Below are 57,671 nucleotides of genomic sequence, written 5' to 3'. Positions count from 1 at the left end.
GAAATGATAAATTATGATTGATTAGTTCAACGAGATATAAGTCTGATGTCTCACATCTTCTCTCCTGCACTCCATAAGTTTCATGAGAAAGCAGGATAAAATACCCTTTTCACAAGGAAGAGAAGAAAGAGATCGGTCATTTTTCGAGAGACTTTTCTGAAACTTTTAAATTTTATAGGGGGTTATGTTTTGAAGAAGCGCAAAATTGGACTAGCATTGTCCTTAGTCGTAGCAGCAGGAACCATCCTTGGAGCATGCGGCAACTCTGGCTCAAACAGCGGTGAAAACAAAAAAGAGAAAGATCAATTCACTGTTGCAATGGTAACTGACGTCGGTGGTGTCGATGACAAATCGTTTAACCAATCAGCTTGGGAAGGTCTACAAGCATTTGGGAAAGACAACAATTTAACAAAAGGTAAAAATGGCTTTGATTACTTACAATCTAAATCAGACGCTGACTATACAACAAACTTAAACACACTTGCTCGTGAGAAATTCGACCTGATTTATGGAATTGGTTTCTTAATGCAAGATTCTATTAGTGAAATCGCAGATCAACGCAAAAAAAATCACTTTGGTATCGTTGATGCAGTAGTGAAAAAAGACAACGTAGCAAGCATTATGTTTAACGAAAACGAAGGATCATTCCTTGTTGGTGTTGCAGCTGCTCTTTCTACAAAGTCGAACAAAATCGGTTTTGTTGGCGGCGTTGACTCTGAATTAATCAGAAAATTCGAAGTTGGATTCCGAGCAGGCGTTGAAGCAGCTAACCCGAAAGCAAAAGTTGAAGTGAAATATGCTGGTGCATTTGATAAAGCAGACATCGGTAAAGCAACAGCTGAAAGCATGTACAAATCTGGCGTCGACATCATTTATCATGCAGCTGGCGGCACTGGAACTGGTGTCTTCACAGAAGCGAAAAACCTGAAAAAAGCTGATCCTAACCGTAAAGTTTGGGTCATCGGTGTAGATAAAGACCAGTATGACGAAGGAAAAGTACCTGGAACAAAGCAAAGTGTCACCCTTACTTCTATGATTAAGAAAGTAGACACAGCGGTACAAGACTTAACGACGAAAGCAAAAGAAGGTAAATTCCCTGGCGGCGAAGTGATCACATACGGTCTGAAAGAAGGCGGCGTTGACATCTCTCCATCTCAGGACAACCTTGACAAAGATGTATTGAAGAAAGTAGAAGAATGGAAACAAAAGATCATCAAGGGAGAAGTCAAAATCCCTGCAACACGTGATGAACTAAAAGATTTTAAAGCTTAATTTGAGCATCGGGATAAGCACGCCTTATCCCCTTGCCTCTCCTTTACCTCCTCTTTATTCGTAAAAGGTGGTAAAAGAAAAGCTGCAGCCTTGTTTTGCAGCTTTTCTTTTGCTAGTTTTTATCTTCATCAGCACCCTAAAAAAGGAGCGGTTAAACCTGTGGATTATGTCATTGAAATGTTGAATATACGCAAAGAATTCCCTGGCATTGTAGCAAACGACAACATTACGCTACAGCTAAAAAAGGGCGAAATTCATGCGCTGCTTGGTGAAAACGGCGCTGGAAAATCAACGCTCATGAACGTACTTTTCGGACTATATCAGCCTGAAAAAGGTGAAATCAAGGTACACGGAAAACCTGTTACCATCTCTAGTCCAAATGATGCTAGTGATTTAGGCATCGGAATGGTGCATCAGCACTTTATGCTTGTCGATACATTCACTGTTGCTGAAAACATCATTTTAGGGAAAGAACCAAAGAAGTTTGGAAAGATTGATAAAGAACAAGCCATACAGCAAGTGCAAGAGCTTTCTGACCGCTATGGTTTGAAAATAGATCCTGCCGCAAAAGTATCTGACATCTCTGTTGGCATGCAGCAGCGTGCAGAAATCTTAAAGACACTTTACCGCGGCGCTGACATTTTGATTTTCGACGAACCAACAGCCGTCTTAACACCTCAAGAAATAAAAGAACTCATACAAATTATGAAAAACTTAATCAATGAAGGCAAATCCATTATTTTAATTACCCATAAGCTAAAAGAAATTATGGATGCCTGTCATCGTGTGACCATTATTCGAAAAGGCCAAGGCATTTGTACACTTGATGTGGAAAGCACCAATAAAGACGAGCTTGCAAGCTTAATGGTCGGCCGGGAGGTTTCTTTTAAAACAGACAAAAAAGCAGCCTCTCCTGCTGAAGAGGTCCTGCAAATTCAAGATCTCACTGTCAAAGATGCGCGAGGAATTGAAGCCGTGAAACAACTCAATTTATCAGTGAAGGCTGGCGAAATTGTCGGAATTGCTGGGGTAGATGGCAATGGTCAATCTGAATTAATTGAAGCCATTACAGGTCTGAAAAAATCAGAATCCGGCACGATCATGCTAAACGGGAAAGCCATTCATAATCTTCCGCCTCGTAAGGTCACCGAATCTGGTATTGGACATATTCCTCAAGACCGTCATAAGCACGGACTTGTGCTCGATTTTTCAATTGGAGAAAATATTTCCTTACAAACGTATTATCAGCGCCCTTATTCAAAGTTTGGTTTGATGAATATGAAAAACATTTATCAAAAAGCAAAACAAATCATTGCTGAATACGACGTACGGACCCCTAGTGAATATACAGAAGCACGCGCCCTGTCAGGCGGTAACCAGCAAAAAGCCATTATCGGCCGTGAAGTTGACCGAAATCCTGATTTATTAATTGCCGCTCAGCCGACAAGAGGACTTGATGTTGGTGCGATTGAATTTGTTCATAAACGTCTCATTGAACAAAGAGACACAGGCAAAGCCGTTTTGCTCATCTCCTTTGAGCTTGATGAAATTATCAATGTTAGTGATAAGATTGCTGTGATTTTCGAAGGCAGCATTATTGCCATTGTTGATCCAAAAGAAACAACAGAGCAAGAGCTTGGTCTATTAATGGCTGGAAGTACGCAACAGGAAGTGGGGAAAGAAGCAAATGTCTAATCGCTTAACAAATCTGCTGATTCCGCTTATAGCCATTGTACTTGGTCTTTTCGTTGGGGCCATTATTATGCTTGCAAGCGGCTATAGTGTCATCGAAGGCTATGGCGCCCTATGGAATGGCGTCTTCGGTGAAACCTATTATATGGGAGAAACCATCAGACAAGTCACGCCTTATATTTTATCAGGACTTGCTGTTGCCTTTGCATTTCGGACAGGCCTCTTTAATATCGGGGTAGAAGGTCAAATGCTCATTGGCTGGGTAGCTGCTGTATGGATCGGAACAACCGTCCATGCACCTATGTATATCCATCTGCCGCTTGCACTCATCACCGCAGCAGCTGCTGGTGCATTATGGGGCTTTATTCCTGGATTTTTAAAAGCACGTTTTTATGTGCATGAAGTCATTGTCACCATCATGATGAACTACATTGCCCTTCATGTCACAAACTATTTGATCTCAAATGTCTTAACAAATAATAAAGATAAAACAGAAAAAATTGATGCCACTGCATCACTTCGCTCTGGATTTTTTGAGCAAATAACCGATTTCTCACGTATGCATAACGGGATTTTTGTTGCCATTATTGCGGCAGTTGTGATGTGGGTCATTATCCAAAAAACCTCTAAAGGATTTGAATTGCGAGCTGTTGGGATGAACCAACAGGCATCGCATTATGCCGGCATGAACGTTCGCCGCAATATCATTTATGCAATGCTCATTTCAGGTGCCTTTGCAGGACTTGCAGGCGCTATGGAAGGGCTTGGCACGTTTGAATATGCCTCCATTAAAGGCTCGTTTACTGGCGTAGGTTTTGATGGAATCGCCGTCGCTTTATTAGGCGGAAATACAGCCGTTGGTGTCGTACTTGCTGCACTATTACTTGGTGGTTTGAAGGTCGGTGCTTTAAACATGCCGCTTGAATCTGGCGTTCCGACTGAGGTCGTTGATATTGTCATTGCGATCATTATTCTTTTCGTCGCCTCAAGCTATATTATCCGTCTTGTCATTCAACAAATGAAGAAAAAGGGGGGAAAATAAGTGGGATTTCTGCAAATTCTTGAAATCATCGTCCCAGCTACACTTGTTTATGCTGCACCACTTATTTTAACCGCTCTTGGAGGCGTCTTTTCAGAAAGATCAGGTGTTGTCAATATCGGTCTTGAAGGTTTGATGGTCGTCGGAGCATTTTCAAGTATTATCTTTAACTTATTTTTTGCTGATACGTTTGGGGCCTTGACCCCGTGGCTTGGGCTTCTCGTCGGAATGGCCATTGGCGGAGTGTTCTCACTTATTCACGCTGTAGCGACCATTACATTTCGAGCAGATCAAACGGTTAGTGGTGTTGCCATTAACATGCTTGCGCTTGGCGCTACACTGTTTGTCGTGAAACTCATTTACGGGAAAGCACAAACTGATAAAATTACAGAGCCTTTCTATAAAGGAGATATTCCCCTTTTAAGTGATATTCCAATCATTGGTGATATTTTCTTTAAAGATGTCTATTATACATCCATACTCGCATTAGTTCTTGCGGTTGTTGCTTGGTTCGTTTTATTTAAAATGCCGTTTGGTCTTCGTCTCCGTGCAGTTGGAGAGCATCCAATGGCTGCTGATACAATGGGGATTAAAGTGTACAGGATGCGCTATATTGGCGTCTTCATTAGTGGACTGTTTGGCGGTCTTGGCGGAGCGGTTTATGCTTCGACCATCGCACTTGATTTCTCACATGCAACCATTACAGGTCAAGGCTTCATCGCTTTAGCTGCGCTTGTATTCGGTAAATGGCATCCATTTGGCGCAATGGGCGCTGCTTTATTCTTTGGATTTGCACAAAGTTTAAGCATCATTGGCTCTCTCTTACCACTGTTTCAAGATATACCGAACGTGTACATGCTCATTGCCCCATATGTGCTTACGATCCTAGCACTTACTGGCTTCATCGGACGTGCAGATGCACCGAAAGCACTTGGCACACCCTATTTAAAAGGAAAACGATAAATACGATGTATGATCACTCCCCTGAAGGACAAGCTATCTTCAGGGGATTTTTGTATGATAAAAACGATAAAACCCCCTGTTTATTTTACTTTTATTACACTTAATTTAGTTTAATAAATAGAAGAGTGTCATTGAATCTTCTACAATTGAGACAAATAGCATTTGGGGGTGTTTACGTGGCTAATGCACAACAATTGAAATCGATTACAAATGATTCTGACAATAATAAAAGCGTTTTCCGAAAGATCATGTCTTGGAAAATTGGTGTTATTGATCTTCCTGTGTATTTAGTACTTGCAGCGATTATTTTAACTGCCGCTTATTTTAATAAAATTCCAGCAAATATGCTTGGTGGTTTCGCTGTTATTATGATTTTGGGGATTTTCCTTGGAGATGTAGGACAACGTATTCCAATCTTAAAAGATATTGGTGGACCGGCGATTCTTTCTTTATTCGTACCATCGTTCCTGGTCTTTTTTAATGTTCTGAATCCGAACTCATTGGAAGCGGTTACGTCTCTTATGAAAACGTCTAACTTCCTTTACTTCTATATTTCTGCTCTTGTAGTAGGTAGTATTCTCGGGATGCAGCGAACGGTTTTAGTACAAGGCCTTATTCGTATGTTTGTTCCTCTTGTTGCAGGTACAATCGCAGCTGTGAGTGCCGGAATTCTTGTTGGTCTTTTAGTTGGTTACACACCGCATCATTCGTTCTTCTTTATCATTGTACCGATTATTGCCGGTGGTGTTGGAGAAGGAATTCTGCCATTATCTATTGCTTATTCACAAATTCTTGGTGTATCAGCAGAGTCATTAATTTCTCAATTAATTCCTGCTGCTGTTATTGGGAACGTCATTGCCATTATCTGTGCTGGCGCAATGAAGAAGCTTGGTGAAAAACGTCCTGAATTGAACGGGAATGGCCGTCTTGTGAAATCGAAAGAAGCAAACGAAATTTTCGAGCAGCCAGATATGGATGCAAAAGTTGATTTCGGTTTAATGGGTGCAGGTGTACTCGTTGCTTGTACAACCTTCATCTTTGGTGGTTTGTTAGAAAGCTTTGTTCATATTCCAGGTCCAATCTTAATGATTGTTCTTGCCGCTTTAATCAAATACTTAAACGTGATGCCTCAGCATCTGCAAAATGGCTCACAGCAGTTCTACAAGTTTGTTTCAAGAAGCTTCACATGGCCTCTTATGGTTGGTCTTGGCATTCTGTACATTCCGCTTGATGATGTAGCAACTGTGATCTCTATTCCATTTGTATGCGTATGTATTTCTGTTGTACTAGCAATGGTTGGTTCTGGTTACTTCGTTGGGAAATTAATGAACATGTATCCAGTTGAATCTGCGATTGTGACTGGCTGCCACAGCGGACTAGGCGGTACTGGTGACGTTGCGATCCTTTCAGCTTCTGGAAGAATGGGTCTCATGCCTTTCGCACAAGTATCTACACGTCTTGGCGGGGCAGCAACTGTTATTTGCGCAACAATCTTACTTAGAATGTTTACTTAAAAAATACAACTTAAAAAGCATGGGCTCTCAAAGAGCACATGCTTTTTTTATATTTCTTTTCTCCTATATGATCTCAGTCATCAGCTAATACAATTCGTACATATTCTCGAGGCTGAAAAGGATACTGTTTGGCTTCTTGATAGGTCATGTGGAGAAGATGTTCTGTAAATAATGGCCATTCACTCCCTGCTTGCCACCTTTTTTGATCATTTCGGTCAATCAAGAATGCTCCTCCTAAAATCGTGCAGAATATGCTTAAGCTGATGGCGATCTTTCGTTTCATTTGATCAGCTCCTTTAAGAAAAGCATGTACGAAATACAAAACAATATACAACGAGTTTCATTTTTGATAAAATATTTTTTGTGGTCAAAAGAACTCAAAATAAATGCAGTTTGCAGTAAATCAGTTCAAACCAATGCACTATGGCTGTATTTACGCTATAATTTTAATTACCAGTTCTTTAGAACGTGAATTTATATTGATCAAAGGAGGTTCATTTTCTTGCAGCTTATTCACTTCGCCATCCTATCACCTTTTTTACTTGCCTTTGTTGTACCTTTCCTTTTTAAATATGTAAGGCGTATACATACGGGATGGTTTGTTCTCATCTTGCCCATTCTATTATTTACCTATTTCATCCAAATGCTCCATATCACCTCGAATGGACGAACGCTTTTCTCACAAGCTGAATGGATTCCTTCTCTAGGGATGAATTTCACTGTGTATGTAGATGGCCTTAGCCTGTTATTTGCTTTATTAATTACAGGTATTGGCGTACTCGTGGTGTTGTACAGTATTTTCTACTTATCAAAGGAAAAGGAACAGCTTGGCTCTTTCTATACGTATTTGTTAATGTTTATGACCGCAATGCTAGGTGTCGTTCTCTCTGACAACATGGTGGTTCTTTACTTGTTTTGGGAGCTAACGAGTATCTCTTCCTTCCTCTTAATTGGGTATTGGTATAAGCGTGAACGCTCTCGTTACGGAGCAACCAAGTCACTGCTTATTACTGTTTTTGGCGGATTAGCTATGCTTGGCGGCTTTATCCTCATCTACCTGATCACTGATTCATTCAGTATTCGTGAAGCAGTCAATCAGCTTCAGCTCATTATGGCATCACCTTACTTTATTCCTGCCATGATCCTGATCTTACTAGGTGCCTTTACGAAATCAGCGCAGTTCCCATTCTATATCTGGCTGCCTGATGCAATGGAAGCACCAACCCCTGTGAGCAGTTATCTGCACTCTGCTACTATGGTGAAAGCCGGAATTTATCTTGTTGCCCGCTTCAGTCCAATCTTTGCTATATCAGAAGTATGGTTCTGGACCATTTCTATCGTCGGACTTATCACATTATTCTGGGGATCATTCCACGCCGTCCGGCAAAACGATTTGAAAGCCATTCTGGCCTATTCGACGGTTAGTCAGCTCGGCATGATTATGCTCATGCTTGGAGTAGGCGCAGCTGCGATTCATGAAAACAATCCTGCCTTTTTTGGCGCAGCCGTTCTTGCTGCTATTTTTCATCTCATTAACCATGCTACCTTTAAGGGCAGTCTCTTTATGGCAGCTGGTATTATCGATCACGAAACGGGTACTCGTGACATTCGGAAGTTAGGCGGATTAATGACCATCATGCCTATTACCTTTACGATTACGTTAATCGGTACATTCTCAATGGCCGGACTTCCGCCATTTAATGGCTTCTTAACTAAAGAGCTATTTTTCACAAGTATGATACGGATCTCTGACATCAGCTTTACTGACGTTTCAACATGGGGTGCTATTTTCCCAGCAGTCGCTTGGCTCGCTAGTGTGTTTACGTTCATATATAGTATGATGCTCGTCTTTAAAACATTTAGAGGTCGTCTGAATGTAGATCAATTGGAGAAAAAACCGCATGAAGCACCGATTGGCATGCTCATTCCGCCAATAATTCTAGCTGCACTTGTGGTCACTTTCTTCTTTTTCCCTAATATTCTTGCCTATTCTGTCATCGAACCTGCGATTGCGGCGATTATTCCTGAAGCCATTGAAACAGGAAGTCGTTTTGCTGTGAAAATTGAAGCGTGGCATGGCTTCCAGCCAGAGCTTTATATGACAATAGGTGTTGTTGCGCTCGGCACGATCGGCTATTTGACGCTATCAAAATGGCGTCCAATGTACAACATATTTAAAGAAAAATGGTCATTTAACGCTTTATATGATCGTTCGCTGACAGGCTTAGAAAAAGGCTCATATCGTCTGACAAACAGTTATATGACTGGTTTTCTGCGTGACTATCTTGTCTATGTGTTTGGGTTCATGATTATCGTCATTGGCGGCTTGATGTTTTATCAGCAAGCCTTCTCATTCAAAACGGAGCAGGCTGCACCAATCGGCACGTATGAAGCCATCCTTTCACTTGTGATGGTGGCGGCAACTGTCACCACAGTATTCGCTCGTTCACGCTTAACAGCCATTATTGCTTTAGGTGTCATGGGATACACGCTGTCATTATTCTTCGTGATTTTCAGAGCACCTGACCTTGCGCTGACGCAGTTGATTATTGAGACGATTTCTGTTGCGCTGTTTCTACTTTGCTTCTATCATTTGCCAAAGTTGAGCTTGAAGCAAAAAACGAGAAGGTTCAAATTGACCAATTTGATCATTTCAATAGGCGTTGGAGTTGTTGTCACCTGTCTAGCTTTCGCTTCCACAAGCCAGCAGTCACTTGACACAATCTCAACTTACTTTATTGAAAACAGCTACAAGCTTGCAGGCGGTGACAACATTGTCAATGTCATTCTTGTAGATTTCAGGGGTTTTGATACACTCTTTGAAATTACCGTGCTCGCCATTGCGGCTCTCGGTATTTATGGGTTATTAAAAGCTCAAGGAAAACGAAAGAGAGGAGTGCGTCGATGAGAAAGATTGATACGAATGATATGCTCTTACAAGTCACAACAAAAATCACAGCATTCATCATCTTGCTTTTCTCACTTCACCTATTTCTTGCGGGACACAACAATCCTGGCGGGGGGTTCATTGGCGGCTTGATGAGTGCTGGGGCTGTCGTCCTTCTGCTCTTAGCCTACGACCTGAAAACAGTGAGACGCATTCTCCCGTTTAATTTTATTTATGTTGCAGCGACTGGGCTGCTCGTTGCGATCCTGACAGGAATGGGATCATTTCTATTCGGTGCACCTTTTCTATCCCATGCCTTTGATTATTTCCAACTACCGTTTCTAGGGAAAACAGAGCTGGCGACTGCCGTACTGTTTGATATCGGTGTGTATTTAGTTGTTGTTGGTGTCACCATGACCATTATTCAAACGATTGGAGAGAAGGAATAATGGAATTTCTAATGTCTATTATCGTCGGAATTATTTTTATGGCGGCGACCTATTTAATGCTTTCAAAAAGCCTTCTAAGGGTCATCGTCGGTACTGCCGTTTTGAGTCACGGCGTCCATTTGCTTCTATTAACAATGGGCGGCTTGAAAAAAGGAGCACCTCCTATTTTAAAAGAGGGGCTCACATCCTATGTAGATCCATTGCCACAAGCATTAATTTTAACAGCCATTGTCATTGCTTTTGGTGTGACATCCTTTTTGCTCGTCATGGCCTTCCGTGCCTTCCAAGAGCTGCGAACAGATGACATGGATCAAATGAGAGGAAATGATCAGCATGAATAATTTTGTGATCCTGCCTATTTTGATTCCATTACTATCCGCGACACTATTGATTTTTATGAATAAGAACATCCTGCTGTCGAGAGGCTTTAGTGTCTTTGCGTCTCTTTCAGCCATTATATGTAATTTATATTTGGTCCAAACGATTTTCACAGGTGGTATACAAACACTTTATTTGGGCGGCTGGAAAGCACCATTTGGGATTGCGCTTGTGGCCGATCAGTTCGCGGCACTACTCGTGCTAACCGCTTCAATTGTTGGACTTGTCACAATTCTCTTCTCCTTTCAAACGATTGGAAAAGAAAGAGAGCGACTGTTCTATTATTCCGGCGTACAGTTCTTGTTAGCTGGCGTCAGCGGTGCCTTTTTAACGGGAGATATTTTCAACCTGTTTGTATTCTTTGAATTGCTGCTGATGGCGTCTTACATGCTCATTGTGCTAGGCGGATCAAAGCCTCAGCTTCGTGAATCATTGAAATATATAGTGTTTAATATCATCTCATCGGCATTATTTATTGTCGGTGTGGCTTGTTTATATGCAGTCACCGGCACACTGAATATGGCTGATTTAAGTGTGAAAATAGCTGAATCCGGGCAAACAGGGTTGATCACAGTCATTTCGATCCTATTCCTCATTGTATTCGGCTTAAAAGCTGGGGTCTTCCCGCTTTATTTCTGGCTGCCAGGATCGTATCATGCACCGCCCTCAGCGATTTCGGCTCTATTTGGCGCACTGCTGACAAAGGTAGGCTTATATGCGATTGCCAGAGTCTTTACGTTAATTTTTATACATGATACAGGATTCACACACACGCTCATGGCTTGGCTTGCCGCACTAACGGTGATATTCGGTGTGATTGGGTCTATCGCCTATTCTGATGTGCAAAAAATCGTGATTTATAACATTGTCACAGCTGTTGGGGTCATTTTGTTTGGAATTGCAGCCAATACACCTGCATCGCTCCAAGGCGCCATTTATTATCTCATTCACGATATGGTGATCAAAGGCGCATTATTTATGCTGGCAGGTGCACTGTTTGTGTACGCTGGCACAAACAATCTTAAAAAAATGGGCGGGCTGATTCAATCCCAGCCTCTGCTCGGCTGGATGTTCTTCATATCAGCTTTATCTCTTGCAGGAATTCCTCCGCTGAGTGGGTTCGTTGGAAAGCTAAAAATTGTTGAAGGTGGATTCTCTGCTGGACACATGACGTTTTCTATCCTTGTTTTAATGTCCAGTCTTCTTGTCCTCTATTCTGTTATGAGGATATTCATGCTCGCATTTTGGGGCGAGGAACAGGATATGCGTAGAAGAAAGCCATCAATTAGAGGCATGGTGTACCCTGGCGTACTGCTTGTTGTCTTATCGCTTGCGATTGGATTAGGGACAGAGTTCATTGCCCCTTATATCAATCAAGCTGCGGAAATGCTTTCAACACCAGAAAAATATATTCAAGCTGTGCTGAAGGAGTAGATAAACATGGCCTTTCAAATATTATTAAATGCTCTCCTCGCCTTTACATGGATGTTTATGAATGATACATACAGAGCCGCGGACTTTGTATCAGGCTTTGTACTAGGAATGGTTGCCATTTTTATGCTGCGGCGATTCTTCCCGCAGCGTTTTTACGGCTATGCCCTTTACGCTATTTTCAAGCTCGTGTTGATTTTTATTCGAGAGCTGCTTCTTGCCAATTTGAGTGTATTAAAGACGGTATTATCTCCAAAGCTTAAGATCAAGCCTGGTATTTTCGCCTTTCGTACGGACTTAAAAACGGATTGGGAAATCACCATACTAGCTAATATGATTACATTGACACCAGGTACACTGGTCATTGATATTTCGGACGATCGCTCGATTTTATACATTCATGCCATGGATATTGAAGATGCTGAAAAAGCGATTCACGATATTCGGGTTTCATTTGAAAAAGCGATTCAGGAGGTGAGCGGTAAGTAATGGAACTCATTTTGCAAATTGCACTTGGTATTCTCGCACTATCTACCCTGCTTTTTGTCATACGGGTCATTAAAGGGCCCTCTATTCCTGATCGCGTGAGTGCGCTTGATGCGATAGGAATCAATTTAATTGGGATGACAGCCATCGTTTCAATTTTACTGAAAACCACAACATTCTTTGAAATTATTTTACTGCTCGGCATCCTTGCGTTTATCGGTACTGTCGCTTTTTCCAAATTCCTTGAGAAAGGGGAAGTGATTGAAAATGATCGTCATCGCTAAAGCTATTGTCATTTTCTTTATCATGCTGGGCGCCATCCTTTGTCTGATTTCGGCCATTGGCGTACTCCGTCTGCCGGATGTTTACACACGTATGCATGCTGCATCAAAAGCATCGACACTTGGCGTTGTCCTTATTTTAGTAGGTGTATTCTTTCATGAATGGTTTCTTGCAGGCATCATCTCTGCGAAAATCCTACTTGGGATCGTTTTTATCTTCCTGACAGCTCCAGTCGGCGCTCATTTGATCGGAAGAGCCGCCTACAATACTGGAGTCAAGATGGACAAACGCAGTGTTCAAGATGATTATGGCGGTTTTCGTAACTTTGTGATTAAGCGGAAAGAAGATTCTTATTTATAAAAGCCGCTGTACTTCCTTTTATGGATAAACGAATAAATGAAGGACCTAACATGTCAGGTCCTTCATTTATTTCTACCGAAGAAAAGATTCAAATATCAATTTTATCGCTCAACAAACCCTAAAAAAAAGCTTCCGCTGCACCGGGAGCTTTTTTTATATGCGATCAATGACAGCAAGTGTGCATCTTGAGGTACAGATGTGCCGGTCTCGATCATCTTTTATATCGATTTGAAATACCATTGTACGACGCCCTACATGTACAGGAACAGCTGTCGCTGTCACCACTCCATCACGTACAGATTTTAAATGATTGGCATTGATTTCAATACCTGAGCAAACCTGCTGAGTTAAGTCTAAATGAGCGGCAGCCCCCAAGCTCGCCACCGTTTCTGCTAGAGCAGCAGATGCTCCTCCGTGCAGTAAGCCAAATGGCTGTTTCGTTCGGTGATCAACCGGCATTGTCGCAATGCATCGTGACTCATTGCACTCTACAATCTCAATACCCAGTGCCTCAAGCAGTGTATTTGATCCACTCACATCCATCAAGGCCCTCTCCCTTCACTCGTTTACAGCACACTTTCAGATTTTGCAATTAACACCGCTTCTGTTCGAGATCCGACATTCAGCTTATTAAAGATGGAGGTCAAGCTGTATTCAATCGAGCGTTTGCTCAAATGAAGCACATCGGCAATCTCTTGGTTCGTGTAGCCTTTTTCCACTTCTCTGAGGATTAGACACTCTCGCTCTGTTAACAGCTCGTGATCGGTCTGCTGCACCTGTTCTGGCTTTTCTTGCTGCTGTGAAATTAATTTCTTTAAATAGGATAGCTGAATGACAACTTCTCCTTGCAATGTACGGTGTATGTATTCAATAATTTTGTCTTTTGTCTCTGTTTTACTAATTGCACCATGCAATCCAGCCCGAATGGCCTCTTCAAAATAATCATCCACTTCATACCCGGTATAAATGATAATTTTCACTTGTTGGTTTGTTTCTAGAATTTGTTTCGCAATGTCCATTCCATTGATATCCCCGAGATTTAAGTCCATCAAAATCACATCATAGATGGAAAAGTCATGCGTCTTTAAAAAGGCGGCTTCTGCATCAGGACTTAAACAATCAACTGATAACTGCTGATCTGATTCTAATATGCTTTTTGTCCCTTCCATGACAGCCGGATGATCATCAATGACCAATATCTTCTTCATGTCTTCCTCCCTTTAAATCACTCACTTCCATTTTATATAAAAGACTTGGCAGATGCCAAGTCTTAATCCTTAATAAATCGTTACAATTCCATTTCAATTTTCACCTTGAGCCCTTTTTCGGGGGCTGTGTGAATTTGAAGCTTACCATTTAACGCCTTGACTCTTTCCCTTATGCCTGAAAGGCCCATGCTTCTCGTATGCTGATCAAGCTGGCTTACATCGAAACCTACTCCGTCGTCCTCGTAATGCAGGACAACCTGATCTTTTATACATATGAGCATGACTAAGACTTGGTTGGCTTGAGAGTGTTTCAAGGCATTGGATAACAACTCCTGAACAATCCGGTAAATATTGAGCTGGGAGTCAATATCAATGTCCAACTCTTTATCAAAGCGTGTCGTATTCAGTCTAATATGAAACGGTGCTTCCTCTTGAATTTGAGAAATCAGCTTCGATATCGCCTTCACTAAACCTAAATCATAAAGCAACTGCGGCCGAAGTTCATGACATGTTTCTCTCGTGGTTTGAATCACTTTAGACATTTGCTCATTCCATGAGATAAGCGATTGTTCAATAGAAGTCGGGCATTGGTCATTTTGGAAATTCGTTAAAAACATCTCTGACTGCCTTTTCAGTGATATCAAATCTTGCAGCACAGAATCATGAAGATCTCTTGCTAAATCTGATCGCTGCTTTTCTTCCATCGCAAACATGACTTTTTTCAGCCAAGCAGGGTTCGCTTCACGCTGCTTCAAATCTTCAAGATGCTCCATCAATTCTTCAATCTTGACGACATTTTCTAAACTGACACTTGTATAAAATGCCAATGTTTTCAGCCATGAAATTTCATCGCGGGTCAGCTTAGGTGTCCGTAAATTAGATAAACAGCAAATCACAAACGAGTGACCGCCCCGCTCACCAATTTTCATCATGAATCCTTTATCCAACCCGATGATTTTACCAACTTCACCCAAAATATCTTGAAATTGATCCACATAATCTTTCCATAACTGGCTTTCTTCTATTGATTCATCAATTTCAACAATTTGTCCATCTGCCTTCACTTCAAGCACAAAGGCTTTGTTCACAACAAGTACTTCTAAGATGGTGTATTTTAAATGATACAATACTTGATGAAGTGATGACGCCTCACGAATAAGCTGTGTAAATTTAAATACACTATCCTGATAATTATGCTTCTCTGAAAAACGCTTCAATCGAAAACGGAAATCGATAATTTCCTTAAAGTAGAAGACGGTGAGCATAAGAATGTACGTGATAATCGTAAATTTCACTGTATAGAAATTTGCATTTGGCTTTTGAATAAAATCAAAAATAACAACCACTAGTATTGTTGGTGTAATCGCTAAAAAACCGTAGTATTTAATCCTCCCCATAAAGAAATCAACATTATACAGCTTATTTGACATAAATTGATAGACTAAGAAAAAAGGAATTAAAAGAACAAACGATGCAACAACATAAGGTGAAATAAAATATATACCAAAAAAATAAGGAATGATAAAAAATAGCATGAATGGACTGAATGCTGAGATTAAAATGAGTGCAAATGCTCGAAGTACATTGCTGACTTCATTGTCTTTCAATTTTTTAGCAGCCCTTATAGTGATAATAATCGAAAGGAAAGCCAGAACAAAAAATGAAAGTAAATTGACATATGCTAATAGATCTACTGGTCCTGCTTTATTTTTATAGAATAAAACTAATAAAACGTTAGTAACTGGAACTAGATACAAATAAAAAAGAACTCGACGACGAATAATTTCTGTTCCTAATTCTTTTAAATATTGATACATAAAGTGCATATATAGTGGAGGTACACTATTCATTGTAACGATTACAAGAATACGACTGATAGCCTCTCCTTTTCCAGAACCACCAGAACTTACATAACCTATAGACACCGCCAAAAGAAATAAAGCTAAAATATAAGCTGACTCTTTTTGGTTTGCTTTATTCATTTTTAAAATCATAAATGTACAAAATAGACAGATGGAATAAAGAATGACTGGTATTAGATAAACAAACAGATTCGCTTGACTCAATAACCTTACATTCTCTAAATCAATTTTATCACCATGTCTATCAACGACTAAACTTTTAACATTAGCTAAAAAACCTCTTTTAACTTCTTCAACTGGTTTTTTATTCCCATTCACTTCAAGTATGATATCGCCTTTCCTAACTCCAGCTAGATAGCTATCTGTAAAATTATCGACATCCACTACCTCAAGTTGACCGTGACTATTTTCCTTAACAGCTGCTCCAACAAAAATATTAAATACGTTGATATAAGAGATGTAAATCACATAGATGAAGCTAAGGATAACTAATATAACTGTTAACTTAGAGTAAAACTTTCTCATAATATTTATCTACTCAAGCAGTTGCCCATATGATTGCTTTAATAACGTCTTCTTTCTGGAATCCGTCAACAATAATACTTGCAGTTTCTTGATCAACGTGAAGCAATGATGCGTTCCCATTAACGATTTGATTTAATGTTGAAGGATTCTCCACTAAATAACTAACCAATTCCTGAATTTTCATCTTCTCCATCTCCAATTAAAAAAAGTATCAGTTTTTTCTTTTTTGAAGCCTCTAAATGTAGTTTCTTGAATGCTTCTTTAAACTTATTTCTGAGAAGGTTTCTCATAATAAATACATATTGTTGAGCACCAGATTTTTTTAATTTATCCTTTAATTCTTCAGAACCGAAGCTTTTATCCATTGATTGAAAATAACTGAGCAAGTCTGAACTGGATGGATTAAATTCATTTTTTAAATATACTAGCGGTAATGTTTGCATTCTTTTAAAATCAGTATTATCTTTATTAAAAAGACCTAAATAGTCATTTTCAAGCTGTTCTGCCATTCCTAGATAATAAGCATACTCTTCTACTTTCTTCTCAAAAGAACCTGTCGCCAAAATAACCCCCAGTACACAGGGTAATACAAACAGTGATCCTGCCTTTAACTTCATGATATTTAAACAATCCTGCTCATTCTCCGGCTCCAGTGTCATATCCATATGCTGCCCTTGCATTGACTGAATGGAATAGGAATATACACTGTTTAACAGCTCTGTTGCATGGTCAAGCTTTGAAAAGGCCTCAAAACTCAATGTAAAAAGAACATTCGCCGCATTAATCGCAATTCCGCTCTTACGCTTCATCCAAGGATATGAATCATTGTCCTGATCTTCAATATCATCTAATATATCGGCTGATAATATGAGAAGTTCAATCCCTGCTGCCAATTGTATAATCGCCTGCTTGTTTTGTCCGCCAAATGCCTCATAATGCTGATAAGCCAATTGCCCAAAAGGAAATTCATTCTTTATATCTGTAAATTCGAGAAGCAGCTTTTGTAAATCATTCTGCCTGACTGCACGTTGAATAAAATCAGACATATTCTGCTTGATTTTTGTATTATCTAGATAGTTTAGCATACTCGGTCTTGTACCTCACCCTCTCGCCTCTTATTTTACTAAAAAGAAATAAGTAAATGTCCACTGACATCACTATTTAACAATTATATAATAATATATCCTTTTTTTGTATGTATTTGGATAAAAAAAAGACTTGATGGTTATCAAGTCTTTAAGAAATTTTCACATATTCATATTTGTCGTATTGATCAATGCTTTTGTTAATGTTATGAAGAGAAGCCGTTGTTTCTCTAATTTCGTTTTCAAGTTTCCATAATAATTGTTTAAGTTCTTCGATTTCATACTTTTCCATCGATTCCACTCTCCTTTTTTGGAAGATCAATGTATTTGTGTATGGTGATTGGGTCATAAGTATTTGATCTGTTACTAACAGTGTAAATGCTATTGAGTATTTTTTCACCGAAAAGTATGCACAAAATGTGTGCGTGATACCGCAAAATTCAATAGGTCTTTTTTCATCATTTTCTGACTTTTCAAATCATACTTTTATCTCAATTTCAAAGGAATTGCGTCATTTTCGCGACAAGAATAGGCATCATTCGTCACACTTCTCTCACAATAGAACATACGATCCCTTCTGTATCCTCGGTTTTACGTGGCATAGGTCAGACGACAGACTCTACTGTGGACACCGCAATTTTTTGGCGACATTCACCGAAATTGACCGCAAAAATACCTATTTTTATGATGAATTTCCAAAGATAGAAAGATCATTTTGATTCTTTATTCTGATTTTCTACATACATTTAGAACAGATATCCGTCCAATTTCACTTCAATGAGAGAAGAGGTGACCATGTGTTTTACTATGTTCCTTATCCTACTTTGCAGGTTCCCGCAATGAACAGTGCATACCCGCGCACGCCTATGACTTTTCCTCCAGTAGATGCCCACTCGTTTCAACGAGCCGCAAAGGAATCAGCCCGTCTTGTTGCTGATGCTTCACTCATTACACAGCAGATTTCCAGCTCGCTTTCATTTGCGCAACGAATTATGGAGGCTGCTGAACGCTCTGATACGACAAGTGTCATCCGAATGCTGAAGCAAATCGGTGTGAAAAGCAATATTGATATCCGCTTTAGTCCAGAAGGCATTCGCATCTACTTGTCTCTAACTTCGAGCAGGCTTTTTCTGCTTTTACAGTGGGGATAACAAAGAAGCCGCTCTGACGTGAGCGGCTTCTTTGTTAGCGTGATTTGAAAACCCTTGAAGTCTAAGAACACCGGAGCGCAGTCCTGCAGTCGAATACGAGGGTTTATCTACACGCTTAAGATTCAAACATTTTATGACACCATTCAATGGCTTCTATATAACAGCCATAGGCTTCATGCTTCGGGAGATTCCCATCTAACATCTCATCATCCCATTCATTTCGTTCAATACGTTTGGCAACGTCTAACACAAAAGAATAATCATTTTCATAGCCAAGAAGTGCCTCGCCAACTTCATCAGAAAGCGGCAGCTCTTTCACAAGTTCTGTAATGTCTGCCCTGACAAGCGTATCAATGAGTGAAAACATGCCTGTCAGCATATAAGAGGCTGGATGCTCTCGTTCAGTATGATTGGCAATGAGTTCACACGTTTTCGCACGAATGAATGACATTTTGATAATTTCTTTTTGGCTTGAGTTGGCTTGGACATTCAGTTCTTTAAATGAAAGGATAAAGATCCAGCGCCGAATTTCATTAAACCCAAGCAGGATAATCGCCTGCCGGATACTCTTAATTTGATAAAGACGTTTCATGCCGCCTGAATTCAGCATTTTTAATAATTGGTATGATAGCGAAAGGTCACTCTCAATAAAATGTGTCACTGTCTGGATATTCGGTTGTTCCTTGCTTAGCTCATTTAAAAGCTGATGGTACGCATGGAAGCTAGTCGATAATGCTCGTCCTGATATCACGTGCGGCTCACTAAAGAAATACCCTTGAAACAGATGGAAGCCGGCTTCTAGCGCTTCTTCGTATTCTTTTCGCGTTTCTACCTTTTCTGCAAGGAATCGAAGTCGATACTTTTTATATATATTCAGAATATCTCTTCGCTCTTTCGATGTTGTCTTCAGAAAATCAATTTTTAAAATATCAATGCAATAGAGGAGTTCGTCAAGCAACTTGTCACTAAAATGCGTTCCGTTAAGAAAGAAATCATCGAGTGCAATCGTATATCCCCATTTTTTTAATTGCTTACATCTCATAATAAGTGCTGGGGTAATCGGTACATTTTCTAATATCTCGACCACAAGCTGATGCGGATCAAAATAGGTGAGCAGATCAGACGAAAGCAAGCTTTCGGTGAAATTAATGTAGCATCGTTTTCCTTCTGTGAGTGTTTCGATGCCAATGTTTAAAAAACTGTTAATAATGAGGTCCGTTGTCGCTTGATCACCATCTTCAGCGCTATATGTATTGGTTTCACTATCTCTATAAAGCAGCTCATATGATACGACTTGTTCTTTTCTGTTAAAAATAGGCTGTCTCGCAACAAACACCCTCAACTGCCCCAATCCTCCTTTATGCAATGACAAACAAGATGTGCTTTCAGTATACCAAATGATTGCCCAAATGGTTCATTTTGAACCGGTCAAAAGAAAAAAAAGAGACCATCCGGCTTGATGATCTCCTTTTCTTCCACACTTAGCTTTCATAAAGCTCTTTTTTGATTTTATTTTTCACATCATGGATAAATTGCATCTTATTATCCCAGCATTTTTGACTCAAATCGACTGGATATTCTTCTGGTTTACTGATTCGTTTGTACTCCTCCCAGAAGAGTCCGAGACTGTCCTGCACATAGGCTTGAATCGTTTGAATATCCGGATTATCATACACAAGTTTTCCTTGTTCGAAGATTGGGACGTGAAGATCCTTTGCCACAAAGTTTGTCACAAATTTGCTGATAAATGTATGCACAGGATGAAACATTTTCAGCTTATCTTCGCTTTGAACATCTTCCTCTTCAAGAGCAATGTAGTCGCCCTCCGAGTGATGATTCAATTGATTGATAATGCGGTACACACGTTTACGGCCTGGTGTTGTGACTTTCTCTGGGTTGGATGAAATTTTGATGGTGTCATTCATCTTGCCGTTCTCTTCAATCGACACAAGCTTATACACAGCACCGAGGGCTGGCTGATCAAATGCTGTGATCAGCTTTGTCCCAACACCCCACACATCAATTTTTGCGCCCTGTGCTTTTAAATTCATAATCGTGTGTTCATCCAGATCGCTTGATGCAATGATTTTTGCGTCATGGAACCCTGCTTCATCCAGCATCGTTCTCGCTTTTTTAGACAAGTATGCAAGGTCTCCGCTATCAAGTCTGACACCAATGAAGTTGATTTTGTCTCCGAATTCTTTCGCAACTTTAATCGCATTCGGAATGCCTGATCTGACGGTATCATACGTATCGACTAAAAAGACACAGTCTGTATGTGTTTCTGCGTATTTTTTAAATGCGGTATACTCGTCGCGATAGGCCTGTACAAGCGCGTGGGCATGTGTTCCTGATACTGGGATATTGAAGCGTTTCCCTGCACGAACATTACTTGTAGCCTGGAATCCACCGATCAGTGCCGCTCTTGCTCCCCACATGGCTGCATCCATTTCATGCGCACGTCTTGTTCCGAATTCTAATGCTGTCTCATCTTCAATGATTCCCTTGATCCGAGCCGCCTTTGTTGCGATCAGTGTCTGGAAATTCACAATATTGAGCAGTGCCGTTTCGATGAGCTGCGCTTCAACTAGTGTTGCTTCGATGCGCATAATTGGCTCATTCGCAAAGACAATTTCGCCTTCTCGCATTGAATGAAGTGTACCTGTAAAGGACAACCCGCTTAAGTATTCAATGAAATCGCTTTTATAACCGAGTTCATCTTTTAAATACGCAAGATCGCTTTCGGTGAAAGAGAAGTCCGATAAATATTCAACCGCTTTCTCTAAACCAGCAAATACAGCGAAGCCATTGTCAAATGGAAGCTTTCTAAAGAAGAGTTCAAAGACTGCCTTCTTTTCATGAATGCCGTCTCTCCAATACGTTTCTGCCATGTTAATTTGATAAAGATCTGTATGTAGTGATAAACTGTCGTCAATAAACCGATGCTCCAACTTCCATTCTCCTTCCCTTACTTAACCACTTTCGCACCAAGCGTCTGCTCAAAGTGAGAAAGTGCCCACTCGTGCCCCGCTTCATTAAAACTTGCCACGGCATTCTGGTGGATCACAAGCTCAAAGCCTTTATTGTACGCATCAACAGCTGTATGAAGTACACAAATATCGGTACACACTCCGGCTAAATGAAGTTCAGTGATGCCACGCTCGCGCAGTTTCATTTCTAATTGTGTGCCTGCAAAAGCAGAGTATCTTGTTTTTTCCATATAGTAGACATGTTTTAAATGTTTTGACGTGTGAAATAGTGAACTTAGTTTTCCATAAAGTTCAATTCCCTCTGTCCCGCGAATATTATGGGGCGGAAATAACTTTGTCTCTGGATGATAAGGGTCCTCTTCTTCATGATGATCGACCGCAAAGACGACAAAGTGTCCTTCATCAATAAACGAAGAAGTGATCTCTGTGATCTTAGGTTCAATCGCCTGCCCAGGCTTTCCGCATGTCAGTTTTCCATCGTCTGCAACAAAATCAACTGTATAATCAATACAAATCAATGCTTTGCCCATCCGCATCTCTCCCATATGCTCTTTTGAATCATTATAGCCTATTCATTTCACTAGGGAAACCTATTCAACAGATTCACGAGAAAAAGCGTTTTGAAACAGCTCATCTTCTATATAGATGTGCTCTTGATTGATCGCACTTGGCGCCTCTATGACAAGACCAAAAGGCGAGTGTGCTTCGTGATGATTCACCACTTTAAAAGAGCATCCATTGACATTTGCCATTTTGACATATTGAGAATAAGAAGCATAAGACAATTCACCATTTAAAAGAACAGTGGCTTGCCGATTGGCCTTTAATACTTGTTCTACCTCTTGATACGGTTTATTTCTTGATACCTGTCCCTTTGTCAGGACGAGAAGCGCTCGTTCCCTTAATGAACCGAGAAACATTCTTCGTTCATCGGGCTTTGTTTCAGCATGTCCAAATATCCCTTGCTGCAAATAAAAGTCTACGGATTCTTCTTTCATCGCTGTGTTCACTCCTGGTTTCTGAATTTACATTTCTGTGACCCAGTGCACAATCTTTAGTGCGAGCTCACGGGCTTCGTCTGTTTCTACTCTTTCCATTAAGGATTGTTCAAGTGATTGTTCAAGCTGCGCTTTTTCGTCCTCATACGCAATGGAAATACTCCATTCAATATCAGGTACGGCGACAAGCGTTTTATATTCTTTTTTATTTTCATGTAAATATACATTGTAGGTCTTTGGTGGCCCGCTTGTGATGTGCGCTTTTCTTATTTTCATTTGACTCTTTTCACACCTCTTTTTCTTCTTACATCCATATCCATTGTACCATAAAAAAAGACAACTTCTGAAAAGGGATCCCTTTCAAAGCTGTCTACGCATTAAAGCTCTTTTGCTGGCTGATGAGGTTTGAATCCCAAACAAATGTGACGTTTGGACTGTTGAAAAATTGGACAAAATCTCCTGCATTATAAGTGCCTGAACCACCGGCGGAGTGATCGACACTTTTTGGAGAAATTGCAAAAACATCACCGAAATGTGCAGAACCGTTTCCAATGACACGGTCAATATGAATAGGTCCAACAATCGCTGGCATCTTTCCACCACCTTTACTTACCCTCATCATATGCCCAGCGCATAAATACGTGTATATCCAACATAAAAAAAGACAGCTGATACGTCTTATCATCAGCTGTCTTCTATGCATTAAATGATTGAGGCTGGCCGAACAGTGTGAAGTCCCACAGCATGGTGGCATTTGGATCACTTGTGAGGGACATATAATCGCCTGAGTTAAAGGCTCCCGCCCCGCCAGTAGAGTGGTCTACGGCCAAAGGGGCAATGGCCAGAACATCACCGAAAGTAGCCGCACCGTTTCCTCCTAATGACTCGATATGAATAGGTCCAACGATTGCAGGCATCAGAATCCCCCCTATCTGCTTATGTAAATCATCTTATGCAAAAAGGGGAAATTTGTGCATCTGTCCTATACGTTTAAATGCTGTTCTTTTCGAGAACGCTGGCGCAGCTGAACCAATCTCACAATATTCAGTGTGATCGCTTTGAGCAGCGCATAGACAGGGACCGCAAAGATCATGCCTAGTATTCCGCCAAAGCTTCCTGCCCCAATTAATAGCAGGATAATGGTCAATGGATGTGTGTTAAGACGTTTCCCAATGATCAATGGAGAAATGACGTTTCCATCGACTTGCTGGACGACAAGAATAACAATTACTGTTACAACCGCTTTTCCAGGCGAATCAAGAAAGGCAATGAGCACAGCTGGTGCCGCGCCAAGATATGGCCCAAGGTAGGGAATCACGTTTGTGACCGCAATGATAATGCCGAGAATGAGCGCATATTTCACACCAATTAATAAGTAACCGATAAAACAAGCAACTCCGACAAATAAACAAACAACAATTTGCCCCTGTATGTAAGCAGCAAGCGTGTCGTTTAATTCTTTGAAGATTTTCAGCCCTTCCTTGCGATAAGGCATTGGCAAAAATTGAACGAGCTTGTCCGGAAACTTATGTCCGTCTTTCAGCATGTAAAATAAAATAAATGGAACCGTGATCACGGCAAGGGCGATATTTGCAATCACGCCAAACACCGCAGACATGCTTGAAGCAATATTTTCCGGTAAATCTTTTAATGTCGAAACGATCGTCTGTTCAAACTTTGAGACAGACACATAATCTTGGTTCATCATCCAAGTAAATGTTTTAGAGTGTGAGAAGTCGTTGATAAATTTCTGCATATCCGTCACATATCCAGGGAAGCTTTTGACAAGTCCGCCTAACTGCGTGACAATGACAGGTCCGGCAGCATTGACGATGAATGTGATGAGTCCGATGAACAGGAGATAAATGATCAGGATGGCGAGTGACCTAGGAATCTTCTTGGACAAGAATCGCACAATTGGATTAAAAATGAAAAAGAGAATACCTGCCAGCAAGATAGGGACAAACAGTGTTGACGCAAATAAAATAATCGGCTGAAATAAAAACGAAACCTTTGTTGATACATACACAATGAGTAAAACAAGTAGTATTTGGAATGTCCAAAAATGAACTTTAGATTTTAACAAAGATGCTCCTCCTGTTACATATTGATCTTATTAAAAAACTACTATTCAACCCACCTTCTGTCAACTGCTTCTTGTTTTAGAACCACATTTCATGAAAAAAAAAGAACAATTGGTATATCATGCACTATTTGCAGATATACATTCTGTAAGCATGAAAAAAGCAGACACCTATGCATCTGCTTGTTACACTCTTTCACTGTGATCAGGCATCACCGACACGATTTGCTGGATTCGCACATAAAAAACTGATTTTGCCCCCGCCTCAATCACAATATGATCCGGCATGACTTCCTTCAATTTTCCACGCACAGTATCTTTTACTGTTTGAACAATCAATCTCATACCGACCACTTTCTGCAATGTTTGATAAACATATGGATCAACTAATGAAACAAGCTGTGGACTTCCTTGTTGTGCCATCCTACCTGCCCCTTTACTTGTGTATTTACCTACAGCGTATGCAATGACCCATATGAGTGTCACTCAGCAAAACTACAACATTAATACCATATTTTTACAAATTATATTTTTTTACATTTTTTAGAAGTATAATAGATTGGTGCTGCCAACAATTTCAATCATTTGAAGAGGTGAATTATTTTGAAAAAATTAATCTGTATCGTTGCTGTCATGCTCTTTCTATCCTCTGCAAGTTATGCGTATGCAGGCACAATTGGAGATGACCCTGGTACACCAGGAAAGTGGTTTAAAGGAGAAGAGCCAGTTCAAAAAGAAGAGTCAAAACCCCCTCTTGTCTTTGTTCATGGTATTAATAGCTCTTCCTCCACTTGGTTCGATCGAAACGATATGGCAAAACAGGCTGTTCTGAACGGATACGAGAGCGCATTCATAGATTTGCATCCAGATCAGGACATGAAAAAGAATGGCAAACTATTAGCAGAAAAGCTAAAAGAAATCTATGATTTTTTCGGAAGAAAACTCATTGTGATCGGTCATAGTAAAGGCGGAATAGATACACAGTCAGCACTTGTGTATTACAATGCCCATCCATATGTTGATAAGGTCATCACACTCGGGTCCCCTCATTACGGGACGCCGCTTGCCGATTTAGCGTATAGCAAGGGCGGGAGCTGGCTTGCGCAAATACTTGGACAAAAAAGCGACGCGCTCTATTCTCTGCAAACGGGTCTTATGGCGGCTTTTCGAAGTGAAACTGACCGATTAGAGACGTTTCCCAATAAATATGTCACCTATTCTGGTTCGGAATGGGGAACATTTGGCAGTGTGCTTTATTTAGGCGGCATGTATTTAAAAAGCTTTGGTGCAAACGATGGCGCTGTCACGGTAAGCAGCACAAGGCTATCATACGCAAACAATATCCTAACGGGAAAATGGGATCACTATTCGATCAAAAACGGCACAAGCATGTTCCCAGTGTTCCAACATCAGCTGCTGGCAAGCACCGCAAGCGCTGAAAATGATGATAACCCGAAACAAGAGTCAATCTCTGCTGAGCTGAATACAGATGTTTACGTAAAAGGTGGCGAAAGTGAAAAGGATAAAACAGAAGCATTCTATGTAGAGGAAGGAACGAATGGCTTATCGATTCAGTGGTTAAATGAAAGAGAGGAAGCACAGCCGGAAATCGTCGCCCCAAATGGAGACGTCTTAACAAACCTTAAGACATCGGAAGCATCTTTCCCATATGAAGGCGCATATTCACACCATGTGCAGATCAATAAACCCGTTCCTGGAGAATGGACGATTCGATCGAATTCAGGAAAAAAGACTCCTTATTTGCTGCTTGTATCCTTTGATTCACCATTAAATGACGAAATCAAAATTGTTGCAGCGAAATCAGGGGATGCATCAACACATTCGAGCCGTCTGATCAAACGGTTAAGCAAAACAGTAGAGACCGTTTACTTTAAGGATGCACAAAAGGATCATCCACTTAAAACGAGCTCTTCATCAGCCGTTCAATTGAAAAAAGAAGGTGCTTATTCCGTCACGGTACATTACACGGGACTCACGACTTCAGGAACATCTGCGTTTAACCGTACCGTTATTCGCACATTGTATGTGGATCAGCATGGAAATATTCATGGAGACATCCCATACTAAACAGAGCGTTTCATGGGCTGAAGTGCCTGCTGCACCTTCTGATCCAAATCAGCCATTTTTTTAAGTGCAAGTGATTCATCTATTTGGCGGTAGTGATGCTGTCCACCAGGCTCTTCATCCATTTCATCTGCTTTCTTCACAATTTGCTGGAGTGTGTCCTTATGCAGGTCGCCCTCTGGCAAATAAGAATCCGTGTGAAGCAGAATCGCCAGCGCAATATCTTTGGCTGCTTTTGGTTCCTCTCCGAGCCGTATGAGCAGTTTGTGAGCCCGTTCTGCTCCTTTAATGGCATGAATATCATTGCGTCTATATGTCTCGTAATCCCATTCTCCGCCGGCAGTATACCATTCATAGTGACCGATGTCATGCAAGAGCGCTGCTTTCACAGCAAGATCTGGGTTAATTCCTGCCTGCATCGCCAGCTTGAATGCGTGATAAGCACAGGCAATTGCATGGGCTTTTCCTGAACGATTTAAATACTTTTGAGCGACTGGATGGGTATAAACATCCATTAATGTAACCTTTCTCATGGAGACCCCTCCTTATCTATATTTTTAGCATCCTAACATATTCTGAAAAGAAACTCAAATGTTCTGTCATATTTCCTGTGAGTCTCAAGATTAGCTTATGCCAAATCAGCCATTCTTGCTTGTACCATAAGAAAAAAGCAGTCGTTATGACTGCTTCAAAATTGTTGACAAAGGGCTAAAATGAACTTTATTTTAGCTCTTTGTCTTCGAGTATAATAATAAAATATTAATCACAATCACGAAGAACGGACACTGAATGCGAGGGTTTGTCTTCACGCTGAGCAGTCGTTATGACTGCTTTTTCACATATTCACGTGCATCGTATACACATCCGCCAACTGGATCATCCGCTAAAAGGTCGAGCAAAATACTTGCGACTTCATCTGGACTCTTCAGTGTGCCTGTTTCATATAATTGCTGAAAACGTTCAATTTGTTCGAAGTCCTGTTTTGATGACTTCCGAATCTCTCCCTGCATATCTGTATCAATCGTCCCAGGTGAAAAGGAAAACGTGTTAATAGGATGCGCCTCGTTTTGCTGTTCCTCATGTAAAGTCCTCATAAACATATCGAGTCCCGCCTTTGAGCTGCAATACGCACTCCATCCTTTGTATGGGCTTTTAGCCGCTCCAGAAGAAAGATGAACGATTGTTTTCTTCCCTTTGAATGATTGAGTCTGTTCAGCAAATACATGACTAAGCAAAACAGGAATGACAAGGTTCAACGTATAATGCTGATGAAGCGTTTCCTGTCCGCCTTGCCCAACGCGTTTGATAGGGGTCACCATTCCAGCATTATTGACGAATAAGATGTCATCAGCGTCTGCGAGTGTTTGCGGGGACAGAATATCTTGAAGCCATGCGGCAGCTGCTACTTCATCTGTCAGGTCAACCTGTGTATGTGTGAGCTTTGGATCGGATATTGGTGCTGCACTTCTTGCCGCAGTATACACATGATCCCCACGTGAAAGCAGCCGGTTCACAAGTGCTAGGCCAAATCCTTTTGATCCTCCTGTAACGATTGAAATTCGAATGACAATCTCCTCCCTTGATAACACTATTTTACGTAGTGAATCGGCTTGACATCAAGTAATCTGCATATAGAAAAGCCTGCCCCTTTTAAAAGAGACAGGCTATTTTTTTTCAGCTTTTACATTCACCTTTGGAATCAGGATGATCATCACGACGATGCCAGAGGCAATCAAGAAACCAAAAATGATAGGAAGCAGCGTCGATGTCTGCTTCTCATGATCGTCGACAGAAGGTGCTGATACAGCCGAATCGCTAAAAGAGATGTTCATCTCTTTCATCATACGAGCTGGTGTTTTAGGCGGGTTCTCTTTCAGATCACTGAATAGCTGTGGAGAAAGATGCCCACCCGAAGTTTTAGGCGGTTCAGCAAAATGAATGTCTGTTTTGACTTTTGTCGTTGTTTTACTTTGTTCGTATTTCGTTTGATCCCTCAATATACTCGAGTTAATATTGAGTTCCTTTTCATGATATTCATTCGGCTTGACGTTTGTATCCGTATCTTCACCAGCAGCGAAAGCAGCAGGAATGAGGAAAAAAAGGGATATGACACAAAGTGCCATCCCTTTCATGATCAGATTAAGCCTCATGTGTCACATCACGTTCCTCTGTCTTATCTTTCCATAGCTTTGTCACAAGTGGTATAACCATTAAGAGGACCGTTAAAATCACTAACCCTGTGATACCCATTCCAAAATTGTCCCCATTCCCGTATTGGATCGACATATACACGTCTGTCACCGGATTTGTAAAGTGGAAATTCGGCATCACCAAATCAATTAACGGAGCGACAAAGAAGAAAATAAGCGCCGTTGCTGCCATCCATCCGGCAATAGATCCGAAAAGGAAAGCCGTGCGAATAAAGGCTGAACAAGTCACCAACAGCAAAATCGTGAAAATCGACCATTGAATGGCTTGATCATCTGCGAGTTTGTAGATGTTAAGTCCAAACAAGCTGATCATGAGCCCAACTAAAAGATTCAAAATGCCAAACAGTGCACCTTTGACCAGCATCGGGGCCGCCGCATAATACGAGCTAAAAAAGCCAATCAATAAACTGCTCATCATCACAATGATCAAAATGACCACTGGTGGTACAGTCTGCGTTTTTTCTTCCGGCACATCCCCGCTAATTTTCAGCGGGTTGGCTAAGTGGTTATACACATAGTTGCTATTGCCTTGATCGCTTAATGTGTTTCCTAAAATACCATTTAAATCATGCTGAACAAGTTTCGTTGAATCTACATTCTTGCTCCAGTTTTCATTCAGCGTATCTGCTTTTTCTTGAACCGTTGTCACACTCTCTTCAATGTTATTCGTATAATCCGCCACCCCTTTTTGGCGGTCGGTTAACGAACTCATATTTTCAGAAAGACGAAGCACTTCCTGACCGATTGAATCCTGCGCACTAACGACAATGGAACTGCCTGCAAGGTCTGCCGTATACACCGCATCTCCTTGATCAGCCATTTGCTCAGCCACATTGTCCGCACTTTCAGAAATCGTATTTAATTCCTGTTCCATACTTGCCTGCTGCGTCGAAATATATTCTGCATAGCCATCTGAAAATTTCTGCATCTCATCAATAAAAGTAGACACATCATCGTTTGACGTCAGCATTTGATTTTTGAGCGTGTCCCAGTTTTCTGTTTCTTCTTTTTTGATGGAGAGGATGGACTTGATTTCATCTCCTTTTGTGTCTAGTAAAGAAGAGTTATTAGATGGTTGATAGACATTAACCATCATCATCTCTAACTGGGCGAGTTGATTGGAATACTCCATTAATTTTTTAGTTTTTGTTGAATTTGTTTCAAACTTTTTCTCAAAAAGGTTATCCTTAAAGGCTTCACCAATCGGAGAGTTTCTGCGCTTCAGCTCTTTTACTTTGCTTAAAATAGAGGATTCCTGATTTTTGATTTCATTTGGAATCACATTATATCGATCTTGTAACCATAGGAACATCTTTTCAAGCTTTTCTACTTTTTTCGTAAGGCTCTCAAGCTCTTTACTCATCTGACTCACTTTGTCCTTCAATTGGTCATTATGAGCGGTAGCTTTTTCTTGAATCTTCTTTTTCACTTCTTCTAAACGAGTCGAGAGCGCTTTAAGGTCATCCTGAGATGAATTCGTGCTGCCGGTATCTGGCTGAGCAGGATTTTCATCGCCTTCACCTTCTTTGTCATCTTCAGTAGAAGGCGGCGTCTCCTGTTCTCCTAATTGATCTGCAAGATCGTCCATTTCTGTTGAAATTTGCGAGAGCTCATTTGTTTCTTCATCTAGGTTAATCCCAATCTCTTCTGGGTTTTCATTATCTTGATCTGATTGCCCGTCATCATCAGAGTCAACTGGAGGCTCAGGCTCATCCATCAACTCTTGCCGTTTTGCCAATAGCTTCGTCTGTAAGGCTGATATCTTATTTCGATAGTCTTCTAAGTAACGATCTTCATAGTTTTTAATCAGTTCCTTCTGAGACGCCATCACAAGATCCGTTAATCCCGTTGCTTGCTTAGGAATGGCGTCCTCTCTTGACTTTTGAACAGATTGAATGGCGCTGTCAGTTGTTTTCAGCTGGCTTTGTACCCCATTCATGTCTGTTTTTAGTCCGCCCATTTGATCATTAAAGCTGCGGGCATTTTGGTTTTGAATGTCAGCGAGCTGCTTAAGCCCCTGCTGGATTTGTTTTTTGCTTGCGGATTGCGCTTTGATCAAGAGATCCTTTTGTTTGTCTTGATACTGCTGATATTGGTCCACTACTTTCACAAAGTCCTTTAGCTGGCTCTTCGCTTCTTCTGTTGTACTCAAACCGTCTTTATACTGTTTTTGTGAATCGGTCATCGCATTTTTTAATTCTTCTATTTGTTTCTTCTGCTGCTGGACGGCATCAGATAGTTTGTTCGAGTTTGGCTTATAGAAGTTATACATCGTGTTTTGGAATTCGACTTCTTTCCCGACAATATGCTCAAACTCTTCTCTGACATTGCCGATTTCCTGTGATACAAAACTCCAGTATAACGTCGACATCTGTTCATTCATTTTCTTTTGCGCATTTTCCAGCTCTCTTTGCACTTTTTCTTTATTGACTGCATTGAGCTGATCTTGAATCGAAAATTGAATGGATGCCTTTTCAGGATGGTCTTTATCATAGCTCAGCACATTTTTGGAGAAATCAGACGGAATATAGAGGACAGCGTCGTACTTCCTGTTTTTCAGTCCATTTTCCGCCGCACTCCGATTGACTACGGTCCATGTATAATCGGGACGCTCTGATAATGCTGCAACCACATCCTGCCCGAAACGAGCGGTGTTTTCACTTTCGCTCGCTCCCATATCCTCATTGACCACAGCAATATTACGTGTGGCATTCTTCTTCTGTTTTGCCGGATCATCCCCAATGAGATGGAAAAATAAAACCGGCAAAACAAGAATCAATATCATAGTGGATACGATTTTGATGGAGCTTTTTTGCTGCTCTGTCATTGAACACTCTTCCTTTCTACCGCACATAAAGGAACCTGGATTTTCTTCTCTTTCCCGTTTTCAACCAAATACCCGAAGCCTGGCTGAATGTCTGGTTCTTGTCTTGCATACGGAAGCGGTATGATGTTTTGCTCTGATTTTTTCATGAGTAACATGGCATGACGAACTTGTTTGATTTCATTAGTCAATGCATCATAGCCCTTACTGAATTCGGTATGATTCCCTGATGCAATCAGGCTAAAGCCTAGGTGTGCATATGACTTCATGAAATCAGCCAATTGATCTTGCAAGCGCGGATCGATCGTCTGCTGAAAACGTGTGATGCCATCGATCACAAGTACAACTTGAGGAAATGACAACTGATCGGTCTCTCCTTGTCGTACAGCTTCAACGTATATCTCTTCCCGCACCTTGAATAAGCGGTCCATTTCCTCTGCCCATTCGGTGATATCATCCTTTGTTTCTAGGTAATTGATGTTCTCTTCTTTTGCATAATGGGAAAGACCCCGATCGATTGAATCAAAGACGGCCAGCTTTTCAGGCTTTGCCTCTAAAAGCTGCTCAAGCATCAGTTTTGTCACATTTGTTTTCCCTCGCTGCGTTTGACCGATAATGAGGCAGTGTTTATTCTTTTTCAAATCAAAGTAAACAGGTGCCACGGATTCTTCATCTAATCCTACTGGAATGTCGTAAGGCTGTTTTTGCTCTTCTAAATGACTCTCAAGCTCCCAAACTGTCAGCTTATCAGGCAGCATTGGCACAGGCTTTGGTTTTTCAGCCTCTTGAAAGCGCTCATGAAGAAGCTGAATCTCTTGTTTCAGATGCTCAAACAATTCGAGATCGTTCTCTCCTTCAACTGGTAAGAACATTTGCGCAAAATAAAGCTCTTCCTTGTTGATAATGACTCGTCCCGGAATCGGCTCTAAGCTGAATTTCGGTCTGCCAATAATCGAATACGCCTCCCCTTGATCCATCAAGTAATGAACAATCTTTGTTTTCAGGTTGTTCATGAGTGATTGGCGCACAGCGTTTACCCGAGTCGCTGTGATCAAGAAGTAAATGCCCAAAGACTGTCCATCACGGCTCAGCTGGATAAATTCAGATTCGAGATCATGCATTTCGTCTTTGACAACGTCAAAGTTGTCGATCACGATAAAAATGAACGGAAGCTTTTTCTCATTCAAAGCATTGTACATTTTAATATGACTCATTTCTTGCTGTCTGAATAACCGCTTGCGGTATTCAACCTCTTCACGCAGACGCTTCATCGACTTTTGAATTTTCCTCATTTGATCCATTAAGAAATAATCAGCCGTGTGCGGCAGTTTGGCGAGCGGAAGCAAGGTCCCGTTTCCGAAGTCATAAATATACGCATGCCATTCTTCAGGTGAATATCTCTCCGCAAAGCTCATGAGCAGTGTCGTGGCAGCAAGCGATTTGCCGTAGCCAGAGGAGCCGAAGATTCCAATATTCCCGTCTTCCATCATTTGATAAGAAAGCGGATGCTGGCTTTGCTGATCTGGCTCATCGACAAGCGCAAAATGGAAGACATGCTCTTCACTCGATGCATAACGTGTTTTTGGAATACGCTCTTCAAGCGGTGGAAGCCATGGACTCGGGAGCTTCTCAATCCCAAGCTCCTGCTGCATACGTTCAATTTCATCCACAACAGCAGAAATTTCCGTCACTGTTTCTTTTTTCACTGCCGGCTCTGTGCTTACCCCTGATAACGGGATGAGTCCAGTATCTGTCACAATGGCAATGTCATCTTCTGATCCGTAGCCATCTTCCATATATGGTGCACCGCTCCAAGCCGATTGGAACAATTCATAGATTTCATTGTTCCCTACTTGTAAATATCCCCGGCCAGTGACGGTAATCGACGCGGCATCACTATTTTTCAAAATTTCCTTACTGTCTGACGCATCTTGCACTTTTAGTGCGACCTTAAAGCGGGAGTTACTCCAAATTTGATCGTCAATGACCCCGCCTGGCTTTTGTGTGGCCAAAATGAGATGGACACCAAGGCTTCGGCCAATACGTGCGGCACTTACAAGCTCTCTGATAAAATCCGGCTCTTCACTTTTTAATTCAGCAAACTCATCAGAGATTAAGAACAAATGAGGCATCGCCTGTTCAGCCTTTTTCTCCTTATAGAGCTTCGTATAATCATTGATGTGATTCACATGATACTGATCAAACAACCGCTGTCTTTTCTTTAATTCACTTTTAATCGAGGCAAGCGCTCTTTCACTAAAGTTCTTACTGCCTTCAATATTTGTGATGGTGCCAAGTAAATGCGGAATATTTCTGAACGGCTGCGCCATGCCGCCTCCTTTGTAATCAATCAGCAGGAAGGCAACCTCATGCGGGTGAAAGTGTACAGCCAAGGATAAAATATACGTCTGTAAAAATTCACTTTTCCCTGATCCCGTTGTTCCAGCTAACAAGCCGTGCGGGCCATGTGCTTTTTCATGCAGGTTAAGGTCGACAATATCGTTTTTTCCTTTATAACCGATTGGCACAGATAATGATTTTGCTGTTTCAGATGTCAGCCACTTTTCACGAATGCCAATGTCATCTACCTGTTTGGCATGAAACAAATCAAGGAATGAGACCGTTTCTGGGATCGAGTTGGTCATTCCGACTTGATGATCTAACGTTCTCAGTGTTCTGGCAAACAGCTCATTGTCCGAGCGCTTATGTGCATCAAGCCGGAATGGAATCCGTACTGCCTTTTTGTGCTGAATGAGAATATCTCCTTCTTCCTCGTTAATATAACGGACAAGCGTTGAAATATTTTCAGCTAAGCTTTCCTTTGTTTCTGCGGCAAAGATAATGGAGATGCCGAGGTCTGTCCGGCTGCCTTCTAAATATTCTAAAATAACATGTTCAGCAATGAGTTCATGATTTGTCACAATGAACACAAAATGAGGCGTAAAGATTTTTTTCTCTTTTTCTTCTTCTAAATCACGCTCACGTAAAATTTCATAAATTGAGGACAAAAGCTGGTCGCGTGTTTGTTCATTGTAAATAAACCCTTTACCGTATGTATGAGGCAGCTGGAAGTGCGGAAGCCATTTCATCCATTCCCAATTCTCATACTCATGTTCATTAAAGATAAAAACAAATCTCAAATCGTGATAGCTGTGCGAGAAAGCAAGCTGGCCAACAAGCTGATGAAGCTCATTTTTCACAATCGCAGGCTTTCCAATTAATCCTGTTGGACCGTCAGCAAGACCGAATGTTATCGGTACACCCTTCACCTCACGATAGACTTTTTGCATGTGCTGCGTTTGTTCCATTAAGTCATCAATGTCACGATTGGCCATATCGCCGCCGCTCGCCGATAATTCATAGCTTGATGGAACTGCGCCCGTTCCAAGACGCAGCTGCAAGAAGTCGTCACTGACAAGCGTCTTTTCCCAAATCCGTCCGCTAATTTCTGACGTTAAGTACTTCATTTGTTCAAAGGACGGATAATGATACGTCAGAATATATTGCTGGCGGTCATACAGCTCCTGCAGCTCTTTCCGCTTGTTTTCTAAGTAAAGAGAGTATACTCGCTGCCGTTTCTCTTCCCGTCTTTTGCGCTGTGATTTCTCTTTAAAGTATTGAACGGACGATGTAATTAACGTCATGATAAACATAGCCATCGATACAACAATAAAGATCCCGCGCGGCTGGACAAGAGCAACAACCCCCATGACAATGAGCATCACAAGCGGCGGAAGGACAACAAGCCAAAGCCCTCTGCCGTTATTTTCACTCTCCTGTGAAGGAAAACTAAATGACACCCGATCATCAGGCAGATCATAAATTAAACGCGGTGTTCGTCTGTATAAAGGGTATTTTTGTTTTGTTTCTGTGCTTGGTGGTCTTGTTTTTTCTAAACGTGTTTGAAATGGTTCATATCCTGTCACTTGCAATAAATCATCCTCTTTAAGTGTAACCGTCAGAAAGTTCCAGAATAGCTCATCTCCTGCATGAATCTTTTCTGGTCTGTGGATTTGCTTTCCGTTCACATAAATCGTCTCTTCCTGAGGTAGGATATACCAAGTTCCTTCAATTTGTTCTAAAGTGAATTGCTTAGCATCTCGAAACATAGCATGAGCTTGTTCTTTCCACACATCGATCTCATCTTTCTCCTCATTTGAAAAAGACACCTCTACTCTATTTCCTAGGTAATAAATGTGTTGATCATGATGTGCATCCAGTAAAATGAGTGTGAGTGATCCAATTTCACATGGCTCATGTGGAAGTAATTTGCCTTTCTTCTTTTCTCCCTGGTAAATGAAAAAACCATCATTCGATTCATCAGGTGATAAACGAATCGCTCCTTCATCAAATGAAAGTGAAGAGATTGTCACGGTATGCTCTATTTCAGGTCCAATCACAGCTTCTCGATTGAACTGCTCATCTAAACGGACGGTTTGATAATCCTCCTCATAAAAAACCAAAAGAAGACTCAAACGCTCCACCTCCTCATAGGACAGCACCAACTGTCAGTTGTATCGAAAGAATTATTTTTTCTCATCTTTTTTTGTCTGAGAGGATTTCTTTTTCGAATCAGATTCTTTCTCTTTTTTCTCCTGATCGGCTTTTGATTGCTCTTTTTGTTCAGTTGTTTCATCTGTTTGGCTTGCGCCTGAAGAGTCATTGGTGCTTGTCTCCGTTGTTTCTTTTTCTTCATATTTCGCCATTTCCTTAATGATTGGATCTAGCTGTTTTTGTTTTTCTTCAGCAGAGAGACGATCATCATTTTGGATTTCATTTCGATAGGCAACGAGTGCAGTGAAAATGTATCGATCGTCCCCAAGTACCCGTGCAATATCAAGTGCTTCCTTGCTATTGCCTTGTCCAATGTGAATCCAGAAAAGGAAGTATTGTGGATCTGTCTGCAATGTGTACGTATCCGTGATTTCTTTTTTGTGCTGATCAAGTAACAGGCTGCCTTGGTTCGTTTGCACATACGAAATGGCCAGTTCATATTGAAGAGAGACTGGCATTTGATTAGCTGGATATCTTTCTAACGTATCCACCACTTGGCTATACTGTTTGTTGAGATAATATTTGTTTGCCTCGACATACGCTTCTTGTTTCGGCATCGCGAAAAAGAAGGTGTAAATGGTATATACCAATGCCGGAATCAAAAGGACAAGTAGCCCCAATCCAATGTATCGTTCGATCTTCCATTTCTTTTTAGGAATGGTTAATAGCGTTTTTTCTTTCGTTTCAAGTGCTTCGATCTTTTGCTGAATAAGGGTGGACAATTCTTCTAGCGACTGCGTTTCACTGATTTCCTTTGCCACCTCAGATAATTTCAACGTATCATGATAAGCCAAATATTCCTGAAACTGATACTCATGGTCAACCACTCGAAGAATGACGGCTTTGACCTCTTTTAACAGGCGATGCTCATCGGTTTCATATGGCGGGATGCTTTCTTTGACACCGTAATGCAAAAATGCAGGAGCTAAGCCTTGATGAAAAACAATGTTTTCAGGAGAAACAATAGGATGCAGCCGCTTCACGTCGTGTTTGCAAACTGCATCGACAAGCTGGTATGAAAAAATCCATTTGCTTTTTTCATCCTTTGCATGGATGAAACGAAATTCCTGATAGGCAGGAGGCGGTTCAATTGAGATCATGACCTCACCTTCGGTTAATTGAATGTCTTTTTTAAATGAAGGGTTGATGTCTTTGATCGGTGCCGCTTCTAAACCGTCTAAGAGTTTAATTGTCTCTCTTTGAAAAATGAAGGTGTAGGTGCCTTCCTCTTTTTTCATGACTGCTTCTAATTGTTCTTCTAAATAGGAACTCTTTTTATCTGCCATTTACAAAAGTCCTTTCATAGTATTTCCAGCCTGTCCCCTGTGGTGACCCCACAGTCTGACAGCTTATATTCGCCTGAAAACACAGCTTTCTTATTGACTACACGTACCCATCCACCTTCTCGCTTAGGAAGTGAGATTTGTTTTGCCTGCCAGGCGATATGGATGACTTGCTTAATATGTAAATAATTTGATAGTCTCAAATCAAACACACTGCCATCGTAATTTTTTAAGTCGATGGTAATATCGATATACACAAATTTCCACCTCACAAAATAGAAAGAGCGCCGGCATCAATTGACAGACTCGGCGCTTTTTCTGCTTTTCACACTTAGAAAGGAAATCACTTTGATTAGCCGCGGATTTGGCTTGCGATGTCTTGGTCAGTGCTTTCAAGTGTATTTGCAGTTTGATCAAGCTGATTGCTGACATCTGTTAATAGATCAGACATTTTGATGAATGAAGGCTTTAGCTGTTCGTATTGATCAGCAAATGCTTCACTAGAAGCACCTTCCCACATTCCTTTTAAATCAGAGATCATTCTATTTAGACGATCCACTTGGTTTAACACTTCTTGACTTTCAACACCATATTGCTTAGCGGTCGCTCTTAGTTCTTCTGGGGTTACGCGAATAATTCCTGACATATTCCTCATTACCTCCCGTGCATAGCCGCCATATAATGGGCTAATCCACTTATTTTTTGACGTTATTATTATAAAAACAGAAATGATACACAGTCAAACAAATCTGTTTTTATTTTACAAAATGAGTCTATGGAATTACTGTTTTTTCGCTTTTTATCTAGTATTTAACATTTTTTTGGTCATATATTCTTAATAAGTACGCACGCGCCCCAATGAATCTTTTCACCTATTGATTTTTCACTACATTATTATTGTACTATTTCTTTTTAGTATCCATTTATGACCAAATCACTCAGATCTATCGCTTTCTGTTTTTTTAAGTTTATGGCATTTTTTTATTGATTTACGTACCTCATTCTCTTCATAATGTAAGTACGTGAAATATTCGAAAAAGCAGGGGTTTTTATGACAAAAAAGACAGATCCGTTTAAGTATAGTCTTGATCGTTTAGAGGATGTGGCAGACCAAATTAGTGATGTGCTCAATTGCCCTATTACTATAGAAGATACTCATCATCGATTATTGGCATATAGCACACACAATGATTTCACTGATCCCGCCAGAACTTCAACCATTATCTCCCGCCGTGTACCGGAAAAAGTCATTAATCGGCTTTGGAAGGACGGCATCATTCCTACACTCCTTAAAACAGATGAACCGCTTCGTGTACCTCAAATTGCAGAAGTGGGTTTATCTAGCAGGGTCGCTATTTCGATATGGAAAGACAAAGAGGTGCTCGGATTTATCTGGGCCATTGAATCCACGCAGCCTTTTTCAGAAGAAGAAATGGACCTTCTCAAAATGGCAGCAAACGCCGTTAAAAACAAATTACTCAATTTACAAATTCGAAAAACGAAAACAGAAGTACGCAATCAGGAGCTTTTTTGGAAGATGCTCACAGGCCATATTCATGAAAAGGATGAGATGCTTGACCTATTTTTGAGACTTGGCATGAGATGTCCAGACACGTACGCCATTATCATCTTTCGCCTTCGTGACGAACTCACAGAGGAGACGGAAAAAAAGCTGTCCTATCTGCTTGAAACCACGCAGCAAGTGCAGGTACTATTAACGACTGTTGATTTTCACGAATTCATTATTCTTGTCTCGCCAAAAACAGAGCATCCGCTGCAAGATATTAAACAATTCACAAGCGGCATGCTAAAGCAGCTGTCTGACCGCTATCATATCCATCACGTTCAGGCGGCCATTGGCGGAATTTACGATCATATCTCTCAGATTCAGCCATCCTATAAAGAAGCACTGGCTGTATTAAAAACAAAAGAACGCTTTCCTGTTGAAACGGAACGTTTAAACAGTTTTTCTGAACTCGGCATCTATCAATATTTAGATGTGCTTGCTGAAAAGCGAAAGGGCTCGTCTTACTCCAGTTACTCTTTATCGAAGCTAGAGGATTACGACCTAAGGCATCATTCCAACCTAGTCGAAACCCTTGAACGGTTTATTGATTGTGACAGCAATGCCAATATCGCCGCAAAGCAATTAAACATTCATATCAACACATTGAATTACAGACTAAAGCGGATTACAGACATTGCAGAAATTGATTTAAAAAACATGAATGAGAAAATGACCATTTATCTTGATATGAAGCTAAAAAACGTCCGTTTGTGAAATTTCACAAAGAGGCGTTTTTTTATTTTTTATTTCAACCGAAGAATTTTCTAAACTTTCAGGATACACTAGACATACAATATCAATAGATAAGCATAGGAGGAATAAACATGATCATCGGCATTCCGAAAGAAATTAAGAACAATGAAAACCGAGTGGCATTAACACCAGGAGCAGCTTCTCAATTGCTTTCAGCTGGACACCAGATTTTAATTGAAACAAACGCTGGTTCTGGAAGCGGATTCACTGATGACGATTATGTATCTGTTGGTGCAGAGATTCTTGATCAAGCGAAAGATGTGTGGGCATCTTCTGATATGATTATGAAGGTAAAAGAACCATTACCTGAGGAATATCCATATTTCAGAGAAGGACTCATCTTATTTACGTACCTGCATCTTGCCGCAGAGCCCTCCTTGGCTGAAGCATTGAAACAAAAAGGTGTGACAGCCATTGCTTATGAAACGGTAACGGACGGAAAATCACTTCCCCTGTTAACCCCTATGTCTGAAGTGGCAGGTAGAATGGCCGCTCAAATCGGTGCACAATTTTTAGAAAAGCCAAAAGGCGGGAAAGGTATTTTGCTCGCAGGCGTGCCAGGGGTATCAAGAGGGAAGGTCACCATTATAGGCGGTGGTGTTGTTGGAACAAATGCAGCAAAAATGGCCATCGGACTTGGTGCAGATGTGACACTCATTGATGTAAACGCGGAACGATTACGTCAGCTGGACGATCAGTTTGGTCATCAAATGAAAACGTTAATGTCCAATCCTGTCAACATTGCAGATTCAGTCAGTGAGGCAGACCTTCTCATTTGTGCCGTTCTGATCCCAGGTGCCAAAGCACCGACGCTTGTGACAGAAGAAATGGTGAAGCAAATGAAGCCTGGTTCCGTCATAGTAGACGTAGCGATTGACCAAGGCGGCATTGTCGAAACAATAGATCATATCACAACACATGATCAGCCTACTTATGAAAAACACGGTATTTTACATTATGCAGTCGCCAATATGCCTGGAGCAGTTCCACGGACATCGACTGTGGCTTTAACGAATGTCACCGTTCCATATGCACTGCAAATTGCTAATAAAGGCGCTGCAAAAGCCATTCAAGAAAACAGTGCCATTGCAGAAGGTGTCAATGTGATGAACGGACATATCACGTATGAAGCTGTCGCTCGTGATCTCGGCTATGATTACGTGCCTGTTCATCAAGCGATCGATGCCTCTTCTATGACAGAAGCTTAATACAGACCCGCCCTTTTGATGGGCGGGTTTTATTGTTAACCAGAAACGAAAACAGGTTGACAAATACTCCTCTTCCCCTTAATCTATTTGTACAGATATGACAGGGGGAAACATCATGCAAAAGAAAACAAGAACCGCTGATTTTGTGCTAGTCGGAATGTTTGCTGCACTGATGGCTATTGGAGCCAATATCACATCCATTGTGCCGTTTTTGCAGGTCGGCGGAATTCCACTCACAATGCAGCCATTTTTTTGTATACTTGCTGGTCTTTTGCTCGGCAGACGGCTTGGCGCATTGGCTATGATTGTCTATACCTTGGTCGGAATTGCTGGTGCACCTGTATTCGCACAGTTCTCAGCGGGCTTTGGGGTCATTTTAGGCAAAAGCAGTGGTTTTGTATTATCGTATATTCCTGCTGCCTGGCTAGCTGGATTCATTTTAGAGAAAAGAAAACACCCTGGCTTTGGCCATTTTTTGCTTGCAGCCATTGCTGGAACGACCGTGATATATGTGATCGGGACGACTTATACGTACCTCGCGTTAAATGTGTGGCTGAATGCACCGATTTCCTATCAAACCACGTGGTTCTTTATGATCTGGTTTATGGTGAAAGATTACGCTTTTACCATTTTACTTGCGATGCTGGCACCTAAAATTTATCGCTCTGTTTCAAAAGCCACATCCTTTCGAAAACAACAAGCTGCGTCATAAATATGAAAAAAGATTCCTCATTATCGAGGAACGTACGATTGTAGAAAGCTGAATTTGTTTCTTATATTTATTTAATCAAAGAAAAAGAGCCTGTCTTGGTTTGAAGTGACCCCCTAAACTTAGACACGGGTTTTTTATGAGACAGCTTTCGAGGCATGGGTTCGATATTGTATCGGACTCATGCCTTTTAGTTTTACTTTTGTCCTATTTTTTATTGACATTCGAACAGCGGAAAATCAGATTGCTTCACAGACATCTGATAAATAGAGAGAAACAGCACAAAACAAAAAAGCTTATAGAAAAAAACATCGTTTTCTCTACAAGCTTTTCATCTTACAGGATAATCGCCGCAAGCCAGCCGAACAGAACAAGCGGGATATTATAATAGATAAAAGTCGGGACACATGTACCCCAAATGTGGTGATGCTGTCCATCCATATTTAAACCAGATGTCGGTCCAAGCGTACTGTCACTTGCTGGAGAACCTGCATCCCCAACAGCCGCAGCTGAACCAATAATTGCAATGGTCGCCATTGGACTAAACCCTAGGTGTAAACAAAGTGGAACAAAGATGGTCGTAATAATCGGAATCGTTGCAAATGATGATCCGATCCCCATTGTCACAAGCAGACCCACAAGCAGCATTAAAATGGCCGCAAGGCTCTGGCTGTTGCCGATAAATTGTGAAGATGCTTTAACAAGCGTTTCAATGTCTCCTGTTTTGGTTAAAACGTTGGCAAATCCAGCCGCAACAAGCATGACAAAACCGATAAATGCCATCATGTTCATTCCAGATGTAATCAGTTGATCTGCTTCATCGCGTTTCATCATTCCGGTCACAAACAAGACAAGCAGTCCTGCAAGTGCACCGAAGATCATACCTTCCACGCCAAGGCTTTGAGACAGATAAAGCTGGACAATCAATGACACGAGGATGGCAAGACCAGCAAAGAATAGACTTTTTTTCGTATACGCTGATTTCTCTACATCTGTAATATCGCGATCCACATATATTTTTGGCTTACGATACACGAAAAGAGAGACGATCAATCCTAGCACCATACCCCCAACAGGGATCAGCATTGCATATGGAATATCTGCTAAATTCACAGCTAGACCTGCATCCTTCATATTGTCACGGAGCATTCCATGGAAAATCTGTCCAAAACCGACTGGAAGTAAAATATATGGTGCAGTGAGTCCGAAGGTCATGACACATGCTAGCAGTCTGCGGTCAATTTGAAGCTCGTTAAACACCTTTAATAATGGCGGGATTAAGACCGGAATAAAGGCAATGTGAACAGGAACGACGTTTTGTGAAAAACAGGATACGATCAAAATGACAAGAATGATGAGCACTTTTGATAATGTTTTTCTTCTTGAGTCTCCTTCTTTTCCTAGAAGCTTCACTGCTCCTTCAACCATGGCATCTGGAAGACCCGTTTTCGTCAGCGCCGCAGCAAAGGCCCCTAAAAGCGCATAACTAATCGCAACTGTCGCATTTCCACCGAGCCCGTCAGTAAAGGCTTCAACTGTTCCTCCAAGACCTAATCCACCTGCAAGCCCACCCGCTAAAGCGCCAAGTGCCAGCGCAATAACCACATTGACTCGCAGTAAGCTTAATATCAACATTAAAACAACCGCTAAAACAACTGCATTCATGGTGAAACCCCCGAAATCCTTTAGTTTACTAATGTAGTAGATAATTAAAGTACCAACGTATGTTACCACAGAAAAAATACTTCGTCAAATGGCGTATGTATTACATAAAAAAAGCCCCGCCAGCTGGCAGAGCCCTAACCTTTATTTCTTTGCTTCGAATCGTTCCACAAATGTCGCCAATGATCTCACCATCACGCCTGTTGCCCCTGTTGGTCCAAAGCATGAAGGTTTTTCTGTTGTCGCTGTACCTGCAATATCTAAGTGAACCCAAGGGGTGTCCTCAGCGAATTCACCAATGAAAGCACCTGCCATGATCGCATGACCATCTCGACCTGGAGAGTTATTGAGATCAGCCATTTTGCTGTTTCGTACTCGTTTTTTATCTTTTTCAGTGATCGGCAGCTGCCAAATCATTTCACCGCATTCTTCTGATGCTTCTTTAAACTGGGCGTACAGTTCATCGTTATTGGTCATGACACCTGTTGTCTCATTTCCAAGCGCCACAATGACCCCGCCTGTTAATGTTGCAACGTCTACAAGAACAGAGGCACCGTGCTGCTTCGCATATGTCACACCGTCTGCTAAAACAAGACGTCCTTCTGCATCCGTATTGAGCACTTCGATTGTTTTACCGCTCAGTGATACAATCACATCATCCGGCTTCATTGCGTCTGCCGAGATCATATTATCTGTTGAGGCAATGACAGCAATCACATTTTGCTCTGGGCGAAGCTCGCCGATGATTTCCATCGCGCCTAAAACAGAGGCTGAGCCGCCCATATCTGTTTTCATCCCCACCATACTTGCTCTTGGCTTTAATGAATATCCACCTGTATCATACGTGATGCCTTTACCGACAAGGCCGATGACATCTGTCCATTCTTCCTTGCCTTGATATTTCAACACAATGAGCTTTGGTGGTTCTGTTGAGCCTCTATTGACGGCTAAAATACCGCCCATCCCGAGCTCTTCCATTTGTTCTTTATCTAAGATTTCAATCTCAAATTCGTACTTGTAAGCAAGCTCTGCCGCATAGGAAGCAAGGTCAGAGGACGTGAGCATGTTCGGCGGCATATTCACAAGTGTACGAGCCGAATTGACCGATTGTCCGTAGACTTCGCCCACTTTCAGACTAGCCTGAATTTCAACGGTGTCATGATCCGTCGTTGCATAAACAAATTCGATAAATCGATCCGGTTCATTCGTTTTATGTTTAAAATCTTGTAATTCATATGTAGCTAAGAGGCAGCTTTCAGAAAGGGCATGGGCTGCATCATGAGCAGACAGATCCTTTCCTATAAACGTATCCAGCAAGATCGAAACCGCTTGCTTTTTATCTTGATGAAGCTTTTTAAATAAATGCGCAAAGGCTTCTTTTGCCTCTTCAAACGTGTAATCTGATTCCTTCCCAAGCCCGACAAAATAAATGCGTTTGATGCCTGTTTCAGGGGATGGGAAAAATTTCGAAAGCTGATTCCTTTTTGATGAAATATCACCTTCTTTTAATAATTCGGTGATTCTTCCTTCAAGTAATTCATCCATTTCTTTTGCTTTTCCTGATAATTGGCTCTTTTGAAAAAGTCCGATGGCCAGTGTATCTTTATGTTGCAATTCATTTGTCGAGAAAAACATATTTATCACACGCTCCTTCAATGAACTCCATTTTTACATTTGAACTTCTATTATATCAAAATTTGCGTGCCTATACGATCATTGCCAGTCTGTCTTCATTTCATGAACATTTATATTTTCACACGCGGAAGGGCATCATGAAAAAGTGGTGCCCTTCCTAGCAGCCCTGTCCATGTTCTCCTCGTTCCACATCTACTTTCTTTAATGTTATAATGAACATGGACTTGGCAACATTTATTACTGCTATTATTTTTTCATCTTACTAGGGTAAACAGTCAATCATTTCGCACGATATTTTTTCTTACAGAGAGGATGTTTCTTGTTCATGAGCGTACTGACGAATTTCCCGCTGCTTGCCAGCCTTGCAGCCATCTTATTTGCACAATTTGTAAAAGTACCCATTCAATTTATTTTTTCTAGACGACTTGATTGGTCGCTCATTACAAGCACAGGCGGAATGCCAAGTTCACACTCCGCAGCCGTAACAGCTCTCTCAACAGCAGTGGCTTTAGAGCACGGGTTAGGAACATCTATTTTTGCCATTTCCGCCATCTTTGCCATTATTACGATGTTTGATGCGACAGGTGTTCGCAGACAGGCAGGAGAACAGGCCACTGTTCTCAACAAACTGGTGACAGATTTTAACCATTTTGTTGCCGAAGCAAAGAATTTCCCAAGTGCGGAAGAAAAAGAGAAACAAAAGAAATTGAAAGAGCTTCTTGGGCATAAGCCGATTGAAGTCTTCTTCGGTGGCTTAACAGGAATCTTGCTGACACTCCTCTTAGATTATTACTTCATGTAAAAACGAAAAAGCTTTGGACCTCAAATGGCCCAAAGCTTTTTCATTCTTTATTGGCTTGAAACTGCTGACGGAAAACTTGCATCGATTCCGCTTCATTCAGCTGATTTAACTCTTTTTCCGTTAAAGTCCCTTCGCCCTTTTTGATAATATAGACATCCAGCACTTTTTTACCCCATTCTCTATACACATCGTCAACGGTTTCATAGTATAAATCAAGCTTATGACCTTTAATGGCTTTACCGGTATCTGCGACTACACCATAGCCATAGTTTGGGATAAACAGCACGGTTCCAATTGGAAAGACAGCTGGGTCTGCTGCCACTGTTGAATATAAATCACGTTTCACTTTGACGCCTGAATATGTAATGCCATATGCATGATGTTCCTTTGTTTTACCTGTTGATTCCACACCTGCTGTATAGCCTGTGGCAACGACCTTTTGCTTCGGATATTCATTCCAATTAAACGCTTCTTCGAGAGAAGCAGCTCGCAAGTCATCGCTTTTGACCACCATCGTTTGTCTTTTTTGTTGTTGAAAAAAAGAAGATACTTGCTTGCCGGCATCGGTCTCTTTCACCCATGCAGCGAGATCACTTGGTTCTACTCCAGATATGCCCGTAAAGCTTGTCATCAATGCAAGCACGAAAAGGGCTGCCATGAACAAGCGTTTCATCCATGTTTTCATCTCTATTTGTCACTCCTCTACCCATCTATTTGTTTCCAAACGAAATGGAAACTATGCAAAGGAGAAACAAAAAAACCCACTTGCGTGTAAACAAGTGAGTTAAAACATTTGATATCCTCTTTTTCGAAGTGCATTGATGACAAAACCTGATGCAATCGCACCAATTAAGCCGCTTAATAAAATGATGATATCTGCCACAGCAAGTGAGACGATGCGGTCTCCTATCCCTGAAAAAGCGATACCTGGCTCTCTTACATATGTCACCATCTTTTGATTATTGATAATAAAAAGGCATACAATTGGATATAAAATTGCCATAATCCATGACATTCTTAGCAGCATATTCAGCAAAAAGCCAATGCCAAAAAATAACACGAAAAATAAAATAACTGAAATGATAACGACTGGTAAACTGATCACTTCATCTCCACCCCCAAATATCCCATCATTAGTTTAACTTGGAAATAGAGATGAAGTCAATCAATGGAAAAGGCAGATAGATTAATGCTGCTTTCCTGTCCCTTTACATTCCTCACATGTTTCAGAGCCGCCGAGCAGTAGCTGAAAATATCCTTTTCCTGAACAATATTGACAGGCTGACGTCTTTTCTTTTGTTTGTGCCTTCATATGGCTCACTCCTTAGTCTAAATTTTCTGATAATTCATCATAACACATTTTTCTGTCCAGTACCAAGTGAGAAAATATTCCGTATTTCATAAAAAAACGTGTATCACGAGGATACACGTTTTCGTCTATTACGGTTTAGAAGAACTTGAATTTTCCTTTTTTCAGAACAAGTCCTGGTCCACCAACCATGAATAAAGAACGGTTGTCGATGATTTTCTTCATTGCAGAAGCTTTTGTCCCTTGAAGTTTTTTACCAAACGCAACACCTACAGCGTCGTGTTCACCAAGAGAAGCAACTGTTCCTTTGATGTCTGGCTTAAAGCTTTCAAGAGATCCACCTTTTACTAGTGCTGCAAGGTTTTTCGCTACTGTTTCACCTTGCTGCATTGCAATTTGTGCTGTTGGTGGGTATGGACGGTTGATTTCTTCGTTGATGATCAATGAACAGTCACCAATGATGAATACATCATCATTTTCTGGTACACGAAGATCTGGAGAAACTTTTACGCGACCACGCATGTTTTCAAATCCAGCTGCTTCAACGATTGGGTTACCGCGTACACCTGCAGCCCAAACAACAGTTTCAGCTTTGATTTCTTCCGTATCATCGTCTTTTCCAACAATGATGCCTTCAGACGTACATTCTTTGATCGCTGTACCGATTTTGAACTCAACACCTTTACCTTGAAGGTAGTTCATCGCATAGTCGATCAATTCAGGATCGAATCCTGGAAGAGCTGTTGGCGCAGCTTCTACACAGATAATACGCACGTCTTTTTGATCAATATCATACTCTTTGCACAGCTCAGGCACACGGTTTCCAAGCTCACCAAGGAACTCAATACCTGTGAAGCCTGCACCGCCGACAACGATTGTCAAACGCTCTGGGCGTTTTTCAGCTTCAGTATTATACGTCGCAAATTGAAGCTCAATGTGCTCACGAAGCTGACGAGCAGAGTTGATGTTAGAGATGGAGAATGCATATTCTTTCAGTCCTGCGATGCCAAATGTTTCAGGAACAGCACCAAGTGCGACAACAAGGTAGTCATAAGAAAGTTCGCCATCTGATGTCACAACTTTCTTCGCTTCCTTATCAATGCTTTCAACTGTTGCTTGTACAAAGTTGACACGGGAACTGTTAATCACATCTTTGATTTGATAACGACAGCGATCATGATGAAGTGTACCTGCACTTGCTTCATGTAGCCATGTTGTTTCGTAATGATAATTATGCTTGTTCACAAGAGTAATGTCCGCATCATTTGTGCCAAGCTGTTTTGTTAATCTTGTTACAGTCATTAATCCGCCATAACCTGCACCTAATACAACGATTTTCGGTTTATTCACTGGAATCACATCCACCTTTTTTAAATTTGCTGTAAAACGGATAAAGAATTACATATCGTTATTCTCAACCGCTTTGCCGCATTTTATGAAATTTAAACAAAAAATAAGTATGTGAAAATCTGAACTTTCACCTACAAAAAACGAAAGCATTTGACCGTATCCGACAAAAATTCATAAAAAATTAATATTTAGTTCCCTTAACAATAATAGCGAGTTCTGCTCCTTTTTTCAAGGCTTTATACTGAAAATCCTTATGATAAACGGTCTTTCTCACTTTTTCCTCTTATTCAGAGCAACGGTATCAAAAAACGACAAGTTTTTCAAAACAAGTCAAACGGTCATATGTGGTATGATATGATATAGTGATAACAATTTTCATTTGGGAGGATTAAAGGAATGCAAGAAGATTCTAAGGTATATGACATTACCGTTATCGGGGGCGGCCCAGTTGGATTGTTTACTGCGTTTTACGGAGGCATGAGACAGGCAAGTGTGAAAATCATTGAAAGCCTTCCTCAGCTCGGCGGTCAACTATCCGCTCTTTACCCTGAAAAATATATTTATGATGTGGCTGGTTTCCCAAAAATCCGCGCACAAGAATTAGTTGATAATTTAAAGGAACAAATGGATAAATTTGAGCAAACCATTTGCTTAGAACAAGCAGTTGAAACTGTTGAAAAGCAGGCAGATGGTATTTTTAAACTTGTCACAAATCAAGAGGTTCATTATTCTAAAACGATCATCATTACAGCTGGTAACGGTGCATTCCAACCGAGAAAGCTTGAACTAAGTGCAGCAGAATCATTTGAAGGAAGCAACCTGCATTACTTCATTAATGACTTGAACCAATTTGCTGGCAGACGTGTCGCTGTGCTTGGCGGCGGAGACTCTGCGGTGGACTGGGCACTGATGCTTGAACCAATCGCAAAAGAAGTATCCATTATTCACCGCCGTGATAAATTCCGCGCACATGAGCACAGTGTAGAGAATCTGCACAACTCGAAAGTCAATGTACTGACACCATTTGTGCCTACTGAGCTCATTGGTGAAGACCGCATTGAACAGATCGTACTCGAAGAAGTCAAAGGAGACAAAAAACAAGTGCTTGATGTGGACGATGTGATCGTCAACTTCGGTTTTGTTTCTTCCCTTGGACCAATCAAACAATGGGGCCTTGAAATCGAAAAGAACTCCATCGTGGTCAAATCCACAATGGAAACGAACATTGAAGGCTTCTATGCAGCAGGAGACATCTGTACGTATGAAGGAAAAGTCAAATTGATTGCAAGCGGATTTGGTGAAGCACCAACGGCTGTCAACAATGCGAAAGCCTACATGGACCCGAAAGCCCGTGTACAGCCTCTCCATTCCACAAGCTTATTTGAAAACAAATAAGGACGGATCAAAAAAAGGAGTTCCACTCGCGGAACTCCTTTTTCGTTTATTTAAAAATCCCAATATAGGCATTTGCCATCCCAAGTACCATTGCAGCAAGCAGCACTACAACAATCCCTGCCACAACCAAAATCACCCGATCCTTCACACGTTCCTTTTTCGGAAGTGGCTTATCTATACCGCAAGATGGACACGTTTTTGAACGATACGGAATCAGTTCATGACAGTTCCTGCAATTGATTTGTTCACTCAAACCTCAGCAACCTCTTTTCTGACTACAGTTTATGTTTGGTTTTCATGATACTCTTTTCGTGGGGAAATAGCCAGTTGTTCGGGCAAGCTGTAACAAAATTGAGCGATTTATCATCTTGATACGATGCCCCAATGAAGGTTTCATTTGCTGAATTCGCAGCAGGGTTGAATATTGACTTTGATAATTTAGAGACTTTTTTAAAACATGTTTCCACTTCGATTGTAGATTCTGGTTTGAGTGATCAACAAATCAAACACATACATACCGAAGTTAAGAAAATGAAAAAAGACAATGAAACGAAAGAAATCGGTACATTTGAAGTGATGTATCGCGGAGAACCAGTAAAGATTCGAGTTGAGGCTGAAGTCCATGTGGAAGATGTCAATAAAGAAGTGGTGATCTATTTGTCTAGTACACAAGAGTTGGTTTATATCCTTGATAAAGAACTTTTAAAAACAGAAGAAGAATGATGGAGAAAGTGGCGCTGGATGAGCGTTTTTTTTTCTTTACCCCGTCTTTCTCAATCAGACAAAAAAAGCCTTCTCGATCGTTTTGTTTAACAAAAAAACGAAAAAGAAGGCTTATCTTTTTATTCAAGATCACATGATTAACACTCTTCCGGCGAACCGGTATTCGTGGCTGTTCTGAAAGAAGAACCACATCCACATGACGCAATGGCGTTCGGATTGTCGATGGTGAAACCGCCGCCCATTAGTGATTGTTTGAAATCAATGATGGTGCCGTTCATGATATCAAGGCTTTCGGAGTCGACAAGGACCTTTATGCCGTGCTGTTCAAATTGCGTGTCTTTCTCTGAGACTTCATGGTCAAAGCCCATTCCGTATGAAAGACCGCTGCAGCCGCCGCCTTTTACGCCCACTCGCAGGAACGCATTTTCTTCTTCGTGTTCTTTCATCATATCTTTAATCTGCAGTGCAGCAGCTTCTGTAATGGTTACTGGTGTACTCATGATCATCCCTCCTTTTGACTGGATGTTTCTTTTCAATTATAAACGTGATGATGCCTTTTCTCAAATAAATGGTTTAGAGATAAAATGTGCCGTCACAAATCGTTTCAGCAGGTCCTGTCATCAGTACATGGTCATTGTCTTTCCAGCGAATATTCAGGTCTCCGCCAGCTAGATGAACGGTCATGTCCGTTTCTTTTTTCGCATGTCCATTCACAATCGTTGATACAGCCGCAGCACATGCTCCTGTTCCGCACGCTTGCGTTATCCCTGATCCTCTTTCCCACACGCGAAAATGCAGTTCCGTTTCACTGACGCGTTCCACAAATTCTACATTGACGCCTTCTGGGAACATTTCATGCTTTTCAATGATTGGTCCAAGTGTATCGAGCGGAGCTTTCTCAATGTCCTCTAAATAGAAAACGATGTGCGGGTTACCCATTGAAACAGCCGTTCCATTTAAAGTCGCCGTGCCAAAATCAAGTGCCTCATTGATGGTTGTGCTGGCCGGTTCACCAAGCATCGGCATCGCTTCTTTTTCAAAACGTGGTTTTCCCATATCTACTGTGACTAACTGAACGTGATCATCTTTGATATGGACAGTAGCTTCAACGAGTCCTGACAAAGTTTCAATCTGGAACGTTGTGTCTGTCACAATTTGATGCTCATACACATATTTTGCGACGCAGCGCAGCCCGTTCCCACAGTTTTTCCCCTCTGATCCATCATTATTGAAAATGCGCATTTTCACAGGTGCAACATCTGATGGACAAATGAGAATCATCCCGTCTGAACCGATTCCTGTATAAACAGAAGACACGCGGATCGCTATCTCTGATAGCTGCTCATCTGGAAGCTGTTCCTTCATCTGATTGACGTAAATATAATTATTTCCTAGTCCGTGCATTTTCGTGAATTGAAATGATGTCATGAGCGACCTCCAAAAATGTTGTTTCTTTATAGTATAAAAGGAGTCGATTCAGGAGACAATCTTATCATCCCCCGTTTTTCATACATAGAAGCTCTTTGCTGCCATGGCAAAGGGCTTTTATTATGCATATGCCTCTTTTTCTCTCGTGTGATGCTTCATTTTGATGATATTTTATTAGCATAACATATTGAATGCGCTTTCTATTCATTCTCCTTAAAAATGGAAGCGGGAAGTGTGAAAAAAATGCACCTCATGACCCATGCGGTGCATTTAAAACATGTCATTTTCCTCTATAAAAGCATAAATACGCTCAACTAGCTGCTCTGCATTTTCTCCTGAAACAAATTCTCCATTTACAAGCGCAAATGGGGAGTCCATACATTTGCCGCAGTAGCTTAAACAGCCGTATTCCATCACGTCTAGGTTTGGGTCTTTTTCAAGCTTCTCTTTTGCTTCTTGAGACCCTTGTGCAAGATTACTTACACAAAATTCGATTAATGGAAACACTGTGCTTCACCTCACATCGCCTTTACATCCTACCGAAATTCCTTCTATTAGTCAAAACATGAGCTTCTTCTACAACGTTACGCCTATTCCTCGTAAAATGTTTTACTATTTAGGACTAACTGATGAATATGTAGGTTATTTTGAAACAATTATTGTGGTTTCACAGTAAATTCGATATAATTTTATTTGGTATTTTAACTTAAAGTTTTTTAGTATAAGTGTTTTTCAATGTCTAGGGGGAAAAGGAGAATCGTCATGAAAAATTTAGTCTTGATCGGCGGAGGTTACGGGAATATGCGGGTTCTCCACCGCTTATTGCCAAATCAATTACCTGATGATGTTACTATCACATTAATTGATCGAAATCCTTACCACTGTTTAAAAACAGAATATTATGCACTTGCTGCTGGAACGATCTCTGATCATCACATTCGAGTATCTTTTCCAGAGCATCCGAAGCTGGATATTCAATACGGGGAAGTAGAAAAAATTGATATTGAAAACAAACAGATCTTATTCAGCGACCGTGAACCTATTCCATATGATGACACGGTCATTGGACTTGGCTGTGAGGACAAGTACCATAATGTCCCTGGTGCAAAAGAACATACATACAGCATTCAAACCATTGATCAATCAAGGCATACGTATAACAAATTAAACAATTTGAGTGCAGGCGCAACGGTTGGCATTGTCGGGGCTGGACTTAGCGGGGTAGAGCTAGCCAGTGAACTGCGAGAAAGCCGCACCGATTTAAACATTATTCTTTTTGACCGTGGAGAACTGATTCTATCAAGCTTCCCAAAAAGATTAAGTTTATATGTGCAGAAATGGTTTGAAGAAAATGATGTACAGATCATTAACTGCGCCAATATAACGAAGGTTGAAGAAGGCGTTGTTTACAACCATGACGACGCGATTGAAGCAGAAGTTATTGTGTGGACAGCAGGCATTCAGCCAAGCAAAGTGATAAGAGACATGGATGTTGAAAAAGACGCACAAGGCCGCGTCGTATTAACTCCTCATCACAATCTCCCTGGAGATGAGCATGTATATGTCGTGGGTGATTGCGCAAGTCTACCGCATGCCCCAAGTGCACAGCTTGCCGAGGCGCAGGCAGAACAAATTGTCCAATCTCTACAAAAACGCTGGAAAAACGAGCCGCTTCCTGAAGCTTATCCTCAGTTTAAGCTAAAAGGGGTACTAGGCTCTTTAGGGAAAAAAGCCGGCTTTGGCTTAGTTGCGGATCGTCCACTTGTTGGCCGTGTGCCAAGACTCCTAAAATCTGGACTTCTTTGGATGTACAAGCATCACAATGGCTAAACTCATGTGAATTTTTTCTCAAAGCTCCTTCCTGACGAAGGAGCTTTTTTCTATGAAACGGCATGTGCCGATGGATTGGTCAATTTGATCGGAGCAAGGGCAAGGATGCAGTCTTTACGAAAAGTTCTCATTGTCTTCTTCGATAAACAATACGCTTGGATGAGCTGTTCCGATTGACGGTGTACAATAATTTTTCTCTTTGTGCACTCTCCGTTTTTCTTCATATAAATCATATCAATCGGTATTTGCTGATGAAGAGATTGTTTCAGTAAATAATTCATGATGCTCACGCTCCTTTTATTCCATTATATACGAACAAATGTTCTTTCTCAACACAAAAAGGAACGCTTGTTCTATTTATTTTCTCAAAAAAAGAACAGCTTATTCACTGCTCTCTTTGTACCCGTATTTCTCCATTTCTTGATAAATGTCTTTTAATTTTGGATTGCCCTCTCCAACAATTTGATCCTCCACTAGGACAAGTGGATAAAAGAATTCATCATCAAGAATTCGTTCAGACAATTCCTTTTGGCGTTCGTTTTCTGGCGGGTGCTCAATATCAATATATGTGATGCGAAACGGCTGATTCGGATATTTTCGTTTTAACGCTGCATCTAACCACTCAAATGTATCTTTTGAAGAAGGCAGATTCACGCAGCTAGCGCACAGTACATCTCTTCCATATACATAAAGATCAACGGTTTGGTTCATTTGACAAGCCCCCTATTCTTCCTTTATTTTAGCTGAACTTTCTGTATGAAAAAAGTCAAAATCACTTTTTGTTTCAAGATGAGATTGTGCTATAATGAGAAGGAAACTTTGAAACCAATCAATAGATTTTTATCGTCCAGATGAATATAATGGTGATATGTTGTGAAAGGAGCGATTGTATCTAATGACTGAAGTCGAAATGAAAGACCAAGTACAGGAAGTACTAGACAAACTTCGTCCATTTCTATTACGTGATGGTGGAGACTGTGAGCTTGTAGACATTGAAGATGGTATTGTCAAATTACGTCTTCTTGGTGCATGCGGCAGCTGCCCAAGTTCAACCATTACATTGAAAGCCGGTATTGAGCGCGCATTATTAGAAGAAGTGCCTGGCGTTGTAGAAGTTGAACAGGTTTTCTAATTCATATATGACATGAAAACGACCCGATTTGGATCGTTTTAACTCAAATTCGCTCCGCTCCAGTGCTCGTCCTTCCTAGACTTCAAAGGTTTTCACAGCGTGATATGAAAACCCTTGAAGTCTAGGAAGGCCGAGTACTGGCGCGGAGCGAATTTGATATTCGTGAGCACCAGCACGCAGGACTGACACCGAATGCGAGGGTTTGTCTTCACGCTGAACGACCCGATTTGGGTCGTTTTTTTCATTAGGATAACTTTTCTCTAAACCATTCTTGAATAAAGGTCAGTCTTTGAATACGCTGCCCCGGATGACCGCTTCTGGATAAATCATGAGATGCCTTCGGGAATTTGACCAGCCTTGTGTCTTTTCCAAGCTCCTTCAATGCCACAAAAAGCTGCTCTGCTTGATCGACTGGGCAGCGATAATCTTCATCGCTATGCAAGATGAGAAGCGGCGTGTTCACCTGTTTCACATACTTGAGCGGCGAACGATCCCATAGCTTATCAACCGAATCATAAATATCCCCATCAATCTGCCACCTTGTAAAGAAATAGCCAATATCACTGATGCCATAAAAACTAATCCAGTTCGAGATGGACCGCTGTGTGATGGCTGCACGAAAGCGGTCTGACTGTCCGACAATCCAGTTGGTCATAAAACCACCATAGCTCCCGCCTGTCACTCCAAGCCTCATTTCATCAATGAAATCATAGGCTTCCAGCACATGATCAACAGCCAGCATGACATCCTCATAATCAACGTCACCATAGCTTCCTCTCACACGATCGGTAAACATCTGTCCGTACCCATGACTGCCATGAGGATTGACGTACACAATCGCATAGCCTTCAGAGGCGAGCATTTGAAATTCATGAAAATACGTATGACCATACATCGCATGCGGTCCGCCATGAATCTCTAGAATGAGCGGATATTTCTTCCCATCTTCCATCTGAGAAGGCTTCATGAACCACCCATGTACATCGTCGCCCTCTTTCGACTGAAACGAAAATGGCTCCGGTACTGATAGGACATGCTCCTTAAGAAAGGCGTCATGCTCGAACGTGATTTGCTTTAGTGATGATTCCCCTAATGTCAGCTCATACAGCTCACTTGGTGAGATGGGTGACAGCCGGCTAAGCAGCAATTTTGATTCATCGGGATGAAGGCTGAAGTTCGTGATATGTTCTGCCTCTAGTCGAACAGGATAGGCTAAACCTTCAATGGAGAAATAATAAATCCCTGTACTTCCTTGATCAGAGACAAGCGCATAAAACCCCTGACTATCTTTTGTCCATTGGGGAAGCTGATTGGCTTCACCCATGACACTATCCCCTGCCATACAGTTGCCCACATACATATCGAGCATTTCTGATAGCTGAACGGTCTTTTCTTCCTTCAGATCATACAGCCATAATGACGGGAACGTTGCATTTTGAAATTCGCGCTCATGTCCAATGTATAACAGGCTTTCTCCGTTTGGAGAAAATGATACGGTGGAATAAGCGCCTGTTGATTGTGTGATTTTCTTGGACGTACCATCCTCTAATGAGAGAAGACATACATCACTTATGTAAAACGTCTGAGGATTTGATTGAATATAGGCAAGCCACTTCCCGCACGGAGATACTACATGATTCACATGATGATGCTGCTCACTCGTGACAGTCTCTACCTCTCCTGAACGGACATCGACTTGTACAATTTGTGTCAAACGTCCATCTAAAAAGCCTCTTCCATCTGCTTTATAGGTCAAATCATCATATACCGCCGGAGCAAGCTCATCTCGCTCCTCCTTTTTTTCATCATGAACAGATTCTGATTGTTTTAATGACACAGCCGCATAAATGAAAGATCCATCTGGAGAAAATACAGGATGAGATACCCCATATGGAATATTCGTTAAGGTACGCACGCCTCCTCCTTGACTCTGGATGAGAGCGAGCTGAGGGACTTCCTTTGGCTTTTGCAAAATAAAGGCAAGCTGCTTACCGTCTTTTGACCAAGCTGGCTGATGATGCTTACCATCCTCAAATGTCCATTGAAACAGCTCCTCTGTTTCTTCTTCTCGAACCCATAAATGGATATTGTAATCATCCTTTTTCTCATTCACAGTGACTTTTGTAAAGACCGCCCTTTTTCCATCTGGCGAATAGACCGGATGAGAAACAGAAACAATCTTCGTTAAATCTTCAGCAGTTATCAATTTCTTCATGAATGTATCTCCCCCTTATGTATAAAAAATAGTTCGATCCTCTAAATAATAATCCCTGCTTCTGCCCTTAAAAACAAGTATAAAAAAAGAACGTGCGTATTCACCGCACGTTCCAGATTGTTGACAAAGGGCTAAAATGATCTTTATTTTAGCCCTTTGTCTTCTTTTCAGCGTGATAGAAAACCCTTGAAGTCTAGGAAGGACGAGTACTGGCGCGGAGCGAATTTGACATTCGTGAGCACCGGCGCGCAGGACTGACACCGAATGCGAGGGTTTGTCTACACGCTGGAACGTGCGTATTTACCGCACGTTCTACACTTGATTAACAGAATGATGTTCGAC

General features: G+C 41.2%; 59 protein-coding genes and 1 pseudogene (1 of these 60 cut by a window edge). 22 read left to right on the top strand and 38 right to left on the bottom strand.

Annotated features, from left to right (window positions below):
* The first annotated feature begins 189 nt into the window (after window positions 1–189).
* The 5 genes from BA70_RS01455 to BA70_RS01435 all read left to right on the top strand — a co-directional run bounded on the left by BA70_RS01455 (window position 190) and on the right by BA70_RS01435 (window position 6,480).
* Window positions 190–1,272 carry a BMP family lipoprotein gene (locus BA70_RS01455; protein ID WP_034317198.1) on the top strand — a complete coding sequence of 361 codons (1,083 nt, stop codon included), beginning with the start codon at window positions 190–192 and terminating at the stop codon, window positions 1,270–1,272.
* Between the two features lie 159 nt (window positions 1,273–1,431).
* Window positions 1,432–2,967 (top strand): ABC transporter ATP-binding protein, encoded by a 1,536-nt coding sequence (locus BA70_RS01450; protein ID WP_034317195.1) that lies wholly within the window; start codon window positions 1,432–1,434, stop codon window positions 2,965–2,967.
* Window positions 2,960–4,006, top strand: a complete 1,047-nt coding sequence (locus BA70_RS01445; RefSeq protein WP_034317192.1) for an ABC transporter permease — start codon at window positions 2,960–2,962, stop codon at window positions 4,004–4,006. The genes BA70_RS01450 and BA70_RS01445 overlap by 8 nt, the downstream gene beginning before the upstream one ends.
* Complete coding sequence (locus BA70_RS01440) at window positions 4,007–4,966, top strand: ABC transporter permease (protein ID WP_034317189.1); 960 nt, start codon at window positions 4,007–4,009, stop codon at window positions 4,964–4,966.
* A 176-nt stretch (window positions 4,967–5,142) separates the two neighbouring features.
* Complete coding sequence (locus BA70_RS01435) at window positions 5,143–6,480, top strand: 2-hydroxycarboxylate transporter family protein (RefSeq protein ID WP_034317186.1); 1,338 nt, start codon at window positions 5,143–5,145, stop codon at window positions 6,478–6,480.
* Window positions 6,481–6,553: 73 nt separating this feature from the next.
* Here BA70_RS01435 and BA70_RS01430 read toward each other — a convergent pair whose 3' ends face one another.
* Complete coding sequence (locus tag BA70_RS01430; protein ID WP_034317182.1) at window positions 6,554–6,763, bottom strand: hypothetical protein; 210 nt, start codon at window positions 6,761–6,763, stop codon at window positions 6,554–6,556.
* A 219-nt stretch (window positions 6,764–6,982) separates the two neighbouring features.
* On the opposite strand from BA70_RS01430, the gene BA70_RS01425 reads away from it, so the two are divergent.
* From BA70_RS01425 to mnhG, 7 genes are read left to right on the top strand one after another with little or no spacing between them, the layout of a single operon-like run.
* Entirely contained in the window at window positions 6,983–9,388 is a 2,406-nt protein-coding gene (locus tag BA70_RS01425; protein WP_034317179.1) for a Na+/H+ antiporter subunit A, read from the top strand.
* The gene (locus tag BA70_RS01420; RefSeq protein ID WP_034317176.1) at window positions 9,385–9,816 is read left to right on the top strand and encodes a Na(+)/H(+) antiporter subunit B; all 432 of its coding nucleotides are present in this window, start codon (window positions 9,385–9,387) and stop codon (window positions 9,814–9,816) included. The genes BA70_RS01425 and BA70_RS01420 overlap by 4 nt, the downstream gene beginning before the upstream one ends.
* Window positions 9,816–10,157: a Na(+)/H(+) antiporter subunit C gene (locus BA70_RS01415; RefSeq protein WP_003213576.1), complete on the top strand. Its 342-nt coding sequence runs from the start codon at window positions 9,816–9,818 to the stop codon at window positions 10,155–10,157. The genes BA70_RS01420 and BA70_RS01415 overlap by 1 nt, the downstream gene beginning before the upstream one ends.
* The gene (locus BA70_RS01410) at window positions 10,150–11,628 is read left to right on the top strand and encodes a Na+/H+ antiporter subunit D (protein WP_034317173.1); all 1,479 of its coding nucleotides are present in this window, start codon (window positions 10,150–10,152) and stop codon (window positions 11,626–11,628) included. Before BA70_RS01415 ends, BA70_RS01410 begins: the two co-directional genes overlap by 8 nt.
* A gap of 6 nt (window positions 11,629–11,634) precedes the next feature.
* Window positions 11,635–12,114 carry a Na+/H+ antiporter subunit E gene (locus BA70_RS01405; RefSeq protein ID WP_034317170.1) on the top strand — a complete coding sequence of 160 codons (480 nt, stop codon included), beginning with the start codon at window positions 11,635–11,637 and terminating at the stop codon, window positions 12,112–12,114.
* Window positions 12,114–12,395 carry a Na(+)/H(+) antiporter subunit F1 gene (locus BA70_RS01400; RefSeq protein ID WP_034317167.1) on the top strand — a complete coding sequence of 94 codons (282 nt, stop codon included), beginning with the start codon at window positions 12,114–12,116 and terminating at the stop codon, window positions 12,393–12,395. Before BA70_RS01405 ends, BA70_RS01400 begins: the two co-directional genes overlap by 1 nt.
* Window positions 12,379–12,753, top strand: a complete 375-nt coding sequence (gene mnhG, locus BA70_RS01395) for a monovalent cation/H(+) antiporter subunit G (protein ID WP_034317165.1) — start codon at window positions 12,379–12,381, stop codon at window positions 12,751–12,753. Before BA70_RS01400 ends, mnhG begins: the two co-directional genes overlap by 17 nt.
* A 153-nt stretch (window positions 12,754–12,906) precedes the next feature.
* Here mnhG and BA70_RS01390 read toward each other — a convergent pair whose 3' ends face one another.
* The 6 genes from BA70_RS01390 to degQ form a co-directional block, all read right to left on the bottom strand.
* Window positions 12,907–13,296, bottom strand: coding sequence for a hotdog fold thioesterase (locus BA70_RS01390; RefSeq protein WP_034317162.1), 390 nt, complete (start codon window positions 13,294–13,296; stop codon window positions 12,907–12,909).
* Window positions 13,297–13,319: 23 nt separating this feature from the next.
* Window positions 13,320–13,961 carry a two-component system response regulator ComA gene (comA, locus tag BA70_RS01385; RefSeq protein ID WP_034317160.1) on the bottom strand — a complete coding sequence of 214 codons (642 nt, stop codon included), beginning with the start codon at window positions 13,959–13,961 and terminating at the stop codon, window positions 13,320–13,322.
* 80 nt (window positions 13,962–14,041) lie between these two features.
* The gene (locus BA70_RS01380; RefSeq protein ID WP_034317157.1) at window positions 14,042–16,348 is read right to left on the bottom strand and encodes a sensor histidine kinase; all 2,307 of its coding nucleotides are present in this window, start codon (window positions 16,346–16,348) and stop codon (window positions 14,042–14,044) included.
* A gap of 13 nt (window positions 16,349–16,361) precedes the next feature.
* Window positions 16,362–16,532, bottom strand: coding sequence for a competence pheromone ComX (gene comX, locus BA70_RS01375; protein ID WP_034317154.1), 171 nt, complete (start codon window positions 16,530–16,532; stop codon window positions 16,362–16,364).
* Window positions 16,510–17,433, bottom strand: coding sequence for a polyprenyl synthetase family protein (locus BA70_RS01370; RefSeq protein ID WP_034317151.1), 924 nt, complete (start codon window positions 17,431–17,433; stop codon window positions 16,510–16,512). Before BA70_RS01370 ends, comX begins: the two co-directional genes overlap by 23 nt.
* A gap of 151 nt (window positions 17,434–17,584) precedes the next feature.
* The gene (degQ, locus tag BA70_RS01365; protein WP_003213123.1) at window positions 17,585–17,725 is read right to left on the bottom strand and encodes a degradation enzyme regulation protein DegQ; all 141 of its coding nucleotides are present in this window, start codon (window positions 17,723–17,725) and stop codon (window positions 17,585–17,587) included.
* Window positions 17,726–18,230: 505 nt separating this feature from the next.
* Between degQ and BA70_RS01360 the strand changes: the two genes are divergently transcribed.
* The gene (locus BA70_RS01360) at window positions 18,231–18,584 is read left to right on the top strand and encodes a YuzC family spore coat inner layer protein (protein ID WP_034317148.1); all 354 of its coding nucleotides are present in this window, start codon (window positions 18,231–18,233) and stop codon (window positions 18,582–18,584) included.
* Window positions 18,585–18,699: 115 nt separating this feature from the next.
* On the opposite strand, the gene BA70_RS01355 is transcribed toward BA70_RS01360, so the two are convergent.
* The 9 genes from BA70_RS01355 to BA70_RS01315 all read right to left on the bottom strand — a co-directional run bounded on the left by BA70_RS01355 (window position 18,700) and on the right by BA70_RS01315 (window position 25,078).
* A complete protein-coding gene (locus tag BA70_RS01355) occupies window positions 18,700–19,926 on the bottom strand; it encodes an EAL and HDOD domain-containing protein (protein ID WP_034317145.1) in 1,227 nt (408 codons plus the stop codon).
* A gap of 139 nt (window positions 19,927–20,065) precedes the next feature.
* Entirely contained in the window at window positions 20,066–21,535 is a 1,470-nt protein-coding gene (locus BA70_RS01350; protein WP_034317142.1) for a nicotinate phosphoribosyltransferase, read from the bottom strand.
* 17 nt (window positions 21,536–21,552) lie between these two features.
* Entirely contained in the window at window positions 21,553–22,104 is a 552-nt protein-coding gene (locus BA70_RS01345) for a cysteine hydrolase family protein (RefSeq protein ID WP_034317140.1), read from the bottom strand.
* Between the two features lie 60 nt (window positions 22,105–22,164).
* Window positions 22,165–22,572, bottom strand: coding sequence for a YueI family protein (locus tag BA70_RS01340; protein ID WP_034317137.1), 408 nt, complete (start codon window positions 22,570–22,572; stop codon window positions 22,165–22,167).
* Between the two features lie 27 nt (window positions 22,573–22,599).
* The gene (locus BA70_RS01335; protein ID WP_034317134.1) at window positions 22,600–22,848 is read right to left on the bottom strand and encodes a YueH family protein; all 249 of its coding nucleotides are present in this window, start codon (window positions 22,846–22,848) and stop codon (window positions 22,600–22,602) included.
* A gap of 94 nt (window positions 22,849–22,942) precedes the next feature.
* Window positions 22,943–23,164 carry a spore germination protein gene (locus BA70_RS01330; protein ID WP_034317131.1) on the bottom strand — a complete coding sequence of 74 codons (222 nt, stop codon included), beginning with the start codon at window positions 23,162–23,164 and terminating at the stop codon, window positions 22,943–22,945.
* A gap of 103 nt (window positions 23,165–23,267) precedes the next feature.
* The gene (locus tag BA70_RS01325; RefSeq protein WP_003213446.1) at window positions 23,268–23,489 is read right to left on the bottom strand and encodes a spore germination protein; all 222 of its coding nucleotides are present in this window, start codon (window positions 23,487–23,489) and stop codon (window positions 23,268–23,270) included.
* Window positions 23,490–23,554: 65 nt separating this feature from the next.
* Window positions 23,555–24,658, bottom strand: a complete 1,104-nt coding sequence (locus BA70_RS01320; protein WP_034317128.1) for an AI-2E family transporter — start codon at window positions 24,656–24,658, stop codon at window positions 23,555–23,557.
* Window positions 24,659–24,841: 183 nt separating this feature from the next.
* Entirely contained in the window at window positions 24,842–25,078 is a 237-nt protein-coding gene (locus BA70_RS01315) for a YuzF family protein (RefSeq protein ID WP_003213721.1), read from the bottom strand.
* A gap of 180 nt (window positions 25,079–25,258) precedes the next feature.
* Here BA70_RS01315 and BA70_RS01310 point away from each other — a divergent pair, with 180 nt between their 5' ends.
* On the top strand, window positions 25,259–26,743 hold the full coding sequence (locus BA70_RS01310) for an esterase/lipase family protein (protein WP_034317125.1): 1,485 nt from the start codon (window positions 25,259–25,261) through the stop codon (window positions 26,741–26,743).
* Here the strand turns inward: BA70_RS01310 and BA70_RS01305 are convergent.
* From BA70_RS01305 to BA70_RS01270, 8 genes are all read right to left on the bottom strand, one after another.
* Window positions 26,740–27,273: an HD domain-containing protein gene (locus BA70_RS01305; RefSeq protein WP_034317122.1), complete on the bottom strand. Its 534-nt coding sequence runs from the start codon at window positions 27,271–27,273 to the stop codon at window positions 26,740–26,742. The genes BA70_RS01310 and BA70_RS01305 overlap by 4 nt on opposite strands.
* Window positions 27,274–27,561: 288 nt before the next feature.
* Window positions 27,562–28,329, bottom strand: a complete 768-nt coding sequence (locus tag BA70_RS01300; protein ID WP_051691099.1) for a (S)-benzoin forming benzil reductase — start codon at window positions 28,327–28,329, stop codon at window positions 27,562–27,564.
* Between the two features lie 75 nt (window positions 28,330–28,404).
* Complete coding sequence (essA, locus tag BA70_RS01295) at window positions 28,405–28,872, bottom strand: type VII secretion protein EssA (RefSeq protein ID WP_193352334.1); 468 nt, start codon at window positions 28,870–28,872, stop codon at window positions 28,405–28,407.
* Window positions 28,873–28,879: 7 nt separating this feature from the next.
* Complete coding sequence (esaA, locus tag BA70_RS01290) at window positions 28,880–31,777, bottom strand: type VII secretion protein EsaA (protein ID WP_034317116.1); 2,898 nt, start codon at window positions 31,775–31,777, stop codon at window positions 28,880–28,882.
* The gene (gene essC / locus BA70_RS01285) at window positions 31,774–36,249 is read right to left on the bottom strand and encodes a type VII secretion protein EssC (RefSeq protein WP_034317113.1); all 4,476 of its coding nucleotides are present in this window, start codon (window positions 36,247–36,249) and stop codon (window positions 31,774–31,776) included. Before essC ends, esaA begins: the two co-directional genes overlap by 4 nt.
* A gap of 51 nt (window positions 36,250–36,300) precedes the next feature.
* Complete coding sequence (gene essB, locus BA70_RS01280; protein WP_034317111.1) at window positions 36,301–37,614, bottom strand: type VII secretion protein EssB; 1,314 nt, start codon at window positions 37,612–37,614, stop codon at window positions 36,301–36,303.
* Window positions 37,615–37,628: 14 nt separating this feature from the next.
* Window positions 37,629–37,868, bottom strand: a complete 240-nt coding sequence (gene yukD / locus BA70_RS01275) for an ESX secretion system protein YukD (protein WP_034317107.1) — start codon at window positions 37,866–37,868, stop codon at window positions 37,629–37,631.
* A 95-nt stretch (window positions 37,869–37,963) separates the two neighbouring features.
* Window positions 37,964–38,257, bottom strand: coding sequence for a WXG100 family type VII secretion target (locus BA70_RS01270; RefSeq protein WP_003213769.1), 294 nt, complete (start codon window positions 38,255–38,257; stop codon window positions 37,964–37,966).
* Between the two features lie 405 nt (window positions 38,258–38,662).
* Between BA70_RS01270 and BA70_RS01265 the strand changes: the two genes are divergently transcribed.
* From BA70_RS01265 to BA70_RS01255, 3 genes are all read left to right on the top strand, one after another.
* Window positions 38,663–39,892, top strand: a complete 1,230-nt coding sequence (locus BA70_RS01265) for a PucR family transcriptional regulator (protein WP_034317105.1) — start codon at window positions 38,663–38,665, stop codon at window positions 39,890–39,892.
* A gap of 110 nt (window positions 39,893–40,002) precedes the next feature.
* Window positions 40,003–41,139, top strand: coding sequence for an alanine dehydrogenase (gene ald, locus BA70_RS01260; RefSeq protein WP_034317103.1), 1,137 nt, complete (start codon window positions 40,003–40,005; stop codon window positions 41,137–41,139).
* Window positions 41,140–41,254: 115 nt separating this feature from the next.
* A complete protein-coding gene (locus BA70_RS01255) occupies window positions 41,255–41,851 on the top strand; it encodes a biotin transporter BioY (RefSeq protein ID WP_034317100.1) in 597 nt (198 codons plus the stop codon).
* 333 nt (window positions 41,852–42,184) lie between these two features.
* On the opposite strand, the gene BA70_RS01250 is transcribed toward BA70_RS01255, so the two are convergent.
* Both BA70_RS01250 and BA70_RS01245 read right to left on the bottom strand, forming a co-directional pair.
* On the bottom strand, window positions 42,185–43,513 hold the full coding sequence (locus tag BA70_RS01250; RefSeq protein WP_034317097.1) for a Na+/H+ antiporter family protein: 1,329 nt from the start codon (window positions 43,511–43,513) through the stop codon (window positions 42,185–42,187).
* A gap of 141 nt (window positions 43,514–43,654) precedes the next feature.
* Window positions 43,655–45,145, bottom strand: a complete 1,491-nt coding sequence (locus BA70_RS01245; protein WP_034317095.1) for a leucyl aminopeptidase — start codon at window positions 45,143–45,145, stop codon at window positions 43,655–43,657.
* A 325-nt stretch (window positions 45,146–45,470) separates the two neighbouring features.
* Between BA70_RS01245 and BA70_RS01240 the strand changes: the two genes are divergently transcribed.
* Complete coding sequence (locus BA70_RS01240; protein ID WP_034317092.1) at window positions 45,471–45,947, top strand: divergent PAP2 family protein; 477 nt, start codon at window positions 45,471–45,473, stop codon at window positions 45,945–45,947.
* Between the two features lie 40 nt (window positions 45,948–45,987).
* On the opposite strand, the gene BA70_RS01235 is transcribed toward BA70_RS01240, so the two are convergent.
* The 4 genes from BA70_RS01235 to BA70_RS01225 all read right to left on the bottom strand — a co-directional run bounded on the left by BA70_RS01235 (window position 45,988) and on the right by BA70_RS01225 (window position 48,612).
* Window positions 45,988–46,632 (bottom strand): 3D domain-containing protein, encoded by a 645-nt coding sequence (locus BA70_RS01235; RefSeq protein ID WP_034317089.1) that lies wholly within the window; start codon window positions 46,630–46,632, stop codon window positions 45,988–45,990.
* A 99-nt stretch (window positions 46,633–46,731) separates the two neighbouring features.
* The gene (locus BA70_RS01230) at window positions 46,732–47,052 is read right to left on the bottom strand and encodes a YuiB family protein (protein ID WP_034317087.1); all 321 of its coding nucleotides are present in this window, start codon (window positions 47,050–47,052) and stop codon (window positions 46,732–46,734) included.
* Between the two features lie 81 nt (window positions 47,053–47,133).
* On the bottom strand, window positions 47,134–47,259 hold the full coding sequence (locus BA70_RS20135; RefSeq protein ID WP_160171266.1) for a YuiA family protein: 126 nt from the start codon (window positions 47,257–47,259) through the stop codon (window positions 47,134–47,136).
* A 135-nt stretch (window positions 47,260–47,394) separates the two neighbouring features.
* Entirely contained in the window at window positions 47,395–48,612 is a 1,218-nt protein-coding gene (locus tag BA70_RS01225; protein WP_167331419.1) for an NAD(P)/FAD-dependent oxidoreductase, read from the bottom strand.
* 390 nt (window positions 48,613–49,002) lie between these two features.
* Between BA70_RS01225 and yumC the strand changes: the two genes are divergently transcribed.
* A complete protein-coding gene (yumC, locus tag BA70_RS01220; RefSeq protein WP_034317082.1) occupies window positions 49,003–50,001 on the top strand; it encodes a ferredoxin--NADP reductase 2 in 999 nt (332 codons plus the stop codon).
* A 46-nt stretch (window positions 50,002–50,047) separates the two neighbouring features.
* Here yumC and BA70_RS01215 read toward each other — a convergent pair whose 3' ends face one another.
* Window positions 50,048–50,254 carry a hypothetical protein gene (locus BA70_RS01215; RefSeq protein ID WP_008346803.1) on the bottom strand — a complete coding sequence of 69 codons (207 nt, stop codon included), beginning with the start codon at window positions 50,252–50,254 and terminating at the stop codon, window positions 50,048–50,050.
* A 131-nt stretch (window positions 50,255–50,385) separates the two neighbouring features.
* Here BA70_RS01215 and BA70_RS01210 point away from each other — a divergent pair, with 131 nt between their 5' ends.
* The gene (locus BA70_RS01210; RefSeq protein ID WP_239646601.1) at window positions 50,386–50,724 is read left to right on the top strand and encodes a hypothetical protein; all 339 of its coding nucleotides are present in this window, start codon (window positions 50,386–50,388) and stop codon (window positions 50,722–50,724) included.
* 137 nt (window positions 50,725–50,861) lie between these two features.
* On the opposite strand, the gene erpA is transcribed toward BA70_RS01210, so the two are convergent.
* From erpA to BA70_RS01195, 3 genes are all read right to left on the bottom strand, one after another.
* Entirely contained in the window at window positions 50,862–51,224 is a 363-nt protein-coding gene (gene erpA, locus BA70_RS01205) for an iron-sulfur cluster insertion protein ErpA (RefSeq protein WP_034317079.1), read from the bottom strand.
* 73 nt (window positions 51,225–51,297) lie between these two features.
* Window positions 51,298–52,152, bottom strand: a complete 855-nt coding sequence (dapF, locus tag BA70_RS01200) for a diaminopimelate epimerase (RefSeq protein ID WP_034317077.1) — start codon at window positions 52,150–52,152, stop codon at window positions 51,298–51,300.
* A 270-nt stretch (window positions 52,153–52,422) separates the two neighbouring features.
* On the bottom strand, window positions 52,423–52,659 hold the full coding sequence (locus BA70_RS01195; protein ID WP_008346813.1) for a YuzB family protein: 237 nt from the start codon (window positions 52,657–52,659) through the stop codon (window positions 52,423–52,425).
* A 255-nt stretch (window positions 52,660–52,914) separates the two neighbouring features.
* On the opposite strand from BA70_RS01195, the gene BA70_RS01190 reads away from it, so the two are divergent.
* A complete protein-coding gene (locus tag BA70_RS01190) occupies window positions 52,915–53,982 on the top strand; it encodes an NAD(P)/FAD-dependent oxidoreductase (RefSeq protein ID WP_034317074.1) in 1,068 nt (355 codons plus the stop codon).
* 50 nt (window positions 53,983–54,032) lie between these two features.
* Here BA70_RS01190 and BA70_RS01185 read toward each other — a convergent pair whose 3' ends face one another.
* Window positions 54,033–54,263 carry a WYL domain-containing protein gene (locus BA70_RS01185; RefSeq protein WP_034317072.1) on the bottom strand — a complete coding sequence of 77 codons (231 nt, stop codon included), beginning with the start codon at window positions 54,261–54,263 and terminating at the stop codon, window positions 54,033–54,035.
* Between the two features lie 100 nt (window positions 54,264–54,363).
* Complete coding sequence (locus BA70_RS01180) at window positions 54,364–54,693, bottom strand: YuzD family protein (protein ID WP_034317069.1); 330 nt, start codon at window positions 54,691–54,693, stop codon at window positions 54,364–54,366.
* A gap of 121 nt (window positions 54,694–54,814) precedes the next feature.
* Here BA70_RS01180 and BA70_RS01175 point away from each other — a divergent pair.
* Window positions 54,815–55,114, top strand: a pseudogene (locus BA70_RS01175) (NifU family protein).
* 244 nt (window positions 55,115–55,358) lie between these two features.
* Here BA70_RS01175 and BA70_RS01170 read toward each other — a convergent pair.
* Both BA70_RS01170 and thrB read right to left on the bottom strand, forming a co-directional pair.
* Window positions 55,359–57,329, bottom strand: a complete 1,971-nt coding sequence (locus BA70_RS01170) for a S9 family peptidase (protein WP_034317066.1) — start codon at window positions 57,327–57,329, stop codon at window positions 55,359–55,361.
* Window positions 57,330–57,641: 312 nt separating this feature from the next.
* Window positions 57,642–57,671: the 3' portion of a homoserine kinase gene (gene thrB / locus BA70_RS01165; protein WP_034317064.1), read on the bottom strand. It continues 891 nt past the right edge of the window; the window shows 30 of its 921 coding nt (coding positions 892–921); the start codon falls outside the window, past its right edge; the stop codon is at window positions 57,642–57,644.

The organism is Bacillus zhangzhouensis (genome assembly GCF_000715205.1).
GTDB lineage: Bacteria > Bacillota > Bacilli > Bacillales > Bacillaceae > Bacillus > Bacillus zhangzhouensis.
This window is presented reverse-complemented; position numbering and strand designations above follow the sequence as displayed.

Bases quoted from the DNA above. Each gene is read 5' to 3' on its own strand.
- BA70_RS01445 (WP_034317192.1), top strand. From the start codon at position 2,960: ATGTCTAATCGCTTAACAAATCTGCTGATTCCGCTTATAGCCATTGTA.
- BA70_RS01430 (WP_034317182.1), bottom strand. From the start codon at position 6,763: ATGAAACGAAAGATCGCCATCAGCTTAAGCATATTCTGCACGATTTTA.
- BA70_RS01420 (WP_034317176.1), top strand. From the start codon at position 9,385: ATGAGAAAGATTGATACGAATGATATGCTCTTACAAGTCACAACAAAA.
- BA70_RS01415 (WP_003213576.1), top strand. From the start codon at position 9,816: ATGGAATTTCTAATGTCTATTATCGTCGGAATTATTTTTATGGCGGCG.
- BA70_RS01410 (WP_034317173.1), top strand. From the start codon at position 10,150: ATGAATAATTTTGTGATCCTGCCTATTTTGATTCCATTACTATCCGCG.
- BA70_RS01405 (WP_034317170.1), top strand. From the start codon at position 11,635: ATGGCCTTTCAAATATTATTAAATGCTCTCCTCGCCTTTACATGGATG.
- BA70_RS01400 (WP_034317167.1), top strand. From the start codon at position 12,114: ATGGAACTCATTTTGCAAATTGCACTTGGTATTCTCGCACTATCTACC.
- mnhG (WP_034317165.1), top strand. From the start codon at position 12,379: ATGATCGTCATCGCTAAAGCTATTGTCATTTTCTTTATCATGCTGGGC.
- BA70_RS01390 (WP_034317162.1), bottom strand. From the start codon at position 13,296: ATGGATGTGAGTGGATCAAATACACTGCTTGAGGCACTGGGTATTGAG.
- comA (WP_034317160.1), bottom strand. From the start codon at position 13,961: ATGAAGAAGATATTGGTCATTGATGATCATCCGGCTGTCATGGAAGGG.
- BA70_RS01380 (WP_034317157.1), bottom strand. From the start codon at position 16,348: ATGAGAAAGTTTTACTCTAAGTTAACAGTTATATTAGTTATCCTTAGC.
- comX (WP_034317154.1), bottom strand. From the start codon at position 16,532: ATGAAAATTCAGGAATTGGTTAGTTATTTAGTGGAGAATCCTTCAACA.
- BA70_RS01370 (WP_034317151.1), bottom strand. From the start codon at position 17,433: ATGCTAAACTATCTAGATAATACAAAAATCAAGCAGAATATGTCTGAT.
- degQ (WP_003213123.1), bottom strand. From the start codon at position 17,725: ATGGAAAAGTATGAAATCGAAGAACTTAAACAATTATTATGGAAACTT.
- BA70_RS01345 (WP_034317140.1), bottom strand. From the start codon at position 22,104: ATGGGCAAAGCATTGATTTGTATTGATTATACAGTTGATTTTGTTGCA.
- BA70_RS01340 (WP_034317137.1), bottom strand. From the start codon at position 22,572: ATGAAAGAAGAATCCGTAGACTTTTATTTGCAGCAAGGGATATTTGGA.
- BA70_RS01335 (WP_034317134.1), bottom strand. From the start codon at position 22,848: ATGAAAATAAGAAAAGCGCACATCACAAGCGGGCCACCAAAGACCTAC.
- BA70_RS01330 (WP_034317131.1), bottom strand. From the start codon at position 23,164: ATGCCAGCGATTGTTGGACCTATTCATATTGACCGTGTCATTGGAAAC.
- BA70_RS01325 (WP_003213446.1), bottom strand. From the start codon at position 23,489: ATGCCTGCAATCGTTGGACCTATTCATATCGAGTCATTAGGAGGAAAC.
- BA70_RS01315 (WP_003213721.1), bottom strand. From the start codon at position 25,078: ATGGCACAACAAGGAAGTCCACAGCTTGTTTCATTAGTTGATCCATAT.
- BA70_RS01305 (WP_034317122.1), bottom strand. From the start codon at position 27,273: ATGAGAAAGGTTACATTAATGGATGTTTATACCCATCCAGTCGCTCAA.
- essA (WP_193352334.1), bottom strand. From the start codon at position 28,872: ATGAAAGGGATGGCACTTTGTGTCATATCCCTTTTTTTCCTCATTCCT.
- esaA (WP_034317116.1), bottom strand. From the start codon at position 31,777: ATGACAGAGCAGCAAAAAAGCTCCATCAAAATCGTATCCACTATGATA.
- essB (WP_034317111.1), bottom strand. From the start codon at position 37,614: ATGGCAGATAAAAAGAGTTCCTATTTAGAAGAACAATTAGAAGCAGTC.
- BA70_RS01270 (WP_003213769.1), bottom strand. From the start codon at position 38,257: ATGTCAGGAATTATTCGCGTAACCCCAGAAGAACTAAGAGCGACCGCT.
- BA70_RS01265 (WP_034317105.1), top strand. From the start codon at position 38,663: ATGACAAAAAAGACAGATCCGTTTAAGTATAGTCTTGATCGTTTAGAG.
- ald (WP_034317103.1), top strand. From the start codon at position 40,003: ATGATCATCGGCATTCCGAAAGAAATTAAGAACAATGAAAACCGAGTG.
- BA70_RS01255 (WP_034317100.1), top strand. From the start codon at position 41,255: ATGCAAAAGAAAACAAGAACCGCTGATTTTGTGCTAGTCGGAATGTTT.
- BA70_RS01250 (WP_034317097.1), bottom strand. From the start codon at position 43,513: ATGAATGCAGTTGTTTTAGCGGTTGTTTTAATGTTGATATTAAGCTTA.
- BA70_RS01245 (WP_034317095.1), bottom strand. From the start codon at position 45,145: ATGTTTTTCTCGACAAATGAATTGCAACATAAAGATACACTGGCCATC.
- BA70_RS01240 (WP_034317092.1), top strand. From the start codon at position 45,471: ATGAGCGTACTGACGAATTTCCCGCTGCTTGCCAGCCTTGCAGCCATC.
- BA70_RS01235 (WP_034317089.1), bottom strand. From the start codon at position 46,632: ATGAAAACATGGATGAAACGCTTGTTCATGGCAGCCCTTTTCGTGCTT.
- BA70_RS20135 (WP_160171266.1), bottom strand. From the start codon at position 47,259: ATGAAGGCACAAACAAAAGAAAAGACGTCAGCCTGTCAATATTGTTCA.
- yumC (WP_034317082.1), top strand. From the start codon at position 49,003: ATGCAAGAAGATTCTAAGGTATATGACATTACCGTTATCGGGGGCGGC.
- BA70_RS01210 (WP_239646601.1), top strand. From the start codon at position 50,386: ATGAAGGTTTCATTTGCTGAATTCGCAGCAGGGTTGAATATTGACTTT.
- erpA (WP_034317079.1), bottom strand. From the start codon at position 51,224: ATGAGTACACCAGTAACCATTACAGAAGCTGCTGCACTGCAGATTAAA.
- dapF (WP_034317077.1), bottom strand. From the start codon at position 52,152: ATGACATCATTTCAATTCACGAAAATGCACGGACTAGGAAATAATTAT.
- BA70_RS01190 (WP_034317074.1), top strand. From the start codon at position 52,915: ATGAAAAATTTAGTCTTGATCGGCGGAGGTTACGGGAATATGCGGGTT.
- BA70_RS01185 (WP_034317072.1), bottom strand. From the start codon at position 54,263: ATGAATTATTTACTGAAACAATCTCTTCATCAGCAAATACCGATTGAT.
- BA70_RS01180 (WP_034317069.1), bottom strand. From the start codon at position 54,693: ATGAACCAAACCGTTGATCTTTATGTATATGGAAGAGATGTACTGTGC.
- BA70_RS01170 (WP_034317066.1), bottom strand. From the start codon at position 57,329: ATGAAGAAATTGATAACTGCTGAAGATTTAACGAAGATTGTTTCTGTT.